Consider the following 57,671-nt stretch of genomic DNA (forward strand, 5'->3'; position numbering starts at 1 on the left):
TCTTGCATCAAGACGAAAAACCTCTTTCATTGTTTGTGGAGAACTCCAATGATACCTGATTTTTTCGTCTTGGTGTTTTTATTTTGGAATTTTATTGAAAGTGGCTAACTTGATTATAAAATTCGCCATAAAATTTATATTGGACAATTAGTTGAAAAAAATGGCAGCGATAAAACAATTGTCTTAATCAGACTCAAAGAAGATAATCAGGATAATCAAGCAAAGGTTAAGAAGTACATTCAATACCAAGCAGATGATCTGGGTATTTCACCAACGATTCACTTCACTAATAATTAATAACTATTAATAAAATACTTTCTGTACATTAATAGGGATGTTGGAAGATTTATAGTAGCTGTTTCAATATTAATGGTTATATAATTAGGCGAAACGAAATGGGGGATAGACAAATGACACGTAAAGTTATCTTATTCGTTACTCAAACATTAGACGGTTATATTGCAGACGCCGGCGGTAATATCGACTTCTTGTGGAATTCAGATTTCACCAATGGCGATTCTGCTGACAAAGAATATGAAAAATTTGCCAAACGCGTTGATACAGTTGTGATGGGACGTCACACCTATAATCAAATCGTTAATGATATGTCCCCAAATAATTATCCCTATGCCGATTATGAAAACTATGTCATGACAACTCATCCCTTAGACGATGCCGATAATATCCATTTTATTAATGGGAAAGTGGCTGAAGTTATTCAAAACCTCAAAGAAGAATCCTCAAAGCGTGATATCTGGATAATTGGTGGCAGTAATGTCATTGCTCCATTAGTCAACGCTGATTTAATTGATATTTATCATATTGGAGTGGTACCCGTTGTTTTGGGTAAAGGTATTCCACTATTTTCTGATGCAGTAAAGTTTAAAGAATTGAGTTTAAATTCAGTCAAGAAAGTTAATGAAATTGTTTATTTGGAATATGTAAAATAAGTTATCTTGTGAGAGATTTTAAAGATAAATTGAATTAAAAAATTAAGATAGTTTAATTTCCTGAAAATGGATATTAAACTATCTTTTTTTGTAAAAAATACTTCAACATTTTATTAGTATTATTGATAAATTGAATAAAAATATATTTATAAAGGTGTTAAACTTAAAATGATTAATAATGGGGGAGGGGACAATTTATGAATAAGAAAACAAAATATATAGGGAGTGCAGTTGCAGTGGCTCTTTTGGTCGCTGGTGCGCCTGTAATTGTCCCTATGATAAATAATCCTACACAAATACAGGCCACAGCAACGACCTATGATCCTAATAAGCTTTATGGTGAAATTAATGACGGTGTCGTTATTAACTCTGATGATAATTTTACGCAAGCGTATTTTACTGCTTTTAAAAACCAATTTGTTAATCAGTATATTTCTAGCCAAACCATGTTGGATATTTTAGGAGGAAATAAAGACGAATACGAGAAATATAATCACTATTCTTATTTTGACCCTCAAAATCCTGCAGAATTTAAAGATTTTCAAGACGATAGTTTTGTTAAACTTTTAAAAAGTGAGCAAAGTATAAATCCTTTTGAAAAGGAATTTGTTACTGAATATAATGATACGAATTATTATTTCCATGATGTCCTTGCTGATATTAAAATTACGGATGCTAATGGAGATCAAGTTCAATTAAGAGATGTAACTGATTATGATAATGCAATTACTAGCTTTACTAATGGTACGATACCGTTTCCTCTACATCTTACTGTCCAGTTATCTACCGACCCTAAAGAGTCACGCTATAATCCATCAACGCTAACACGATTAGATTCAGACTTGACCGATATTACTTTTACTATTAGCCAAAATAAATTTGATATTACGCAAAAAAATAGTTCAAACCATGTTGGAAATCCAGTTGATAGTAGTTCTCGCAATGTTGACTCTCTTTCAATTACCGATGACGCTAATAAGGATGGTAATAAAGGCGTATTGCCAGCTTATGGTAAGAGCTTGTTTGATAGTAAGGATGATGCAATTAATTATGTAAAACAGGAGGGAATTAGTCCCACTGCTTCAAATCAAGGTGATACTAAAGCGATTGATTCAGACGGCAAGATTGCTAAATCAGGAACCTATTATCAAACAGTGTCATATAATTTAAAAAAAATTGCTGAGGGCAGTGATACAGCTCTCTCAGCTATGATTTCTGGAGGAGAAGATACTAATACTAAGAGAAGTGTTCCCACATACGATACAAAAATAACAGATGGTGTAAATAGTAAGAAAGCTGTTGAAGGAACTGATTTCGTAGTCAATAATGGTTGGCTGACAGTAGTTCGTCAAGTAAGCGTTCCATATTATGTTAGTCCTGAAATGGAAAAGCAATCTGTAAATGTTGGCGATTCTTCTGATGGTGCAAGTAATGGAGCTTCTTTAATTGAAAGTTCTGGTAATGATTTAGGTATAATTCAAACTACCTATGGTCATAAATATTACACTGATTCATCTGGAAAAATAGAAGATACAGATGTTGAAAATGATTCGAAATTTAATAAGTCTGGTATTTATTATCGAAAAGTAACTTTTACCTTGCCTAATGTATCTGACTTAGATTTTTCACAAGAACCAATCGATGAAACTGAAAATACCGTCACCTTTATGCAAGAAGTTGATGTAAAGGGTTCAGTTGACAAGAATATCGAAACCCCTACGCTGTCTCTTAATTCTTCATCAAATTCAAATGAAGCTACTGGTGATAATGGAACAGAAAATGATAATACTTTGAAAGACGCTAATGGGTCTTCCTTGGTAGATAATAGCAAGGGTGATTATTTTGGCATAAGTTTTGGCACGAATTATTATGAATATGATTCTGAAAAGTATAATAATGATTCAGAATATGTTTCTGATTTGAATTCTAAAGTTTGGGATAATGATTCTGAACAAGCTACACAGAATGTACTAGATGAAAACGGTAACTTTATAAAAGCAGGTAATTACTTACGGACAATTGAATTTTATTTAACGGATGGTGCAATTGATACTCATACATTTGGGAACGATAGTTCATCTTATAAATTGGATAGAAAAAATAATACTGTAACTTATATTCAAAAAGTTAATATCTCTCCCATTAAGATTAGAGTTAATATTGCTCCAGTAGTAGCTCAGAAGGGATACACCATGGTTGCTGATAGTACTGATTGGATCCTTTTAAATGGAGTAGCTCAATTAACTGACGAGAATAATAAGCCATATTATACAATCAGCAGTACTATTGGAGTAAATATTTATAATAATCTACAAGATGCCTTAACGGGTGAAAATCCACATTTATCAAGTGATACTTTTAAATCCGGTGTTCTTTATTATCGAACTATAACTTTTAAAGTGGATAAAAATGATGATGTTAATAATTATGTGTTTGAACCAAGTGTAAGTACTATATCCAATTATATTAAAGATGAAGAAAATAATACGATTACTTTTGTTCAAGAGATTACAGTTGAAGATAGTGTTAAAGCAACAGTGCCTGATTTGAAAGTTTATCCTGGAACAAAGTTTTCAGATATAAGTAAAGATATCAGTGGCTTTAAATTAATTTCACAATCGAACCAAGAACCTTTAGATGGTTCAGCACGACTTATTAATTCGAGTGATTTGGGTTCAAGCGGTAGTGATATATTGTATTTTCCAGCAGATGCAGAAGGTAATCCTGATATAAGTTTACCGGTAGGCTATAATAATACAAAATTTGGTGAGATATATTATCGTATAATTGGATTTGAATTAGCACATAATCAACCAGATTATAATTTTGATAATGATGATAAATTTGTTAAACTCCTTAATGATAATACTCCAATGTATCTCCAAAAAATTAGTGTCGTAGCACCAGTAAATGAACAAATTACCACTGTTTATGGCAAGAAGGGCGATTCTGTTAGCTCAATTGATATGGGTGACAATGATTTAACGATTGATAGTAGTATTACTGACGGCAACAATTCAATTATTTATGGTGAACAGACCACAGTTGGTGACGAGTATTTTGCTAATGCTTCAGATGCTATCAATAATAATAGTGAAAAATCATTAGGTTCAACTATTAAAGGTACGCCGGGCACCTATTATAGAAGTATTACTTTTTTTCTAAAGATTAATCCAGTACTCAAGAATGATCCATCAAGTTATTACGAATTTGATGGTGACGAAGGTACTGACTATTTGATTAACTATGGTGTGATGGTCACCCTTGCACAACCTATTGTTGTAGAATCAGAGTCTACTGGCGGATCTGGTTCTAATGTTAATGATGATTGGACTTATTTAGATATGTCTGGAGTAATTACAACTAAGAGCAATCAACCATATTACACTTTAAATAATGATGATAATGATTCAATTTCAAATCGGAAATTGGCTGAGAACACTTCTTGGAAAGTTGATATGTATCGGACTAACAAAGAAGGTGTCACACAATATCGTGTCGCAACAGGAGAATGGATTGACGCTGAAGATGTTATCCTTGGTGAACCAAACACTGGTGACGATGATTGGACTTATACTCCAGTAGCTGGTGTTGTTACAACCAAGACAACCCAAGATAATTATGCATTGGACAATCATGAAAACGACCAAATTGGTAATCGTGGTTTAGCTGAAGACACCGCCTGGGTAACCGATTGGTATCGGACAAATCACGAAGGCGTCGAACAATATCGTGTTGCCACCGGTGAATGGGTCAATGCCAACGATGTTATCTTTAAAGATGCTTCTTCAGGTGATTGGACGTACACAAGAATCAACGGAGTTGTTACAACCAAGACAACTCAAGACAATTATGCATTAAACAATCACGAAAATGACCAAATCACTAATCGCGGTCTAGCTAAGAACACGGCTTGGATAACCGATTGGTACCGGACAAATCACGAAGGCGTTGAACAATATCGTGTTGCCACCGGAGAATGGGTCAACGTTAACGATGTTTACTTCAAGCAGACTGGTTCAATCGATGCTTTATCGAATCTGACAAAGGTTGACGGAATCGTTAACTTGGATGCAAGCAGTTCGTATTACAGTCTCTACAATCAAAATGGTCAATTAATTTCAGATTATTCATTAGCCAAGAATACTTCATGGAAGGCAGATTATCGTGCTCAAGACGACGCTGGTAATATTTATTATCACGTTGGCAATAATGAGTGGATCAAAGTTGTTCAGGGAGTTAGCTTTGAATAAGACTAAAATTTAAATAAGAAAATCCACTGGTTCAAGTAATTGAATCGGTGGATTTTTTTGGAATAAGTATGTGTGACACGTATGCTAGCATAACTAACAAGTAATTTTTTAAACTGAGAGGTGAGATTATACTGGATTCATCAAGTCAGTTAGAAGGAAATAATATGAAGAGAGTTTTAGTTTTAGGCGCTAATGGTCAAGTCGCCAGAATCGTGGAGAGCAGGATTTTGCAAGAGCAGGCAGATGTGAAATTAACCTTGTTTTTGCGCAACAGCAGTCGTTTGGATTCACTGAAAAATAATGAGAACGTCACGATTGTCGATGGGGATGTCACTAATTTTAATGACGTCAATTCCGCTATGAAAGGCCAAGATTTAGTTTATATTTCAATGGTCGATCACACTTCTGACAATATTATTACTAATAATGTCGTTAAGGCGATACGGGCAAATAAGGTTTCACGGATTGTAGCAACCAATTTACTTGGTATCTACAATGAAGTACCTGGTGAATTCGGTCGTTGGAATTATAGTATGGTCAAAAGTGGCTTGCCAGCGGCCATTAATGCGGATAAGATTCTGTCAGAATCAGGTTTAACTTATACGACACTTCGCTTCCCCTGGCTAAATGATCGTGATGAGGTTAAGTATTCGATTACTCATAAAGATGAAGAATATGTTGGAGTATCTGGTTCACGTCAAAGTATGGCTGATGTTATCGTTAAAATTATCTCCGATTCAAAATATTTGGCGAACGATTCAGTCGGAATCGCTGATCCCAATACGCAAGGTAAAGATAGACCGGTATATTAATTCAAAAAGGAAATCAGACGTTTTAAATCGTCATGATTTCCTTTTTTATTGTAATTTATTCCAAGTGTTATGAATTTCTTTGATCAAGGGATTCAGTTGTGATTTCTTTTCTTTAAGGTAGGTGACATATAAATCCATTGAAGCATCCTTATCACTGATAGGAACTTTGATCCGATCGTCATTTTCAATTAACGAACGGTCGACTTTAGATATATTGGTAGTGAAATAAGGGAAATTTGAATATTGGGTGATTTCTGAAAAGGCAGCCCTTTGAGCTTGATAAAGAAATTTAGCATCAGGAATCTCTTGTTGGATAATATCTTTCCAAACTCCGATGTCAGTTAAAACGATAAAGCTAAGTCCTTTTAATTGTTTGAAGGTAACTGAATTCAAACTAGCTAACGCCATGAATTTATCCAAATTAACTGATAATTTTTCAGTTCCAATATAAAGTGATTCTACAGCGGGTGTTTGGAACTCTTGGTTGGTGATAATTATGGAATAGTTATTTTCAATCAAGCTTTGTGTCACATTGTCAGTTGAAAAAAGGGTTTTGTCGACTTTAACATTTTTGGCTAAATCTTTCATCGTATCGAATAAAATTAAAGGTCCAGGGACGGCAGAGGCAACTTTAATAACTCGATGTCCCAAATCAAAATTCCTTATATTGTCGTAGAATTGTTGGTTGGCTTTTAATACCCCTTGAGCTTCAGTGGCAGCTAGTTCACCTGTTTTAGTTAAGGATATTCGATTGGGCTGACGATTGAATATTTGTACGCCTAATTCATCCTCCAGCTTTTGCATTCCACGTGTAACAGTCGGTTGAGTTACCATCAGGTGTTCAGCAGTCGCCGCCAGTGTGCCATACTTTTTAAATGCGACTAGTTCTTCAAGCAAATAGTTATCGATCAAAGAAATCACCTCTTAGTATTCGATAAACGCATACTACCATTCCTATTTAGTAATTTTCAAGCAAAGACAATCAGGATAGTATAAACATTGTTAAAGAGAAAAACGGAGGCAAAAATATGCAAACAGTTAAATTAAATAATGGCATCGAAATGCCACAATTAGGATTTGGTGTTTTCCAAGTTACCGATTTGAAACAATGTGAACAAGCAGTAGTTGATGCTATCGATTCAGGCTACAGATTGATCGATACTGCGGCAGCCTATCAAAATGAAGAGGCTGTTGGTCGTGCTATCAAAAAAAGCGGCATTGATAGAAAAGATATTTTTTTAACATCAAAACTTTGGGTCTCAGATGCTAATTATGAACGTGCTAAAAAAGCCATTGATACTTCTCTTGAAAAATTAGATACCGATTATCTTGATTTGTACTTGATGCACCAACCTTATGGGGATGTTGCTGGAGCTTGGCGTGCAATGAGTGAAGCTTATAAAGCTGGTAAAATTCGCGCTATTGGAGTTTCTAACTTTTACGCTGACCAAGTTAAGAACCTTGAATTATCAAATGAAGTTAAACCAGTTCTCAATCAAATTGAGGTCAGTCCTTGGTATCAACAAAATAATGAAGTTAAGTTCAATCAAGGCGAAGATATTCAAGTTGAAGCATGGGCACCATTCGCTGAAGGTAAACATGACATCTTTACTAATGAAACGATTGCTAAAATTGCCAAAAAATATGATAAGTCAAATGGTCAAGTTATCTTAAGATGGTTGTTACAACGCGGCATCGTAGTTATTCCTAAGTCAGTTCACAAGAACCGTATGGAAGAAAACATCAATGTTTTTGATTTTGAATTGTCAGATGACGACATGAAAGTTATGTCCTCATTAGATAAACACGAAAGTCAATTTTTTGATCACCGTGATCCAACAACAATCGAACAAATCTTTGGTTCAAGCTTAGCAAATTTAAAATAATCAATTAGGAGAGTTCAGACTTTGAAAGCAGCAACATTTGTAGAACCAGGAAAAGTAGAAGTCAGAGATTATGATATGCCTAAGATTCAACAACCAACTGATGCAATCATTAAGATTGTTCGTGCCTGTGTCTGTGGATCAGACTTGTGGTGGTACCGTGGAATTTCTAAACGTGAAAAAGGCTCAACTGTTGGTCACGAAGCTATCGGAATCGTTCAAGAAGTTGGAACAGATGTTAAAGACGTTAAAGTTGGCGACTTTGTAATTGCTCCATTTACTCATGGTTGCGGTCACTGTGCTGCTTGTCTAGCTGGTTTTGACGGAGATTGTATGAATAAAGAAGCTGGTGGCAACGGTGGTTATCAAGGTGAATACTTGAGATTCATCAATGCCAACTGGGCTCTAGTTAAGATTCCTGGTCAACCAGAAGATTATTCAGATGAGATGCTCAACAATTTCTTAGCTTTGGCTGATGTTATGGCTACTGGTTACCATGCTGCAGCTAGTGCTGAAGTTAAAGATGGCGATACAGTTGTTGTCATGGGTGATGGTGCTGTTGGACTATCTGGCGTTATTTCTGCTAAATTACGTGGTGCAAAACGTATCATTGCGATGAGTCGTCATGAAGATAGACAAAAATTGGCTAAAGAATTTGGAGCAACTGACATTATCCCTGAACGTGGCGATGAGGCAGTTGAAAAAGTTATGAAGTTAACAGATGGCAATGGTGCTGATGCGGTTCTTGAATGTGTCTGGACTGAACAATCAGTCGATACGTCTGTTAAAGTCGGCCGTCCTGGTGCCATCGTTGGTCGTGTCGGCGTTCCTCAAAAACCAGAAATGAATACTAATAATTTGTTCTGGAAGAATATTGGACTTCGTGGTGGAATTGCTTCAGTTACAACCGATGATAAGAATATTTTGTTAGATGTTGTTTTGAGTGGCAAAATTAACCCTGGAAAAGTCTTCACTAAGAGATTTACGCTTGATCAAATTCAAGATGCTTATGAAGCTATGGATAAGCGGACAGCTATCAAATCATTGATTATTGTCAGTGATAAGTAAATTTTAGAAAATAAGATAGAAAAAGAACACTTTATGAATTCACGCGAAATTTATGGAGTGTTCTTTTTAATAGTAGTCTGTAAATCATCTAAAAATAATTTTCCAACATTAGGCAAATGACGGTCTTTACTCCAAATAAGCGTGTTAGGGTCAGTCAATTCTGGTTCCAAGGGTCGAAAAACTAAGCCCGTATTGGAAGGCGAATCAATCAAATCATCATAAGTCAAAGCCATGCAAGCGCCAGTTTTGACCAAGAGGGCAGCGTTAAATATCAGATTATAACTGCCGACAAAATTGAATTGTTCATACAATCCATTGCTCCATTGATTGAGCAATTGGTGTTCTTTAGCTTGGCGTGACGTTATCAAAGTTCTCCCCAATAAGTCGCTAGGTTGAATGCTTTTTTGATGAGCCAGCTGTTCATCTTCACGCATGATTACACCCCAACGGTTTTTAGCAGGTAAGACTAAAGTATTGTAATTGCTTAAATCGCGATGTCCCATGATAACGCCAAATTCCAAGACGCCACTGTCTAGTTCAGAGAGGATTTCCTCGCCGTCACCACTGTGGAGATTGATATGAACCTCGGGATACTTGTGTAAAATATTTTTAACAGCTTCCATAACATACTTGATGGCGATACTTTCGCCCGCACCAATATCTAAGGTTCCACTAACTACGTCTTGTTTTTGCAAGTTGTAGGTCGTTTTGTTGACTAAACCAATGATTTCTTCAGCTCGTTCTAACAAATAATATCCCTCTTGAGTCAGTTGAATGTGGCGATGCTTACGTTCAAACAGCTTGATTCCTAATTCGGCCTCGAGTTCTGAGATTTGTTTGGAAAGTGCCGGTTGTGAAACGTGCAACATCCGTGCAGCTTTTGACATGTTTTGTTCACGTGCGATAGTAACGAAATAACGAAGAACTCTGATATCCATAGGTTTGCCTCGATTGATAATTAAAAGTTATAGTAATTGATTATTAATAAGTATTTAACATTATATTAGTCAGTTTGTATACTTGAGTCAATCAGTTAGGAAACGAGGTGAACTGATGACTAAAAAAATGAATTTAGGAACAGAAGCTTATGATCAAGTTGAAAAAATCAACCAGATCAATCAAAAGCTAGTTCAAGAATTAAATACCGGTGCTCACGAACCAAACGAGATTCGTCAGGCCGTTGAAAAGATAACGAATGAAAAAATTGATTCAACAACGGAAATTCGTTTGCCATTTCGGACCGATTTTGGTCGAAATTTACATATTGGTAAAAAAGTTTATATCAGCAGTTGTTCAATGTTCGTTGATCTAGGTGGAATTTACATTGGCGATAAAGTTTTGATTGGACCTAATGCCACGATTGCTTCCGTCAATCACCAAGTTCAACCTAGCAAACGTCGGCATTTGGAACTGAAACCAGTTTATATTCACGACAATGCTTGGCTAGGCGCTAACGTTACGATTACACCGGGGACGGTCATTGGTGAAAATGCTGTTGTCGCAGCCGGTGCTGTGGTAACACGCAATGTCCCTGCTAACACCATTGTCGGTGGAGTTCCAGCTAGTGTTATCAAAACGATCAAGGAGAAAAACTAAATGAGTGTAAACGACAAAGTAGTGGTAATTATGGGAGCTTCCAGTGGTATCGGAGCCGCAACAGTGCAGCTGATGTGACAAAAGCTGATGAAGTGTAGAATGTTATCGATACGCCCAAGAATATGGCTGTTAATGAAATGGTAATTCGTCCTACGGGACAAGAAGTTTAATAAAATTTATAATGAATATGATTACAAATAATGGAGGGCAATTTATGTCAGTATTTGATGAAACTTACACAATGAACAATGGAATCAAGATTCCTAGATTAGCTTTAGGAGTTTGGGAAATACCTGATGACAAGGTCGCAGATGCAGTTGAAAATGCTGTGGCCATTGGCTATCGTCACATTGATACAGCCCAAGCATATGGTAATGAACGTGGTGTTGGTGAAGGTATTAAAAATACCAATGTTTCACGTGATGAGATTTTTGTTAATTCAAAAGTTGCCGCTGAACTCAAAAATTACGATGACGCTAAGAAATCCATCGATGAAACTTTGAAAAAGATGGACTTAGATTACTTGGATATGATGATTATTCACAATCCCCAACCATGGAACGAAGTTAACCAAGGTAACGACCGTCACTTTGAAGGTAATTTGGAAGCTTGGCGTGCCATGGAAGATGCTGTTAAAGCTGGTAAATTAAAGACTATCGGAGTTTCAAGTTTCCAAAAAGAAGACTTGGACAATTTGATTAAGAACAGCGATACTAAGCCTGCTGTTAACCAAATCCAAATCCACATTGGCGATACGCCACTAGATCTTATCAAGTATTCACAAGATAACGATATCGTGGTCGAAGCCTTCTCACCAATTGCTCACGGTGCTGCTATGAACAATGATGTTATCAAGAAGATGGCTGCTAAGTATAATGTCAGCGTTCCTCAATTGTGCATTCGCTTCGATTGGCAATTGAATGTCGTTGTCTTGCCTAAGACAGCTACCCCCGACCACATGAAGTCAAATGCCGATATCGACTTTGAAATTTCTGATGAAGATATGGCAACTTTGGCTAAACAAGATAAGATGGACTATGGCGATGCCAGTGCTTATCCTGTCTTTGGTGGAAAAATTAAATAGTTTTAGTAAGAGAATAGAAATCACAGCAATGAAAGTAACATTATCATTGCTGTTTTTTTGTCGTTTAAAATCATTATTGTATAATTTGGGAAAGAAAAGTTTTTAGGAGAAAAATGGCTGATACTAGAAAATTAGAAGATATAATTCCAGAATTTCTGGAAAGTTCTGAGTGTAAACAACTTCATGACTATTCTCGAGAAATGATTGTTAGAGGCATCAAGATGATCAGTGCAGTGACAGATAATTCTGATTTTGGCGATTACACTAAATGGGATGAAGAGTTTATCGTCAGTTTGATTATGTCGATGGTCGATGAATTGGATGAAGGCGATGTTAAGTCTTTTAGAATGGTCACAACGATTTACGATATTATTAAAGCTGTTTTGAATTATTTAGCAGCGAATAAAAAAATTTCTGTCTCATCTAAAAAATTAAAACAACTTTTAAATGTCTTGGAAGTAAAAATTGGTCTTAACGGCAAATTCCCAGAAGCACAAATGGCTAAACCAGATCATAATAATCCGAATCTTCCTAGATGGAGTCAACATATTGCTGATAACATTGCTAGTTACGCTGATAAATGGGTCGAAACTTATGTTCAAAGTCCAGAGTGGAAAAAACGTCCAGAAGGTGTGACAGCCGATTTTTTGGATTTGATTATGTCAGCTTTAACAGAATTTGGCTACAATATTTATCGCAAAACTCCTAAGTCTTGGACTAGAAAAGCCGTGACTGAAATTATGCAGATGGAATTTGTTGAGAATTTAGATTTAGCGGAAGATGATTATAAAAAAATAGTTCCGGCACTTTCAGGATTATTCGATTTCGTTGCTCAAAAAGGTTGGCTCAAAGAAAAGAAGGCCGAAAGTTATAAACGATTTTTGATTGCCGGTGAACCTAAGATGCTAGCAGAAGCTGAAAAAGAATTTGAATTAAGAAAAAAAGATAATAATGTTATTTCATTAGACGAAGCTAGAAAAAAGAAGCACTCATAATAATGGGTGCTTCTTTTATTCCTCGAGAAATTGGATTACTGAAGTGGAGAATCGTTTGAAATGTTGGAAAAGACTGCCATGTCCAGCATCGGAATAGATTATTAGAGTACTATTAGGAATTCTTCGATTTAATTCATATGAATTTATGGTCGGAACCATAATGTCATTGGCGCCGTCGACAATTAACGTTGGTTTTGTAATTATTGATAAATCATTGGGTTTGGCTTTAGCCCAAGCATTGATAGCTTTTAACTGTCTCAAATAAACCGCTGGGGTGGCATTTTTATCACGATTGAATTTTCTAGTTTTAATTTGTTTCAAGTAAGTTTTGGTCATCATTTTTTCATTAGGTATCTTAGTGAAAAATAAATATGACCTGATATTGTTTATGTGTGATAACGATTTTAAAAATTTAGGGTTATTAATTTTTTCAGCAATGGAAACACCAACTCCGCCACGAGGACCAGTGCCAGCTAAAATGATTTTTCTGACGATAGTCGAGTCGAGTTCCAATAATTCTTGAACTACCATACCGCCCATGGAAAAGCCGAGGACGTCGATTTGTTTTAAATTCAAAGCTCGAATAAACGTTAAAGCATCGAGTGCCATTTGTCTGATTGAAGTCGGAACTTTGCCACTGGAATTACCAACGCCAGTGTTGTCAAAAATTATCAGGTGTCTTTTTGTAGCAAGACGGTTGATCAAACGGGAATCCCAAGTGTCCAAAGTTCCAGCCATGAAGTTGAAAAAAACTAATGGAATATCTTTATCATTTCCCAATTCTCGATAGGTAAAGGTGATTCCAGATGTGCTGGTAATTGTTTTGTTTGGAGCTGTTAAATAATCTTGTGACATTTTAACCTCCACTTGACGAAATCTTTTAGCTTCATTGTAGTATACGAATGACGAATACTACCATACTCATTTAGTAATTTTTATATATCTAATTTAGTTATATTATTAAGATGTACAAAAAGTGAAAAGGAGAGAAATATGGCAGAGACAAATATTCCAACATTTAAATTAAACGATGGTACTGAAATTCCATCATTCGGTTTTGGAGTTTTCAAGATTCCAGCCGACGGTTCAACTTATAAAGCAGTTGCTGATGCTTTGAAGTTAGGCTACCGTCACATTGATACAGCAGTTGCTTACTTCAACGAGCAAGAAGTTGGTAAGGCTATCAAAGATAGCGGTATTCCTCGTGACCAAATTTGGGTAACTTCTAAGATGTGGTTACAGGACTTCGCCTATGAAGATGCTAAGAAGGCCATCGATACTTCACTTAATAAACTAGGTTTAGATTATATTGACCTTTACTTGATTCACCAACCATATGGCAAAGTTGATGAAGCATGGAAAGCTATGGAAGAAGCTAAAAAGGCCGGCAAGATTCGCTCAATCGGTGTTTCCAATATGACAGTTAAAATCTGGAATGAATTTGTTCCAAAGTTTGCGACAATGCCTAGTGTCAACCAAGTTCAATTCAATCCATATTTCCAACAAAAAGATTTGCGTAAGACTATGGCTAAAGCTCATGTAACACTTGAAGCTTGGGGTCCACTTGGCCAAGGCGATAAGGAATTGTTTAATGAACCAATCCTTAATGATATGGCTAAGAAATACGGCAAGGATGTCGGCCAAATCATCTTGCGCTTCGAACATCAAGAAGGTGTAATCGTCTTCCCTAAGTCAGTTCATGAAGCTCGTATCAAGTCAAATAAGGAAATCTTTGACTTCGAGTTAACATCTGACGAAATGGACGCTATTCGTGCTCTTGACCGTAATGGTAAGGGAATGCACGATCCTGATGCTCCTGGTGTTAAAGATCAATTATTAGGTGCTTTTGACGTTCACGCTAATGATTAATAAATAAGTTTTTAAAATACTGATGGTAATCTATTTTTGATTATCATCAGTATTTTTGTATAATTTATGATTATACTTTTCGATAGTATATAAGTATTAGACATGGATTGATTTTGTCACTAGTATGTAACCAAACAAAACTAGAGGGTGAAATATGAAAGTATTCCAAAGATTATTATTAACTATCATGGCTATTACGTTATTAGCTGGCTGTTCGCAAAATGAAACGGATAATTATAATACGGTTCAAAGCACTAATAAACGGACGAGTAAAGTTACAACAGCTCAAAAAGACAATCAGACTAAAATAACAATATCTATTAATGGAACTAGATTAAAGGCACATTTGAATAATTCTAGTGCTGCAAAAGCCTTTGCCAAAGAGTTGCCCAAAACTTTGAGCTTTAGAGATTACGCCGATATGCCTGAAAAAGTTGCTGACTTGAATCATTCTTTGCCTACTAAAGGAATGCCAAGTGGACATGAAGGAACCAAGGGTACAATTGGTTATTGGTCGCCACAACAAAGAATCGTCTTTTACTGGGGCACAGAAGATTACTATGAAGGAATTCATATTATTGGAAAATTTGATTCCAGCAATTATCGAAATGTGATTAAGAATATGGGAAATAACGTTAATGTTAGGATTAATAAGAATTAGAAAATTTTAGTTTCCATAATAATATTAGACTTTTTATTTTTTAATGATTGAAAAAGCTGGTGATAATAAAATTAAATTATCACCAGCTTTTTTGCGTATTTTTTTATAGCGAAGATCAAAAATATAGTCTAAGTTTGTTAAAAATGATAAAATAAATTTACCTCAAAGGTAAATTTCCAGAGGACGATATGAGAATTACATTTAAAAATAATAAAATTGAACGTGAATGTTTACATAATGATATTGCAATCCGGAAATTTGGATTAGACATGGCAATAAAAATTGAACAAAGAATATCTGAGATTTGGTCCTTTGAAACGGTAGAACAATTAGTTCAATTATCTATTGGCAGATGCCATCCACTGCATGGAAGTAGAAAGGGTCAGTATGCAATGGATTTAATTCAGCCATATCGCCTTATTTTTGTTAAATCAAAACTGGGATTACAAGTAGTTCAAATTATTGAAATAACTGATTATCATTAGCAAGTTGGAGGTAAAATTGATGATTCCACATAGCAATCAAACAATCGCGGTCCCACCAGGGTTCACAATCAAAGAACAATTGAATAATCGTCAGATGTCTCAAAAAGAATTTGCCGTTAGAATGGACATGAGTGAAAAACATATCAGTCACTTAATTACAGGCAAAGTGGAACTAACTTTTGATGTTGCCCAAAGACTTGAGAGTGTTTTGGGTGTACCTGCTAGGATTTGGAGTGAACTTGAGTTACGTTATCAAGAACGTTTAGCCCAAGTGCGACGTGAATTAAGTGATGAAAGTGAAGCTAAACTAGCACAAAAGTTTCCATATAAAGAGATGGCTGAACGGGGATGGGTTGAAAACACCGACGATCAAGCCAGAAGATTGAAAAATCTACGTAGCTTTTTTGAAGTTGCTAATTTAGACGCACTTTACACGTTAGGTACTTTAAAAGCTACTGATGATGAACAAACTTTATTTGATGTTGCTCAAAAACAATTCTTAAAGATTGAACAACGAAAGAATGCTATCACCAATTCGGATTAATTTAGATTTTGAAAATACCATTGTCAAAAGGCAATTCAACAACGACATTGTCAGTTAACGTGAATTCTTTGACGCTTTCGAAGACTTTCTTGAAGTCAGTGGCTTCGTCGTCTTTAAAGAGTTCGATGATTTTCTTCATGATGTCGTCTTTGTCCATTGAAGTGTGGAATTTGTAAAAGTCTAAAACTTTTTGAGTGGAGTTCATGGCTACAAATGTACTGCTGCTATTTTTACTAGTATATAAATAACAAATATTATCCAAATATCCTGTTTCTGCTTTTTTGTATAGTTCTAAACCGTCCAAACCAATATTTGATAATTTAACAAACTTTGTTTGCTTATCCATAAATTTACCTACGTTTTCTATTATTTTGATGTCTCTATTATTTTGGGTGCGTGACAGTTGTTTGTCAAAGATAATTCAATAAATATTTTTTATAGAAACGAATTGTCACTAGATTATTTAAAATGCAAGCACTTTTTTAAAAATGTAATCAAACTGTAACTTATGAAAATAATTTTAACGTGATATATTTAAACTCTGTCACTAAACATAGGAGGATAAATATGCCACGTAATTTAAAAGAAGAAGTTGTATTCACTGCCATTATGGCCGGATTGATGGTGCTTGTAATGACCGGATATAATGTTGCCATGTCACAAGGACTCGCTGGGGGCTTTGGTGCATTAGTTGTAGCAATTTTAAAGGGTTATCCATTAGGCCTTATAGTTGCTATTATCTTAGATCTATTGATCGTTGGACCAATTGCTAAGGGATTAGCTTTCAAATACATTATCAATGAATATATGAAGAAAAAGACCGTTTTAATCGGTATCACTATTTCAGTTTTGATGGTTCTTGGTATGGTTACTTTGATGTCATTTTTCGGAATCGCTGTTGAAGGCGAATTATCGAACGGTCACATTCTGGCTACTTACGGTCACACTTGGATCTTTAATTTGATTGTTGCATTACCTTTGCAACTATTGATTGTTGGACCAATCGCTCGTGGAGTATTGGGAAAGATGCAACGTGTTTCTGCTAAGAATGAAGAATCAGAAGCTGTTGAAGAAGAAGTTTAATTTAATGGAATAAAAAAGCGCTGATCTCAAATGAGGTCAACGCTATTTTTGTATCTAATTAAAATTTAAGCTCTGTGCCAAGCAGCGTAACCGATAGTTGGGAAGATTCCAATTAAACGGCCGACTTGTTCACGATTGAATTTGAATTCAATAGCAGGCAACAAAGCATTGACAGCATCTTCTGCTTGGTCGCTGATTTCGGTAACACCAACTAAGTGGCCATCTTTATCGTGAATCTGTTTACTCTCGGCAATAGGTTCTTTGTCGACGATGTAGTACCAATAGTTGGCTAAATCATTAGTGCTGATATCGTAGTTCTTTTCTTTTCCTTCATCAACTGACATACCAGCTTGAGCGATTCTTGGGGATGTGAAGACGACTGAAGGGATGACAGGGTATTTGATAGGATCTTTAGTTTGTCCAGAGAATAATGACATCAAATATTTAGATTCGAAGTAGGCAGCTGGAGTGACCTTTGGCAAGTCGTTTGAAACAACATCACCAGCAGCGTAAATATTGTCGATATTAGTTTGCAAATAATCATTGACGAAAACACCAGTCTTGTCGTATTTAACGCCAACATTTTCGAGTCCAAGATTTTCTAAGTTAGGAATCCGGCCAGTTGCATCAAGAATCCAGCCAGTTTCCAAAGTTTTGCCGTCTTGGTAAGTAATGGTGAAATTATCGCCATTCTTGGCAAATTTTTGTACGTCAGCATTTTCAATAAATGTCACGCCACGGCTTTTGAGGTCGTCAACGACTTTTTGAACGTAAGGCTGATAAAATTTTCTTAACACTTTGTTGCTATGCAACATGATAGTGACATCAGCACCGGCCTCGTTAGCCATTGTGGCAAATTCCATTCCAATATAACCAGAACCGATAATCGTCAATTTTTCTGGCAAATCTCTGAGATTTAAGAAGTCTTCGCTATCATGACCGAGTTCTGTGCCCTCGATATCCAAACGGTGAGGTCTTAAACCAGTAGCGATAACGATTTTTTCAGCTGTAACTTCTTTCTTATCGTCAACGACAACCGTGTGATTATCTTTGAATTGAGCGTGACCTTTAATAATTTTGGCACCAGCATTTTCCAGTCGAGCTGTTAAGCCATCTGGCAAAACATCGATGATTTCTTGTTTGTGGTCGATATTTTTAGGCCAGTCAATTGAGATATTTCCTTTGACGATTCCTTGCATCCGTTGTGCTTCACGAGTCATTTTGACTGGTTCGTCTAGGGCAATTTTAGCGTTGCAGCCACGGTTAGGGCAGGTGCCACCTACTAAACCGCTTTCAATAACGCCAACAGAAACGCCAGTTTCAGCTAAAGGCGCAGCACCGTCAAACGTTGCGTGACCAGCTCCAATATATAAGACATCAAAATCAAACTTTTCAGACATCAAAACATCCCTCCAATTACTATCTTATATATTAAATTTAAAACATTTTATATGGCATGACAACGTTTTTGATTACTCAAAATCATTTTGATAATCCTTGATATAAGTTTGAATACTGTGCGGTTTGCGGCCCAAAACTTTTTCGGCAGTCTTGGTAACAGTTTTGGCATTTCCTAATTGCGTAATCAAATAAAGCATCACCATTACGTTGACATAATCCTTTTTTAGACCACGATGAAGCATCGTTTTCCGGAATTTCAATAAACTAGGTTTGCTGTAGGTGACTTTAAAGGGCAAAATTTCGGACATGATCTGAGCAATCTCAGAATAAGTTAAAGCCATGGGACCCGTGATATTGAGCTTTTGACCAAGATATTTTGAATCAAGTAAAGAAATAGCAGCTACTTCACCAATATCGCGGGTGTCGATAAAACTCGTTTTGGCATTTCCAGCCGGAATAAAGAGGTCATGATGTTTTTGAATGTCGAATTGATGGGTCGTATTCAAATTTTGCATAAAAAAGCTGGGTCGAATAAAAGTGTGAGGCAAGTTCAATTCTTCAATCATCTTTTCGATTTTATGGTGTGGCGTCATCGGATTTTTCTCCACGCCAATCAAAGAAACGAAGATGATTTGTTGAATCCTTTGGTTCTTAGCAAATTTCAAAAAAGGCAACATATCAACTTTTGGATTGGCTAACTGCGGTGGACGAACGAAAAAAACTTTGGACACGCCCGAAAAACTATCATTAAAGGTATTTGGGTCTAAAAAATCAAAGTGCTTTACTTCAAGATTGCGGTAATTATTAAAAGTCGCTTGAGTTTTAGTTACATTATGAGCCCCAACGACTAAGTTAACGTCTGAATTTTGATTGAGATATTGAACTAAAGGAAAGCCAATATTTCCCGTGGCACCGATGATTAAGAATTTTTCCATTTTAAAAATCTCCATTTATTTTTTTGAGAGTCGATTGTAATTGTTGCTGTTCAGTGGCAGTTAACGTTTCGAGGTGCTTTTGTAGGACTTGATCACTAATTTTTTGTCCTAGCTTTAAAGCAGTTTGCCCATTTTCAGTCAAGGTCAGTAATTGCGAACGTTTATCAGCGGGATTGGGAACTTTTTGAATCAATTCCTTAACCACCAAGCGTTTACTGATACCTGAGATGGTAGGTTTATCCATATCCAAATTTTTAGAAATTAAATTAGCGGTGTTTTGCGTAGTTTTAGTTAACAAAGATATTTGTTCCAAGACAGCCCACTGTTGAATCGTTAAATCTGATTTTATTAGTGCTTGATTGAGTTCGTAGCGCAAGTCTTTTGCAACCTGCATTAAAAGATAGCCGGTGTTCAAAATTGATGCCTCCTATTTAGTTAGTACACTAACTAAATAAATGGAATTTGTCAACAAACTTCTTCTTTTTCCCGACGACAGATTAGTATTAGAATAATCATAATCAAAAAATTGAAATAAAGAGGTTAAAAAATGGATGTTGAAATTAAACGTGATGGATTGACTTTAAGAGGGACGTTAGAAAAACCAGCAAAAGATGAGTTTAATTTGGTAGTTTTGATGCATGGTTTCACTTCTAATCGAGGCGTGACACCAGATCAGCTGTTGTACCAACTGGCAAAAACTTTTGAGGATAAAGGTTTGGCAACATTGAGATTTGATTTCAATGGCCACGGACAAAGCGATGGCAAATTCGAAAATATGACGGTACTCAATGAAATCGCTGATGGCAAGGCAATTTTAGATTATGCCAGAAGTATCAAGGGCGTTAAAAAGCTCTATCTTTTGGGACATTCTCAAGGTGGCGTGGTCGCTAGCATGATTGCCGGTTATTATCACGATAAGGTCGATAAATTAGCCTTGTTGGCTCCAGCTGCTACTTTAAAAGATGATGCCTTAAAGGGTGATACTCAAGGTTACACTTATGACCCCAACAATATTCCTGATACTTTGCCAATCAAGAAGGGATTAACTTTAGGAGGCTTTTACTTGCGGACAGCGCAAACTTTGCCAATTTATGAAGTCGCTAGTCAATACAGCGGTCCAGTTTGTTTGATTCACGGCTTGAAGGATACAGTGGTGAACAATATTGCATCAAAACGTTACAAGAAGAGCCTTCCTCAAAGTGATTTGCACTTATTGGATGATGCTGATCACGGGTTTACTTTGGGCAATTCCCGTCAAGAAGCTTTGAAGATTGCGAGCGATTTCATGTTGAGTTAAGGGCATATTCTTTGAGTTTTTCCAAGATAAATATAAACTTGAGTAAGCGGTATATTTATATTTCTATACCTGAATCTTGATTTATGAGTTTTCACATTGGAGGGCTTAATTTATGTACAAAGATTTAGAGAACAAGGTGGCAGTTGTCACTGGCGGTTCTAAAGGTATCGGAACTGCTATATCCGAGCGTTTCGGCAAGGAACATATGTCGGTCGTTGTTAATTATCATAGCGATGAAGATGGAGCTAAGAAAGCTGCTGAAATCGTTGAAAAAAACGGTGGCAAGGCAGTTACTATCCAAGCTAACGTTTCAACTGAAGAAGGCAATCAAGCTTTGATCGATGCGGCTGTCGACAATTTCGGCGACCTCGATGTCTGGGTCAATAATGCTGGCATGGAGATCAAGTCGCCAACTCATGAATTGTCGCTTGATGATTGGCAAAAAGTTATTTCAGTCGATCAGACAGGTGTCTTCTTAGGTTGCAAGACAGCGATAGCTTACTTTGAAAAACACAATAAACAAGGCAATATCATCAATATGTCATCAGTTCATGAACAAATTCCTTGGCCTACCTTTGCCAGTTATACAACTGCTAAAGGTGGCGTGAAAATGTTTACTAAGACCATTGCCATGGAATATGCCAAAGATGGTATTAGAGTTAATGGAATTGGACCAGGAGCCATCAATACGCCAATCAATGCTAAAAAGTTTGCGGACAAAGAACAATATGATCAGACAGTTTCAATGGTGCCAATGAATCGAATCGGTAAACCAGAAGAAGTTGCGGCCGGTGCTGCTTGGCTAGCATCTTCTGAATCTAGTTATGTTACAGGTATCACTTTATTCATCGATGGCGGGATGACCTTGTATCCTGCCTTTAAAGATGGACAAGGTTAAAATTAAAATTTAAATAGTTAGTTAAAAACGATCATTGCGTGTTTGCAGCTGCGGATATGTGGTAATCGTTTTTATTTTTAATGAGAAGCTAATTATAAAAACTTCAGTAATTAAAGTATTACCCAGTAAATACTTAATTTTTTGTCTGGAGCAAAAAGCAACTATGGTTTAACCTTACTTAGTCGCTTAAAAGAGAGGGTGGAAGAAATTGATTACTTATAAAGACGTTGGCATGAAGTACGGGGACAATGTCGTCTTGGACAAAATTAATTTAGAGATTCATGACAATGAACTCTTCGTCTTAGTCGGTCCCAGTGGTAGTGGAAAAACGACTTTGCTGAGAATGTTGAACCAATTGACCGTGCCAACAAGTGGCAATGTTTATTTGGATGACAAACGAATCAAAGATCATGATGTCCAAAAATTACGCTTGAGCATGGGCTATGTTTTGCAAGACAGCAGTTTGTTTCCTAATTTAAACGTTGAAGATAATATTGCCATTCAATTAGAGCAAAAAGGCGTTAGCAAAAAAGAACGCCATCAAAGAGCAGCTGAACTGCTTGAATCGGTTGAACTGGATCCTAAAGAATACGCTAAAAGAATGCCTAATGAATTATCCGGTGGACAGCAGCAACGTGTATCCATCGTACGAGCTTTAGCCACAAGACCTAAAACAGTTTTAATGGATGAATCATTCAGTTCTCTTGATCCAGTTTTGCGTAATAAATCTCAAGAACTGGTTTTGAAATTGCATCAACAATTCCATACTACAATCGTTTTTGTGACTCACGATATGCAAGAGGCTTTGAAGATGGGACAGCGTATCGCCGTTTTGAATCATGGCTTAGTACAACAAGTTGGAACTCCTAACGAGATTATGCAACATCCAGCTAACAAGTTCGTTAAGAGTTTCTTTGGTGCGGGAACTCCACACTGGTGGAATCTCAACTTCTTGATAGATTCAGGACTACTATCAAAAATCGATTATCAAGACAGTCTGCCAGAAATTTCCGAATTCAGTGAGTTGATTCAAAAGCTGCAAACGACACCTAAATTTGCTTTCCAATATCAACAAAAGGGTTATGAAATTTCTAATCAGCAATTATTAAAATATTTCGAGATTGAGGGGGAGTAAATTATGGGGATGTTAATGCAAACGATTGCCAGTCAACACTCAGAAATTTTGAAATCTCTCTATCAACATATCGGTATTTCGTTTATTTCGTTATTGATTGCGATGGTAATTGCGATTCCGTTAGCAATCGTTTTGAGAAATCACCGCCGAACTGGTGAAGTGATGCTACAAGTAACGGGAATTATTCAAACGATTCCTAGTTTGGCTCTATTAGGACTTTTGATTCCCTTAGTTGGTATCGGAACAGTGCCTGCAGTCATCACTTTGACTCTTTACGGAATTATGCCACTGTATCAAAATACTTATTCCGGTTTGACTAATATTGATCCTAATCTTGAAGAAGCAGCGGTCGCTTTTGGTTTGTCAAAGTGGAAGAGATTGCAGCGACTAGAATTTCCACTAGCTTTACCGATGATTATTTCTGGTATCAGAATTTCGTTAGTTATGATTATTGGTACAGCCACATTAGCTGCCTTTATCGGTGCTGGTGGTCTAGGTAATTACATCATGTTAGGTATTCAACAGAACAATAATTCTTACTTAGTTATTGGTGGTGTCTTATCAGCTATCTTGGCCTTTGTCTTCAGTGCTTTACTGAAGTTCATCGGTGCCAAGACTAAGCGGATTTATTATAGTGGTCTTGTCGTTTTACTATTGTTGTTAGGCTTTGGTGGTGCCAAGGTCTATCAAGCTGCTCAACCAGAAACAGTTTCACTAACGATTGCTGGTAAATTGGGTAGTGAACCAGAGATTTTAATGAATATGTATAAGGATTTAATCAAAGAAGATAATCCTAACGCTGAAATTAAGCTCAAACCTAATTTTGGTGGGACGAGTTTCCTATTTAAAGCTTTGCAACGGGACCAAATTGATATTTATCCAGAATTTACCGGAACGATTTTGGAGTCGTTGGTTAAATATGATAAGAAGACGCCAAAGAATGCCACGAAACTTTACCATGTCGCTGAAAATCAAATTTCAAAGCAACATGGTTTGAAATACTTAACGCCAATGAAGTATGAAAATGGTTATGATTTGGCTGTTACAAAAGCATTCTCTAAGAAATATCACGTTACTAAATTAAGTGATTTGGAGAGCGTCAATGATAAAGTTCATGCTGCTTTTGACCCTGATTTCTCTAATCAACAAGATGGTTATTTAGGTTTGAAGAAGAAGTATAACTTGGACTTTGCTAAGATTTCGACAATGGAGCCAACTTTGCGCTACAAGGCAATTGCTGACGGACGGGTCAACTTGGTCGATGGTTATACGACTGATCCACAAGTTCAACAATATCATTTGGTAGTCTTAAAAGATGACCAGCATTTCTTCCCACCTTATCAAGGTGCACCTTTGATGAAGGAATCCTTTGCCAAGAAGCATCCTGAAATCGTTAAGAGTTTGAACAAGTTGTCGAATAAGATTTCGACTGAAGATATGCAAAAGATGAATTATCAAGTTACAGTTAAACACAAAAAAGCAAGCGTGATTGCTTATCAATATCTAGAACAACACAACTTGCTAAAATAAATTAAGATTAATTATCTGATTTCAAAATGTCAGCGACTGGTTTACGGGATGATTCAAAGCTATTGATAGTTTGGTCACTCGCATATCCTAAGGCAACACCGACGACGAGCGTTTCATCATCTGGAATGGAAATTTCTTTTCTGACTACATCAGGGAAACGCACGCTGGTGTAATTAGGAATCGTATCAAGGCCTTCATTTTTAGCAGCTAACATCAAAGTTTGGCTGAATAATCCGGCGTCAAAAATCGACCATTGCGATGAATTTTTGGGGATGGTGATGAAAAGAATAACGGGTGCATGATAAAGATTGACGCTTGCACCAGTCATTTGAGTGTGTGCTTGATCGAAGTCATCAAAGTGATGGACGATTTCGTGTCTCCATTGCTGCATATTTTCTTGAGTGCGTTCATTCCAATCTTCACGGTGCATAACTGGAAGGTCAGGCTGTGATTTGATCTTTGCTTGATCATTTTTTTGATAAGCTGTTCTGATGTTGTCTAAAGCCTTGCCTTTTGCAACATAAACTTTAGTAGGTTGAGAATCGACCCAAGAAGGTGACTTTTGAGCAATCTCGACAATTTTACGAATGATGTCAGGATCGACTTTCTTGTCACTGTAATTACGAATTGAGTGTCTTTGATTAACAGTATCTTCAAATTCCATTTTTTGAACTCCTTTTGATAATTAGTACTATCTATCTTAACGAAAAATTGATATTAATGTTTATAATTCAACTTATATATTAAGAGAGTGGGGTTAGTGCTGGATGTCGTCGTCCGTTCTGCTTTGTGGATGCTGGAACGTACTGGACGCAACTTTAAGCCAATTCCAGAACCGGGAATTGTCTTAAAGATTGGTCTTTCATTAAGCGATAAATCGCTAAATGAAATTTCAGTACTGAGCATCCACAAAGCTGCCACTCCCGACTGGATAACGTCATTTATTATTTATTTAAAATGATTTCAGATAAAAATAGCCTCTCTTTAGATAATAGTTTATCGACTATATCTAAAGAGAGGCTATTTGCTTCTTATATAAAAAATAAAACCATTATTTAGTCCGGAATAGCAAAGAAAATTGGCTCAGATGTGAAATTATTCTTAGCAATTTATTGCTTAGAATAAGGCCGAACTTTAAGCCTTTTCCCGAACTTGGAAAAGGCTTAAAGTCGTGCCCACAACGTTTTCGCCAAATTTTCTTTGCTATGGAGGACGGCATACTACACTAACTTTTACTTAACGATGTTAGTTTCAATTCTATCTAAAGGAATACTTCTAGTAACGAGTTTCTCATTAGTTTGACCTAAAGTTAACGCGAAAACAGCTTTAAATCCGCTTGGTAAAACGCCACTAGGGATTGAACCTAAGCTGGACATATTATAATTAGCACCTAAACCTAAATTTTCAGCAGCTAATTCCATATTGTGAACGATTGCTCCGGCTGAAACATCTTCCATGGCTTCAGGATTCTTAGCAGAAACAACGATTACAGTTGGGGCGTCGTAAATACCGCTCATTTTATTGAGAACATCAGCCTTTTGAATAACTGTTAGACGATAGTTCTTGTATTCCCCCATACCGACAGGACCAGCGTTAGCAGCAGTTAAAATTTCATTCAATTGTTCGTCAGTGATTTGGCCACTGTATTGACGAATTGCTTTACGTGATTTGATTAAATCATATGCTTCCATAAATAAAACCTCCATTACCTTTGATATTTTAATCATAATCCAATCAATCAAAAGATGCATAAAGAATCATAAGCCTTTAAGAAGATATTTTATTGCCAAAAGTGCGATAATGTAATCGGAAACAATAATATTTCTATGAAAGGGGTTGATGTGATGGCAGGAAAACAACTGACTGTTGAGGAATTAAAAAAATTTAACGGGAAGGACGGTAATCCAGCTTATGTTGCAATTGATGGGATTATCTATGATGTTACTGATGTTGATCCTTGGAAAGGTGGAGAACACCATGGTCATGTCGCCGGTCAAGATCTATCGGAAGTAATTGATCATGCTCCACACAAGCGTTCTGTTTTAGCAGAGTTGACTGAGGTAGGAACATTAAAATAGATCATAAACAAAAAACATGAATTGAACTTTTGATTCATGCTTTTTTTGGGGGTACTTATATGGCAACAACAATTGTATTTGGCGCAGACAGTGGCGTCGGTTTAGAAATAGCAAAGGAATTTGGTCACAACAAGCAAAGAATCATTTTAGTAGCCAGAGATCAAGCAAAATTGACTAAGGCAACTGATGATTTAACAATGGATGGCATTACCACAACTAATTATGCTTGCGATGCTAATGATTTTTCAGCAATCAAAGAAATGATGGACGATTTGACCAAGCGTGACCGCAATATTGAAAATTTAGTATTCAATGTTGGCGATAAACACTTGGACGATGCATTATCAAGCGACACTGATTTGATTGAAAAAATCTTTAAGACCAATGTTCTTAGTGCAATTTTTACAGCCAAAGAATTTTTATCCCAGACTGATAAAAAAGCTCAGCGTTCTATAATTTTCACTGGTGGTGGCGCAGCGATTCATCCTTCTCAAAAAGCTTCAACTTTATCATTAACTAAGGCAGCTTTGAGAAGTTATGCTTATACTTTGCATGAAACAGTCAAAGATCAAAATGTTTACGTCGGATTAGTAACGATTCAAGGCATTATTGGAGATAGTCCCGAAATGGCACCAGAAAAAATAGCCCCAGTTTATTGGGACTTGCTTAAAAAGCGTGACGATGTTGAGGCTCTCTATCCGGAAAAGATATCTAAATCGGAATTTGATTAAAAGATAGTTTTAATAATGTCATTAATAATAGTAGAAACTTCCTGATCGGTTAAAATGAATTTTCCATTCAGCCAATCAGTCAAAACGCCAATGATCCCAGAAACCGAAAATGAAACAAAGGCACGATAGCGTGTATCTTTTTCATCTCCTTGTTCTTCGATCATTATTTTTTTGATAAAAATGTCTTTGATTGAATTGATGATGTCGCGTCCATGAGTATCGCGAATCAACAATTGAAAGACAGTTTTATGAGTCGAGATATAGCTGATTAGACTATTAGAGAGCGCTTGAAAATTAGGACTGTCCTGAGTATCAGGGTAATTTTCATCAAAAAGTTCGGTTAAATCATTGATGATTTTTGAGATGAGCTGATCATAAAGATCATAAGTATCTTTATAGTGAATATAAAAGGTGCCACGGCCAATATTAGCCTTGCGAGTAATTTCGGCAACAGAAATTTTGTTCATCGGTTTCTCTTTTAATAAATCAATAAAAATATTTGTAATGAGTTCTTGGGTCTTCTGGGTTCTAATGTCGGTCATATTAACTCCTGAACAATTTTAGACAAAGTGTCAATTAATGAACACTTGGCACTAAATTGTATATTGTCACATTAATTTTTTAATATTATAGTAGAGTATGCTGATTTTATCAACAGGTGTTCAGTAAAATAAAAATATTTATGAATTGGGGTCTTTATATTGAAATCTTTTAAGAATCCACGTCATATCTTAACGTTAATAGCTTGGATAATAATTGTCCTTGTAGCAATTTTTGCATTGCCAAATATTAGCCAGCTAGTTAAGGAAAACGGACAGATCACTGTTCCGGACTCTTATGAAAGTGAGGTAGCCAGTCGTGTAGGGGATAAATATTCCGGTACGAAAGCTACTCAACTGACACTGGTCTATCACAGTGATAATGCTTTAACTAATGGACAAAAGCATTCAATTAATAAAAAGGTTCATAAACTTAATAATAATAAGGGGAATCTACATATTGATTCCATTACTTCCGTGGCTGATAGTCCCGAAAGCAGTGCGCAATTAATTTCCAAAAATAAGAAAACAGAATTAGTTTTAGTGAATGTTAAGGGACGTTCTAATTTACAAACTAAAGCTAAAAAAATTGAAAATAAGGCTAAAGTATCCGGCTTAAAGACTTATACGACCGGTGAAGACCTACTTTCTGATGTTTTCTCTGATACAACTGAAAAGGGACTGCAAAAGACTGAGATAATTGCGGCTATCTTCATCTTTATCGTTTTGGTCTTAGTCTTCAGATCAGTGATTATTCCTATTATATCGCTTCTGACAGTAGGAGTTTCATTTATTGTATCTTTGAGTGTCGTTATGAATGCGGCTCAATACTTTAATTTCCCAATTTCTGACTTCACGCAAGTCTTCTTAGTTGTTGTTCTCTTTGGTATTGGTACTGATTACAATATCTTGCTATACAACAAGTTCAAAGAAGAACTAGCGACAAATGATGATGCAGATGCGGCCGCGATAACGACTCGTAAGACTGCTGGTAAGACTTTGCTTTATAGTGGTCTTTCAGTTCTAATTGGTTTTACAGTTCTCTCGCTTGCTAAATTCTCATTCTATCAATCAGCTGTCGGCGTTGCTATTGGTATCGCTGTCTTGATTCCAGTCTTGTTGACTTTGAATATCTTCTTCATGTCAGCTTTAGGCAAAAAGATGTTTTGGCCATCAAAGAACTGGGCTGAAAACAATAACAGTAAGTTATGGCATGGCCTATCCAGTGCTGCCATCGCTCGTCCAGTTATTTTAATGGGCTTGATTTTAATCATCGGAGCTGCTTTTGCTTTGACGAACAGTTCACAGCTCAATTTCAATACAGCTGATGAAGTTCCAAATTCTGACCCTGCAAAGCAAGGCTACTTACAAGTTCAAAAGGACTTTTCTAAGGGTATGGCTGGTCCAACGACACTTTATATCAAGAGTGATAAATCATTGGCTAACCAAACTGATTTGGGCACAATTGATGATTTAACTAGTTACATCAAAAAAGAACCCGGTGTTAAAAAGGTTATGTCTGTGACACAACCAATGAATAAGAAAATTGATGCTTTATATTTGAAGGATCAATTAAAGACGGTCAATTCTGGTTTGGCCAAATCTCAAAAAGGTTTGAAACAAATTTCTACTGGCTTGAACAGTGCTAACCAACAATTGACGGCTGCTGATGTTTCTGGCAACTTGTCACAAGTTCAAACTTTGGCTGATGGAACGCAACAATTAGCTAGCGGTTCAGCACAATTAGATTCTGGTATCGGTCAATACTTGAATGGCTCGACTCAAGTAAACTCCGGCTTAACGCAATTGCAAGCTGGTTCTGGTACTTTGCAAAGTTCAGTTAGTCAAATTGCTTCAGGCAGCAACCAACTAAACTCACAAATGTCTTCTGTTACAAGTCAAATCAGTTCATTGACTAGTTTGATGAGTCAGATGGAACCATTGTTGGCTCAATCTGGGTCTTCAGTTAACACAGCTCAAATGGCTCAATTGCCAAGCATGATCAGTCAATTCGAATCAGGCGTTTCACAATTGAACTCAGCTATCAATCAGTTGAATGCTTCGGTTCCAACTTTGACTAGCGGAATCGACCAAGCTGCTGCTGGTAGCAATCAATTAGTTGCTACAAATTCAGAGTTATCCAGTGCTTCTTCACAAGTAGCTAGCGGTGCTTCCACTGTTAATACTGGTGTTCAAACAATGAATACTCAAATGCAACAACTTGGAACACAAGTTACTCAATTACAAAGTGGCTTAAGTTCAGCTGTTGATGGTATCAACCAAGTTCAACAAGGTTCACAAACTGTTTCATCTTATCTAACAGGTTTGAAGAATTCTTACTTAGGCGACAAGCTTTACGTTCCTAAGGCACAAATCAAAGATGGCACTCTAGATGAATCATTCGACAATTACTTATCGAAGAATAAGAAGATTGCTCAAGTAACAATCGTCTTGAAAGATGATCCAGCTAGTCAGTCTGCTACTAAGGTTATGAGAAGACTTCGTTCAGATGTTAAATCGAAAGTGAAGAATACTTCATTATCAGATGACCAAGTTGTCTTTGGTGGACAAACTTCTTCAACAACTGACCTAGAAAAATTATCTCAATCTGACTTTAAGAGAACAGCTGTCATTATGATTATTGGTATCGGAATTGCTTTAATCTTCGTTACAAGATCGATTATGCAACCATTCATGATTATTTTGACTCTCTTGATTGCTTATATCACATCGTTAGGAATCACTAGATGGTTATCTGGCTTGTTCATCGGTAAGTCATTATTGACTTGGAATACGCCATTCTTCACCTTTATCATGTTAGTTGCTTTAGGTGTTGATTACAGTATTTTCTTGATGACGAGATATCGGGCTGAGTCGGCGAACCTGAATATGAAGGCGCGTGTTGCATGTATCCTTTCTGCAGCTACCTTCATTGGTACGGTTGTTATCTCAGCGGTAATTATCTTGAGTGGTACTTTCGCTGCTTTGATTCCATCAGGCGTTATGACTTTGATTCAAGTGGCAATCGGTGTAATTGTTGGTTTGATCATTATTCTTTTGACCTTGCCAATTATGATGTCTGCTTATATCAAATTGACTTACATGCCAGGTGGCAATAAGAAACAAAAGAAATCTAAGGATAATAGTTCTGATGTTTCTGATACTGATAAAAAGGTAACAGATTAAATTCCGTCCTCCGCAAGAAAGCCGATTTGGCTGGAGCGTAGTGGGCACGACTTTAAGCCTTTGCCAAATACAGGCAAAGTCTTAAAGCTCGGCCTTCTTCTAAGCAATAAATTGCTAAGAAGAATTTCACTACTGAGCCAATCGGCTTTCTTGCTCCGGACTGGTGAACTGGTTATTATCTGGATTTTTTTAAAGATAAGTTCATAAAAGATTTAAAAATATAGCATCTATTTAGAGTTCATTAAAATTCTGAATAGATGTTTTTTTGTTGTGTAGAATAAGTTTTTATTTTAGGTTTCTGCCATAAACTGCTTTGAAGGTTAAATCGTCCATTTTATAGATGTCGTCTTTGTGGTCTTTGATTAGGACTACTAGCCATTCGTTTTCTTGGAAATCTTGTGATTCGATGTATTCTTTGGCTGAATTTTGGTCATAATCGGTGCAGGTTACTAGTAGGTCGATTAGTTTTTTAGTGTTTCCATTTTGATATTGAGCGGCGAAGTATTTTGGTTGGTTATTTTCTGACATTTTTTGTCCTCCGAATATTTTTGTTTAGTTCTTCTCTTAATTGTATGCCAGTGTTATTTTAGTTCAAATCGCTTCCTTTTTATTGAAACCTTGATAACGTTAAGATTATAATTAATTAGAAGTAAATTAAAATATAATTAAAAGGGGAACTTATGACTGAAATAAAACGTTTTTATGATAAATTTCAACCAAGTCGCTATGATATTTTTCTTGATATCGATCGTGGTACTAAGAAAATTACTGGTAAAACAGTTATCGATGGTGACGCTAAAGAAGAATCCATTTCAATTCACCAAAAGTATTTGAAGATTGAAACTGTTCAAGCTGATGGCAAGGATGTTCCATTCACTACTGATGATGACAATGATGCTATCAACATTGAGTTATCTAAAGCGGGTGACACTACTTTAGCAATTACTTACCATGCTGCTTTGACTGATTCAATGATGGGTATTTATCCTTCATATTATGAGGTTAATGGCGAAAAGAAGCAGATTATCGGTACGCAATTCGAGACTACTTTTGCTCGTCAAGCTTTCCCTTGTATCGATGAACCTGAGGCTAAGGCTAAATTTGATCTTGCTATCAAGTTCGATGAACAACCTGGCGAAACGATTCTCGCTAACATGCCTGAAATCAGAACTGAAAATGGTATCCACTATTTCGATACAACTGTTAAGATGTCAACTTACCTTATTGCTTTTGCCTTTGGTGATCTTCAAAGCAAGATTACTAAGACTAAGAGTGGCGTTGAAGTTGGTGTCTTCGCAACTAAAGCTCATAAAGCAAATGAACTCGACTTCGCCTTAGATATTGCTAAGCGTGCAATCGAATTCTATGAAGACTTCTATCAAACACCTTATCCACTAGCACATTCTTGGCAATTAGCATTACCTGACTTTTCAGCCGGTGCCATGGAAAACTGGGGTCTTGTCACATATCGTGAAGCTTACTTGATGGTCGACCCTGACAACACAGCCCTTGATACCAAGCAACTCGTTGCCACAGTCATCACCCACGAATTAGCTCACCAATGGTTTGGTGATTTAGTAACCATGAAGTGGTGGGACAACCTTTGGTTAAATGAGAGTTTTGCTAACATGATGGAATACGTCGCTGCCGATGCTTTGGAACCTGACTGGCATGTTTGGGAGATGTTCCAAACATCTGATGTTCCAGCCGCTTTGCAACGTGACGCTACAGATGGTGTTCAATCGGTTCACGTTCAAGTTAATAACCCTGCTGAAATCGATGCTTTGTTCGACTCTGCTATCGTCTACGCTAAGGGTGCAAGAATGCTAGTTATGGTTCGGGCCTTGTTGGGTGACGACAACTTACGTAAAGGTTTGAAGAAGTACTTTGAAGCTCATAAATACAGCAATGCTCAAGGTGATGACCTTTGGGATGCCTTAGGCGATGCATCAGGTATCGACGTTGGTTCAATCATGCACTCATGGTTGGAACAACCTGGTTATCCAGTAGTTAACGCCAGTGTCGTCGATGGCAAGATTAAGTTGTCGCAACAACAATTCTTCATTGGTGAAGGCAAGGATAAAGGTCGTCAATGGCAAATTCCTTTGAACAGTAATTATGGTGCTGCTCCTAAGATTATGGCTGATAAAGAAGTTACCATCGATGACTATAAGAAATTACGTCAAGATAGCAATGAACCATTCCGCTTGAATGTCGGCAACAATTCTCACTTTATCGTTAAATACGATGATACATTGATGAAAGATATCTTAGATAATCTTGATTCAATTGATGCCATTTCACAATTGGGAATCTTGCAAGATCTTCGTTTGTTGGCTGATGCTCGTGAAATCTCTTATGCTTCGATTGTTCCATTGTTAGCTAAATTTGCTCAAAGTCATTCAACTGTTGTCAATGCAGCTTTGTATCGTGTTGCTAACAACTTGAAGAAGTTCGTCAAACCTGATTCTGCTGAAGAAAAAGCTTTGAGAGAACTCTTTGACAAGTTGAGTGCTGACCAAGTAGAACGTTTAGGTTGGACTCAAAAAGATGGTGAATCTAACGATGACCAATTGACTCGTCCTTATGTTTTGAATGCGGCTCTTTATGCTCAAAATAAGAAAGCTATCTCTGATGCCCATGATTTATTCACAGCTAACAAGGATAATCTTGGCGGCATTTCAGCTGACGTTCGTTTGTTGATTCTAAGAAATGAAGTTAAGAATTACGGCAATGCTGACTTATTCGACCAATTGTTGTCAGATTACCGCAAGTCATCAGACCCAAGTTATAAAGCTGATTTATCCGTAGCTTTGACAAGTACGCCTGATGCTTCGTTGATTAAGAAATTAATCAGCAAGTTTGAAGATGCCGACACGATCAAGCCACAAGATTTGCGTTCATGGTATCGTGGAACTTTGGCTAACGACAAGGCTCAACAAGCTGCTTGGGACTGGATTAGAAATGACTGGTCATGGCTTGAAGATACTGTCGGTGGAGACATGGAATTCTCAACTTACATCACAGTTACTTCCAATATTTTCCATACACCAGAACGTTTGCAAGAGTTCAAAGACTTCTTTGAACCTAAGGTCAATACACCTGGACTAACTCGTGAAATTCAAATGGATATTAGTATTGTTGAAACTAATGTTAAATTGATTGAAGACGAGAAAGACGCTGTGAATGCAGCTGTCAGTTCTGCTATCAAATAATTTATAAAATTATTAACCTCTGGGATTGCTAAATGGTTCTTTTATAAGTTAGGTTAGTGTAGGATGCCGTCGTCCGTTCTGCTTTGTGGACGCTGGAACGTACTGGACGCAACTTTAAGCCAATTCCAAAACCGGGAATTGTCAAAAAGTTCGGTCTTGTACTAAGCGATAAATCGCTAAGTACAATTTCAGTACTGAGCATCCACAAAGCTGCCACTCCCGACTGGATAACGTCATTTATTGTTTATTTCAAATAATTTTAAATCAAAATAACCTCCATTTAGATAATAGTTTATCGACTATATCTAAATGGAGGTTTTCTTTTTTTTTACTTGAGATGTTAAAAATAAAACCACAATTCAGTCCGGAATAGCAAAGCAAATTGGCTCAGATGTGAAATCATTCTTAGCAATTTATTGCTTAGAATGAGGCCGAGCTTTAAGACTTTTCCCGAACTTGGAAAAGGCTTAAAGTCGTGCCCACATCGTTCCAGCCATGCTATGGAGGACGACATATTACACTAACTCAGCTTAGTAATCCCAAAATTTCTTCATTAAATAGGTGTTTAAACAATATAGACAAAAAAAGGTAATCAAGGGGTCAATTCTCGGAATGAAAGCGTTCATATTATTTATTAATATATAAATAGGAAATAAAGTATCATTTATATATTTTTTATAACTTTAAGGGGGCGGGTACTATCAAACGTAAATTGGGATTAAATATAATTTTTATTTTTGGTAGTTTGTTATTTTTATTAGGTTTTAATAATTATACAGTCAAAGCAGCTATCGATGATCAGTCACCTTTGAGTACCGTCCTTTCAAACGATGCTAATAAAAATGGCGTCGATAGAACTGTTCCCAATGGATTGACTGATATTACACAGTGGTTCAATATCGCTGACGTAAAAAATAATAATGCGGTAATTTTACCAGCCAATACTGGTACTAATAAGGGTAGTTCTGATGTTATCAAATTGACTGAATTTGGCTCCACTCAAAAATCTGGCGCTATTTGGTCGAAGAGAAGTCAAAGCGATGCTAAAAACCAAAATTACATCGATATCAATAAGCAACAAACGATGTCGATGTGGATGTTCTTTGGTGGTGCCTATACTACTGGTGGTGCTGACACAGGTGACGGGATGGCTCTTGTTTTGCAAAATGTTTCCGACAATGCTTTTACTCAAATTTCAGGTGACAAGAGTGCTGGTGAAAGTCTCGGCGTTTGGGGCTCACCAGTTGATCCTGTCGATATCCAACCAGAAATCATGGCACAACGGGCTATTCAAAATAGTTGGGCTTTGGAATTTGATACTTATATGAATGCTGATGATAGTTACAACAGTAATTTTGATGCTAATGAAACGTCTTTGAATCATATTGCAAGTAACTATCCAGCCTTAGCCAGCACTTATTTAGCTAATAATAAAGGTCTTATTTTAAATCATGAAAATTCTATTACTAGCATGTCAACAACTGGTAAATCGAAGAACTTTTTAACTGATGATAGATGGCACCACATAACTTTAACTTGGGTCCCAGCTGCAAGTGGTTCAACTAAAGCCAAAATGATTTTAAATTATGACGACAAAAATCTCGATGGTACTCCTAAAATTGATAAGAATACTGGCAAAATCAACACTAAAGAAATGGAAGTCGATACCAGCAATTTCAATTTGAAGGACAGCAGTAAATTATACTGGGGCTTCACTGGTTCAACTGGTGACAGTTCAGAAAATAATTTGATTATCTTCGAATCGATTCCTTCAATCGCTGAAGCTGATGCTAAAGCAAGTATCATTGATGAGACTTCAGGCAATCGTGAATTGATCGAACCAACGACTGACAATCCTAATGCGAATGTCGTCCACAATAATGACAAATTAAGCGTTAATTACAATCTTTCTTATGACAGTGGTTCACAACCTTGGCAAGACATTGAGGCTAAAATTAAATTGCCAGAAAATATTGATTATCAAAGTGCTTTGATTACTTACACTGATGACAATGGCAATAAATCAACTGAGAATATCGATGAATTCTCTGGTATGACTGACAATGAAATCACACATAAGTTAGCTAAAGAACTCTATTATGATAGCAATAACCAAAACGGCAATATTAAATCTGCGAAAATAAGTTTCGAGGGCAGCGCTAATAGCAATACAAAGACGGATACTAATGTAGCCAGTGAACATGCAAGTTTTGATGGATCTAATTTGCAAAAAGATGTCATGACACAAGCTTTTGTAATCAAGCAACCTCAAGGTATTACTCTAGCAAAAACGGGTTCCGATGTTTCTATCAATACTGGTGCGACAGCTGATTTGACGGGGAAAATCAGTTACAGCGACTCCAGTACCGTTGACCCTACGAATCTCAGCGTTTATGCCAAAGTTAATAACGGTTCATCGACAATCGTTCAAAATCTCAGTGCCAATCCTTTTACGCTGTCAATTTCATCAATAAAAGGTGCTAATGGAAGCGGCAATGACCTAAATGAAGGCGTAAATACTGTGACGCTTTATGTGATGGATAATACAACTTATGAAGTATCTAATGAAATCACTTATACAATTACAGTTTTAGGTTCATTAAAAGTAGATGCTCACGACAGCAGTTTCCAGACTATTCAAAGTATGGAAAACAAGCAAATGATCAAACGTGAAGACAACTGGTCAGTTGACGTAATCGACAGCCGTCAAAAAGGATCCAACTGGTATCTATCAGCTTCAGCCACACCATTAAAAGATGGCACGAAAGAATGGCAAGGTGGAATGGTCTATGTAGATAGCAACGGCAACGAAGCAAATCTGACAAACGAACAAGTTTTGGTTGGAAAAGGCGTTAAAAGTAAAGATGGGGAAGAAACGACCGATATCGATCAAACATGGACTAAAGATTCAGGAATATTGTTGAAGCAAACGGACTTTGAGAATGCAGGACATTATAGTTCCACGATTACTTGGACAGCTAAAGATTCATTATAGAGAGCGCAACAAGCCCGCTTAGACATCGAGGATTAAGGCAAATATCTCTAATTGGCTGCGAAGCAGACAATAGAGATATTAGTCTTAACCGGAAATGTCTGGCTTGTGGAGCTCGTTTCAAAAAGAGAGTGAAGGAAGGGCGTCCAGCCCATGAGGATTAAGGCAAATATTTCTAATTGGCTGTGAAGCAGACAATAGAGATATTAGACTTAACCGGAATGGGTTGCCCTTCCGTAACTCGTTTCCACTATATAGCCAGAACGAATGGTTATTCAAAATAATAACTCTCCAAATAATCCCCCACAAAAAAATAACTACCACCAATATCCAAAAATATACAATTTGTAAAACCAACTCAAACTAACAAAAAAGACTCAAGCCAAAATCTCCAAAGCACCAATGGCAAGGGTCTTTTTTATATCCAAAAATCATACCAAAAAACAATTTTAATAAAACTTTAAAACAACAATTAACCGAACCTAACTTTTTCATTGCTACTACATGAAGTATATGCTAATCTGAAATACAGAAGACGAGATGTACTATTTCGTCTGAAAGAAATGGAGGCTCTTTATGCTTACTGTTAAGAACCTCACTGTCGCTTACGATGACGCACCAGTGTTTTCTGATGTAGCCGTTAAATTTAACGCAGGAAAAATAACTGGAATTATCGGGCCGAACGGTGCGGGTAAATCAACACTCATTAAGGCAATGCTAAATCTGATCAAATCTCGACAAGGTAGTGTCGATTATGATGGTCAGTCGATGAAATCAGTTCAACAACAAGTTGCATATGTTGAACAACGAAAGGATTTGGATTTAACTTTTCCAATCGATGTTTTTGACGTCGTGCTTACAGGAACTTACGGCGAATTAGGATTATTTAAAAGTGCCGGTAAAAAAGAAAAGCAAGCTAGTAAGGATGCTTTGAAACAAGTTTCTCTAACTGAATTTTCAAAACGACAAATTGGAAACCTTTCTGGTGGTCAATTGCAACGTGTCTTTGTTGCGCGAGCAATCGTTCAACAAGCCGATATTATTATTTTGGATGAACCATTCGTAGGAATCGATTTGCAAAGTGAAACTGCGATCATGAAGATTCTTAAACAATGGCGTGATGAGAATAAAACTATCATCGTAATCCACCATGATTTGAATAAAGTTACGAATTATTTTGACGATTTAGTTATTTTAAACCACGGAATCGTTGACTACGGTCCAACCAATGAAGTTTACAACCCAAAGAATATCGAACGAGCCTTTAGTGCAGATCTTTCTTCAGTGCTGTTTGAGGGAAAGGAAGGTGCGCAGTGATGACATCATTAGTCGAATTCTTTAACGCCCTTGGCAAATATGATTTCCTTCAAAGTGCTCTTTTAACCGCCGTTATGGTCGGAATAATGTCAGGAATTATTGGTAGTTTCATTATTTTACGAGGAATGTCTCTGATGGGAGATGCCATTTCTCACGCGGTTCTACCTGGGGTAGCCGTAGCTTATATGTTAGGAATCAATATCTTAATTGGAGCATCGATCTTTGGTGTTCTAGCAGCCTTATTGATTGGTTTCGTGGCTGCTCGCAGTAAAATCAAGACGGATACCTCAATCGGGGTCGTCTTCAGTGCTTTTTATGCCTTAGGATTCATCTTGATTTCAATGGCTGAAAGTTCCACTAATTTGCACCACATTCTGTTTGGAAATATCTTAGCCGTTAGCGATTCCGATATCATGACGACTGCAGTTGTCCTAGGAATCGTTATCCTCTTCGTGGTAATTTTCTATAAGGAATTATTAGTAACATCTTTTGACGCCACTTATGCCAAAACTTATGGACTAAACGTGCAAGTTATCCATTACACTTTGATGTTAGTTCTAACTTTGGTAACAGTTTCTGCACTACAGACCGTTGGGATTATCCTGGTAGTTGCCATGCTTATCACGCCTGCTGCAACAGCCTTTTTATGGACTGACAAGTTAGATGTCATGTTAGTTCTTTCCGCTGTAGTTGGAGTTGTTTCCTCAATTACTGGTTTGTACTTCAGTTATACTTTCAACTGGGCATCTGGTCCGGCAATCGTTATCGTAGCAGCCTTGCTATTCGCCATATCATTTGTCTTTTCACCTAAACAAAACTTCTTTAAATTACAAAGGAGCGTAGCCAAATGAAAAAGATAATTATCACTTTAGTTGGCGTGATAGCAATGATCAGCGGAGTTTATTTTTTCTTGCACAGTCGTGAAAACAACTCTCAAGAATTAGCTGACGGCGATAAATTGCGTGTCGTTACGACTAACTCGATTCTAGAAGATATGGTTCATAATGTCGGAAAAGACCGGATTGAATTGTACAGTATCGTTAAACGTGGGACCGACCCTCATGAATATGAACCACAACCAACTGATGTTTCAGAAACTGTTGAAGCTAACGTTATTTTCCACAATGGTTTGAATTTGGAAACTGGTGGTAATGGTTGGTTCAAGAAATTAGTTAAGACTTCACACAAGAGTTTTGATGAAGATGTCTTTTCAGCTAGTAAGACAGTCGTACCAAAGCATCTGACAACTAATGTCAATGAAGAAGATCCTCATGCTTGGCTGGACTTAGCTAATGGAATCAAGTACGTTCAAGTAATTACCAAAGTTTTAAAAGATAAAGATAAGAAGAATGCTAGTTTCTATCAAGCAAATGCGGACAAGTACATTGCTAAATTAGAGAAGCTGCACAAAACAGCTCAATCAAAATATTTAGGAATTCCAGAAAGTCAACGTCTCTTGGTAACTTCTGAAGGTGCCTTCAAGTATTTCTCAGCTGCTTATCACGTAACGCCGGCTTACATTTGGGAAATCAATACTGAAGCCCAAGGAACACCTGAACAAATGCAATCAGTCCTTGCTAAGATTAGAAAAACTGATGTGAAGCATCTCTTCGTTGAATCATCAGTTTCACCAAAATCGATGGAAAAAGTTTCTAAAGAAACAGGTATCGGAATTTACTCGAAAATCTTTACAGATTCTCTAGCTAAAAAAGGCACTGATGGCGATACATACTATTCAATGATGAAATGGAATATTGACCACATCTATGATGGGTTAGCTAAATAGAAAACTCCTTAAAACCAATTAGTCTGGTTTTAAGGAGTTTTTTTGTAAAATGGCAATTCAATTTTTTGAATAATGAAAAAATTGTTATACTTAATTGTGTAATTTCATAAAGGTTTAAGAAACAGGGGGAATAATTTTATGAAAAAGTGCAAACATTGTGGGGCTCCTTTGAAGCCAGGAGACAAATTCTGCGTAAAATGTGGAACCCCAGTTGAGGACGATACAGTCGAAAGAACAGTCACTGACAATCCTTCTAATAACAGTACAAGAAGAACGATTGATGACACGGTTCAAAGCGTTCATAGTGCCACTGCTGCAGCAGCGGAAAATATTAATTCTAACGAAACGTTTCAAACTATCAAGAAACATTCGTTAAACTATTTTTCATGGTACAAAGATTCTATTATTAATCCATCAAAAGTGAATTATGAAAATAAATATTATGGTTTAGTTTCGCTATTGCTTAATGTGATTTTGGTTTCATTTGCAATTTATATCATTGGAAATAGAATTTTATCATTTGTTTTTGAAAGTTTAGAGACAGCTTTTAATTATTTAGGTTCTGATAATAGTACTTCAACTAGTATTCCAACGGGAATGTTTCTTTATTCTAGATTATTTTTTATAGTTTTAGTTTATTTTGCAATCTTTTTGTTAGTCGGATTTTTATGTAAGAAGTATTTGGTCAGTCAAAAGACGGATTTTTTCAATTATTCGAATCAATTAGCAAGTTTTAGTAATGTAATGATTATTTTAGAATTAATTTTGAGTCTTTATTTATTAGTATCTGTACCTAAAGACTTTTCCGGTGTAACTGGAGCAAGTATCTTAGGAATTCTCAAATTTGTTGCTGTAATTATAGTATTGATGTCGAGTGTTTGGATGGTAGCTTATATTTCATCAATCGTTTCCGATTATGGGAAAATGAGATTGGATAAAATTTATGTTGCCGTAATTACGACAATTTTATGTAATATCGTTTTGTATTTTGTCTTTAAGATGGTTTTTGCTTCTATTCAAGCAAATTATTCAAGTATTGGTCAAAATATTATTAATGGAGTAATAGGATAATGATCAAAAAAAGATATCTTCTAGTAGCAATCTTGGTATTGCTAATGGTAGTAGGTGTTGGCTGTGGTCAAGAACAAGCAACTAAATCAAAGACCACCAATACTAAAACAGAACGCCAAGAGAAGAAATCGCCAACAAAGAAAACTACGAAAAAGAACACTAAAAAAACAATGTTAATTGATTTAAAAGATTCTAAAAAAGATAAATTGGTTTATTATGCATTAGGTGATTCTTTGTCAGTCGGATTATTTTCTAATAACCAAAATAGTCGTTTTACGACGCTCTTTAAAGATAAACTTCAACAAGGAACTGGGAAGAATGTTACGGAAATTAATAATTCTTCAGTTGGTAAGACCGTGACTAATTTTGGCTTACCGAATGTGCAAAGTTTGATTGACCAGAATCCAGATATCGTTACGATTGAATTTGGAACTAATGATTCGGCTTATGGCATCGATTCAAAGAACCTAGGCGACTTTACAAATAACTTGGATACGTTAGTTCAAAAAGTTCAATCACAGACTAAAGCTAAGATTTTATTGATGACGACTTGGTCACCAAGTGATGGTCAATATATCGATAACGATGCAGTTTATGATCGCAAAATTAAAGAAATCGGTCAAAAATACAACATCCCAGTGATCGATTTAGCAACGATTTGGCGCAACAATCCAAAAGTCACGGAAAATGATTTGAATTACAGTCAAGTTTACAATCGAACGAAAGACAATTTCCATCCTAATCAATTAGGACATGACAAGATTGCACAACTTTTATATCAAACAGTCAAAACAAAATAGAGGTTTTTAAATATGAAGACGTTAGAATATTGTCCCAATTGCGGAACCCATTTGGATAAAGAAAATCAGGGTGGTTTTTGTCCTAATTGTGGATTTAATTTAAAGAAGTACTTGGAAGAAAATGCAGATGAAACTGTAGAAGAGCCTGAACCTACACCGGCACCTAACAATCCAGAGGCTGAAAAAAAAGTTGAACCGAAAGAACAAGCAGCTGAAAATGTTCAAGAAACTCCACAAGAAAGTCAGCCAGTCGAACAAAGACAACAAGCTTCTCAACCAACTCAGTCCACTCCACCAGCTCCAAAGCGTAAAAAGGGACACGGTAAGATAATTGCCTTAATAATTTTGATAATCATTTTGATTGGTGGATATTTTGTCGGCAATATGTATTACAGTCAAGCTCGACAAACACAATCGCTACAAGATGAGGTTACTAGTGGGACTACTTCAAAAATGAAGGATGCCTTGATTAATGAGGACGGCGACCAATTTTCAACTGACCAGATTGGTGCTTTGAAGCGACTTTATTCAAAGAGTAGTTCGGCGATTAAAGATATTGAAGCACAAATTAGTGAGAATCAATCTAATAATACTTTTTATATCAAACAATCTGGCAAATACTTCTTGCTCTATCCTAAGTATAAAGTTGTGATGAAGACTAAGACCTTGAATATTGATACTAATATCAATAACCCAACTTTCTCAATTGATGGGAAGTCAGTTGCAGCAAGGTCAGCCAATGGCGAGTATCGAATCGATGATATGTCAGCTGGCGTTTATGACTTGAAAGTTTCAAGCAACAAGAAATCGAATCAGACTAAGTCTAAGCAAATCAGTATTAGTACTGATAATGAAGAGACTGATATTTCAATGAATGTTCAAAAGCCTAAGAAGTCGAAGAAGACAACTAAGAAGGCTGATAGTGATAACGAAAAATCCTCAGAAGATTCAGATAACGATTCTGATTCCGATATTGATTCAAATGATGACTCTGACAGTGATTCCGATGAAGATAGTGATGTTGATGATTCTTCAGACGATACTTCAGATGATTCATCGGATGACTCAATTGTCGGTCAATATAGCGGTGATCCTGATTTGTCGCTTTACTCAGATGGAACTTATGATTTGGGCGACCAAACAGGTACTTATAAGATTGTTGAAAATAATGATGGACATGTCAAAATCCAATACAATCGTGATGGCGGCGGTTCAATCACTGAATCTTATGATTACAGCGATGGCGAATTGCATTCATCTAAGTATGACCAAAGTTGGTATAAAGATTAAATAATCCATAAATTCGAAAAAGCATACTAATCTGCAAAGGATTAGTATGCTTTTTTTGCTTTATAAAATAAAATTTGGAAAGATATAATAATTCAATTGTAAATGATATTATAATGATGAAAGAGGGAGAAATTAATTTGAGGGGTAACGAGATGAAACGTCGGATTATTAGTATTCTATTTTTTACCATAGCGATATTATTAGCAATTAGGATTGGAGAGATTCCAACTTTAGCTACCGAACAGACTGATGCTTTGAGTGAGGCTCAAGCTGGTTTAAGTTCTGCTCCTGAAAATTTGGGATTGAATAGTACACAATTTACTGTTGGTGATTTTTCTAATTATAACGGGGCCAAAAATAATGCCTTATTGGAAACTTCAACTATGCACACGACTGGAAGTACTTATGATCCTTTGCGGGCAATTCGGATGACCTATTATAAGAACGAACAAGGTGCCATTTGGTCAAATGTTGACGGCGGGAATTATGTTAATATCAATCAAAAACAGACTTTATCTCTTTGGATGTATTTCGGTGCTGTCAAGCATAAAACTGCAAATGCCAGCTTTGGGGATGGTATGGCTTTTGTCTTGCAAAATCCCGCTAATGGAGTAGGTTCCTTCGCGCATAATGGCAATTCGATTGGTACCGGTGAGACATTAGGCGTCTGGGGAATTGACACGGATACAAGTGTTAAAGATCCTGCAACAATTGCCGCAACAGCCATTCCCAATAGTTGGGCACTCGAGTTTGACACCCATGCTAATAATAATGAAACGACAAACGATGGCTTTGATGAAGGTATTGATGGACAACATATCGCCTATGCAAATCCTTCTAGCCCAGATACTTATAAAGAAAATTCATATGGCTTTTTAAACCTTAATCATTATTTCTCCATGAATCATGCCAATGTCCAAAATGTTGATTTACATGATGGATCTTGGCATCATGTGACTATTTCGTGGAATCCTAATACTTACAAAATCACTTATAAATTCAATGATAAAAATGTCGATGGTTCAAAAGGTACGAACCCAATAGAGGTTACAACTGATAAGATTCAGGCCACTGAATTTGGTGGTCATGATGCCCTAAGCACTGGAAAATTACAATGGGGTTTTACTGCAACTAATGGTGAGGCCTATGAACCTAATCTGATAGCCTTTGAATCAATTCCTTCTTCAGTTGAAGCTGAAGTAACTTCAGATATTAATGATGAGACGCAGAATAAATTGATTCAAACTGACACTAATGATAAAAACGTTAGTTCTGGCGATAAATTGGCTATCAATTACCATCTGAAGTACGATAGCGGAAATGATAAGTGGAAAAATGATGTGGCTACTTTGCAATTGCCAAGTGATGTTACCTATATCAATGGCAATCAAGAGATTGGTTATATTACTTACGACGACGGTAGCGACGAACCTATCTATGCCAGTGAATTAGATACATCCACTAATACTTTGACGCATACGATTGGAAAAGATTTATCCAGCAGCGCACCAACGAAGGCAACTATTACGATTTACGGTATCGCAAATGATGTTACCGCTAACACTAAGGTAGCTTCACAACGTTCTAAGTTTGAAAGCGACAATTTGATTACGAATGCCGATACGCCTGAATTCACTATCAAAAAAGTCAAACCAATCAATCTTAGTTTGACTCAAAATAATATATCAGTGGGAAATGACCAAGATGCCGGTATTTTAGGTAACGTTACGTACACCGATCAAAGTACCGTCGATAATTCACAAGTTACGGTTCATGCAAAGTTGAATGGAACAAATTTAGACGATTTCTTGTTGAGTGATAGTACTAATTTGAATAATGCGACAAGTGGCAGTTTAAACTTCAAGATTCCTTCTGCTGAATTGACTAAAGAAACCAATACTTTGGAAGTTTACGTTGAGGACAGCGATGATAATCAGTCGACCACTTCAACGGTCATTATCACTAAAAAGGGAGGTTTAGCCTTAGCTGTTGATGATTATTCTTTCGGCAGCATCAACCAGGTGACAGCTTCTTCGTTGATTCCTCGAAAAGGCGTTTGGAACATTTTGGTAAAAGATAGTCGTAAAAATGGTACGAAGGATGCTTGGAATTTATCCGCTCAAACTTCGGGACTATATTCTGGCAGCAAGCCTTTCAAGGGAAATATCGTTTTTAAAAAATCTAATGGAATTGAAAATCTTTTGACTGACCAAGGTAAAATACCAATTGCCAATGGCTATAAAACCCAAGATGGTGAGCAGACGACTAATGTTGGCCGTTCGTGGAATGATTCGGAAGGTCTGATGTTAAAAACTAATGGCGTCAATGCAGTTGGTCAATACTCTGGTGAAATGAACTGGACTTTGTCAGATTCCGTATAAAACAAAAAAAAGCTTGAAAACATAGCATATGAGGGCTTACGTTTTCAGGCTTTTTCCGTTGAAAGGGTAATACTACTAGTATTTTTGATTTGAAGCAATTGTTTTGCTCAAATTCGATTAAGACTTGGCAGCAATAATTTTATTTAATTTTAAGTTGATTACTAAAGCAGCAATAGCAAAAATTGAACTACCAATGCCAACAGGTGACAATCCCCAATTGCCGACGATGACAGAGCCGACCGCTGATCCTAGTGAAATCCCAATATTTGAGAAGACGGGATTGAGTGAAGATGCTAAAGTTACAGCTTGTGGATAAGAATCCTTAGCCGTGTTTAAAAAGTGAATCTGGATAGGCGAGTTGATGAGATACATGATTACGCCGACCATCAACAAATTGATAATGCCAAGATACTTGTTTTGAATAAAGAATGGCAAAATCAAGAAGACGACGATTTCAAATAAGTAAACTTTAGGCATAATTTTCAAACCGCCGTGATCAGAAATCCGTCCTGATAGTTGGTTGCTGATAAGTGAAGTCACACCGAAAATAACTAAGAATACTGATAAGCTCTTAGCTGGAAATCCGAGAGTGCCATACATTGGTTGCAAGTATGTGTAAGTTACATAAATTGCCGACATAGCGAAGAATGGCAATAAGATTCCAAAGGAAATCCTCGAATCCTTGAGTAATTCAAATTGACTGCGCAAAGGACTAGTTTGTCCCTTGAAGTCTTTTGGCAAAGAAACCATCATCAAAATTAATGTAATGATGCTGACGCCAGTAATCAAGAAAAAAGTAACTCTCCAATCAAAGACTGAACTGATAGCCGTACTCAAAGGTACTCCGATAACTGAGGCAATACTGAAGCCGGAGAAAATCCATGATACGACGAATCCCTGTTTTTCCTTAGGTGCGATTACGCTGGAAAAAGTCATGGATAAAGAAATAATAGCACCAGCCACTGAAGCGGAAATCACTCTTGAAATTACCAGAATAGGATAATTTGAAGCAAAACCGCTGAGCGTGTTTCCGAAAATAAAGATAATCGTTAAAACTATAAGAGAATAGTAGCGATTAAAATTACCAATCAGAGAAGTTATGATTGGAGTACTAATAGCATAAATAATCCCGAAGGCAGTTACTAGTAGACCAACATTTGCGATTGAAACATGATAGGTTTGGGAGATATTTGAAAGAATCCCCATAACTAAAAATTCATTATTACCTAGAATAAATGAAAGTAAAACTAGGATAATTGTTTGAGCTTTAAAGTTACGCATAGTTTGCCCGCTTTCCGAGAAATTTAATCCCCTTATTTTTTTATAAAATGCTTTATGGCTAAATATTAGCCAATAAGCAAACGAGAACTAATATATCATCAGACAACGACCCAAGTCAAAGAAAAAAGTCCTGCTGAAATTTTTAATAATTCCAGCAGGACTTTTAAATTTTCTAATTGCTATCGCCAAACAATTGCAAGATACTCAAGAACAAGTTAATGAAGTCAAGTACGAGGTTGACTGAAGCAAACAAGGCAATAGCGCCAAGACTTTCAGAACCAGCATTGTTTTGATAAATCCGTTTGATATTTTGTGAATCAAAAGCAATGTAGAACAAGAAGATAATGATGATTGCGGCACTGATAAACATCATCAATGGAGCACTCTTAAATAAGAAAATATTTAAAGCTTCAACAACGATAATTGAAATAAGTCCAATCATCAAAGTTCTGCGCCACTTCGTTAAATCCTTTTTCATTGTGAAACCAACTACTGCGGAAACCACGAAGATAGCTGATGTCACGGTTAATGTTTGAATAATACTCTTAGCAGAATAAATGTAAAAGATTGGTACACCGATAAACGATAGGGCAAACAAGAATCCTAAATAACTAATAAAAGTTAAGAAGTATGATCTTGCTGCGAATCTTCCACATAAACTAATGAAGGCGATTGGCACACCAATCATTAAAATCATCGAAATAATTCGGTGATTTGCCATGCCTTGGAATAAGGCCATCGAAAGGCCAGTATTCTTGGCAATTGCTTGGGCGCAAATCATCCAAAAGGCAATTCCTAACCCAGTGTAAAGATAAACTAGGGAAGTGAACTTAGCCAAACCTGCAGATTTTACTTTATCTATAGATTGCATTTATATTCCTCCTCATTTTAATATCTAACATTTATTGTACAATATAATAACATTTCTCGCCTAATCTTTACCATTAAACGTTTTTTAGTTTATCATCGAAGTGTAACAGAAAGGAGTATCGTATTGATGACAATTCTAGTTGATAAGAAGAAAAAACTTTTTACGTTGCAAACTAAGAACACTACTTATCAAATGAAAGTAGGAAAATTTGATCATCTTTATCACATTTATTATGGGAAGAGAATTGACCATCAAGATTTATCGTATCTAATGTATAACGGACCATCGCATTATGTACCGTACCCTCACGAAGCCAAAAACAGAGTTGGCTCATTGACCTTGTTATCTCAAGAATATCCAACAGTCGGTACTGGCGATTTAGGTAGCGTTGCCTTAGACTTGGAAAATTACGACGGTACTCGAGTTGTTGATTTGAAATATAAGAACATCGAAGTAATCAATGGTAAATATAGTCTTGAAAAATTACCAACATTTTATGCTAATAATGGCGAAGCTCAAACTTTAAAAATTACTTTAGTCGATGATTTGACTGGCATCGAAGTTGAATTGTTCTATGGCGTCTTCGGCAATAACGACGTTATTACTAGAGCGGCAAGAATGAGCAATTTAGGCAAGAAACCAATCAAGATTCACAAGATGCAATCAATGTCTTTGGATTTAATTTTTGGACAGTACGATTTAGTCCACTTTCATGGACGTTGGGGTGCTGAACGTAATTATGAACGTTTGCCACTATCGCATAATGTAACAAGTTTTGGTTCTAATTACGGAGTTTCTAGCTCAAAAGAAAATCCCGGGTTCTTGTTGGTTGGCAAGAACACTAATGAAACTGACGGTTATTGCTACGGTTTTAATTTGGTTTATAGTGGAAACTTTCGGGCCACTGCTGAACAAGGAGCTTTGGGGCAAAGTCGTGTCACTTTAGGCTTAGGCGATGACCAATTTTCATGGAAATTAGAGCCGGGTGAACTATTCGAAAGTCCAGAAGCTGTCATGAGTTTCTCAGGTTATGGGATGACGAACTTATCGCATAATTTCCACGATGTTATTCGTAATAACCTCTGTCGCAGCAAGTATGAAAAAGCTAGACGGCCAGTTTTAGTCAACAACTGGGAAGCTACTGAATTTGATTTCACTGGCAAGAAGCTTTTGCAGATTGCTAAGGCTGCTAAAGGTATCGGCGCTGACTTGTTCGTAATGGATGACGGCTGGTTCGGCAATCGTTACGATGATAATCGAGCTTTGGGCGACTGGTTCGTCAATGAAAAGAAGCTTGGTTGCAGTCTCAATGAATTAGTTAAGAAGATAAACGCTATGGGGCTCGACTTTGGTATGTGGTTCGAACCGGAAATGATCAGTGAAGATAGTGAACTCTATCGTCACCACCCAGATTGGGCTTTGAACTTCCCACAACGTAAAGCCTTGTTGGACCGGAATCAACTAGTCCTCGACCTGTCTAGAGAGGAAGTTCGTGATTACTTATTCGAACGTATCTCAGCTGTTTTGGACAGCGCCAATGTTAGCTATATCAAGTGGGATATGAATCGTCCCATCACTGATTGGTACTCAAAGAACTTGACTAAGGGCCGTCAAGGCGAATTGCAACACCGTTATATCCTTGGCTTGTACGAATTGTTCGGTCGAGTAACGAGAAAGTACCCTGACGTTTTGATTGAAGGCTGTTCAGCTGGCGGTGCTAGATTTGATTTAGGGATGTTATCATATGAACCACAAATTTGGACATCTGATAACACTGATCCAATCAATCGTCTTGGCATCCAATACGGAACTAGTTTCTTCTATCCAGTTTCTGCCATGGGTTCACATATTTCCGACAGTCCTAATCAACAAAACGGTCGTGTAACGCCATTTTCAACTCGGGCAGCTGTAGCGATGTGTGGAACCTTCGGCTATGAATTGGACATCACTAAATTTAGCGACGAGCAAAAAGAACAAGCTAAGAAATACACCAAACTTTATAAGAAAGTCCAAGACATGACGTGTAATGGGGATTATTATCGTTTAGCTAGTCCATTTGACCGCTCAAATGATTTAGTCGCTTGGCAAGTCGTCTCTAAAGATAAGTCGGAGAGTTTCTTGACTGTTGTAGTCACGAATGTTGTCGCCAATGCTTCATTTGTCTACGTTCAATTACGGGGACTCGAGGCATCTGACAATTATGAAGTTAATGGAGAAATTTATTCTGGAGCAGCCTTGATGAATGCTGGCTTGAAGTTAGGTCGGTTCAAGGGTGATTATCCTTCACAACAAATCTATATTAAAGAAGTTTAAATTTGAAGATAGCTGGACCACAGTTGTTCAGCGAATAGATCTAGCAGTCAATTCTGATGCTAGGTCTATTTTTTACCACTTGGGATTTTAGTTTGACCGCTTAGGCAAATAAGCTATACAGAGTTACTGGAATGTGGTGTAATACTTTTAACGAAAGGTGGCGTTGGTCGTGAAAATCAGGTTGGATATTTCTGCAGGATATCCCGAAAAAGAAATAGTTATCAAAGCTAATAAAAAAGATGCTGAAGTGGATGAAATAGTTAATACTTTGCAAAATATCGCGAGTAAATTCAATCAGCTGACTGGATTTATTGGTGAGACAGCTTATTCTTTGGAATTAAAGGATATTCTGTTCTTTGAAACCAATGATCGTAATGTTTATGCGCACACGATCGACAATGCCTTTTTGATTCACTATCGTTTGTACGAATTGGAGGAGAACCTGCCAGATAACTTTTTGCGAGTTTCAAAATCTTCTATTTTAAATGTAGATGAAATCTTGTCCTTAACCAGTTCAGTGACTGGGAATCTGATACATTTTAAAAATACGTACAAGACGCTTTATGTTTCGCGAAGATTTTTAAAAAATTTGAAAAATAAATTAAATCGAAAGAGGGTTTAAAGATGAGAAATAGAAGTCGAATCTTTTGGGGTTTATTTCTACTAGTAAGTGCAGCTATTTTAATCGTCAGCCAGTTGCATTTATTGACCTACACATTTACTTTTTGGACGATTGTCGCAACCATTATTTTGGTAGCGTTCTTGATTAAGAGTCTGACGTATTTTTCCGTTTCTGGAACAGTCTTCTCCCTAGCGTTTTTAGCAATTCTTTATGCTAAACCATTAGGAATCGCTAGTTTGAGTGCTTGGACGATTCTTGGTGCCGCATTACTGATTTCAATTGGATTGTCGCTGATTTTTCGCCCTTTTTTAGCTAGGCACCGCCCCTGGATGAAAAAAATTTATAAGTATAAATATCAATGGAACGGCAAAGGTGATTTTAACTCCGATGTAAAAACAGTCGATGACCCCGATGTTGAAGTGGATGTCAAAATGGGCAATAGCACGCGATATGTGGAATCAAATGACTTTAAGAGTGCTGATATCAATGTCGAAATGGGCAACGCTAAAATTTATTTTGAACACGTCAACGTCCAAGATACAGCAGTTATCAACGTCAACGTTTCCTTAGGTGCAGCCGAGTTATACGTACCGCGTGATTGGAATATCATCAATGGACTGGATAATAATTTGAGCAATATCTCCGAAAATGGTGTTAGAAAAGTTGATGTTGATAGTCCTAATGTTACTGTGCAGGGATTGGTTTCCTTGGCTAATTTGAAGATTACTTATATTTAATGGTAGGAAATTTCCTCTTTGATGTCCCTTTTGAGATATTTTAGGGGAATTTTTAAATTTATAATTGCTAGATTTTGTTGCTAGTTTTTTTAGAATAATAGATAATTCATTTATCATCAAACTATTCAAAAACATCTAGTAAAGGAAAATAAGTCAGATGGAAATGTTGGAACCTATCAATACAGATTACAGTTATGGCCATTTAACGAAAGTTCAAAGAGCAGAGATTATTAAGAAGTTAACAGAATCTCAAAAACAAACTATTGAACAATATAAGAGATATAAAGTTAATTCGATGTTACTGAATCAATTCAATAAAACAGGAACAGAATGGAAATTTTTAGAAGAAAAGATTAATTGGAACTTTAACCAATCTAATCCAAATGAATCTAATTTACATTGTTCATGTGGACGAGGAGTTAAATATCTCTATGTTTGCAAGTCAAAAAACAATCAAGAAATAAAGTGTTTTGGTAAAAACCATTTAGAACAAGAAGCTGGCATTGGATCAAATGTGTTGCAAGATATAAGGAAAGAAAAGCATAAAATTGATCGTGGTTTAGATGAAATATTGATTCGAGTTGATGGAGATGTATTCTTTCCCACAGAACCATATGAGTTTCTTAAAAAGAATAGAATGTTGGATATTCTTTTTTCAAAAGAAAGGATGGAATATCTGAAAGAATTTAGTCGTGAAGGATTGCCTATTTATCGCGAAGATGAGAACAAGATGATTAAAGAGTTTAATCGAATTCTAGAAAAAGTTAAGGAACAAAAGCATCAAAAGTGGTTAAAGACTACTGAAGGTATTCAATATTTAAAAGAACAGGTAATTAAGAAAAAATATAATGAAGAACAAGAAATAATACGAATAGAACGCCAGAAAATATGGTTAAATAATAATGATTGGTTTAACGAGCAAAAAAAATTTGAAAGAAAATCAGATAATAAAGAAACAACAATATTCACACTAAAAAAACGAACTATCGATAATGCAAAAGTGACATTTAACCAGGTACTTATCCATCATAATGACGTAACTGAAAAATATTGTATTGAAAGTAATTGTGATATGGATGCTTTGATTATTAATGGAATGTTTGATGGTGGATCCGTTACTAATGGAAAAACGATTATTCCCCAAGAAACTGTGATTAGATTGTTAAAAATGCTCAATAAAAAATTTGAATATGATATAAATGGGCTTGAAAAAAGAGTCGATGAAATATATGGAATTTTAGAACATGAGGGTATTATTAAAAAAAGCAAAAATAGATTCATAGCAAATTACTAGAGATTTTTGAAAGAATATATACTAATGAAAATGGTTCTAAACGACAGAAAATAAAATTGCAAAAAAAGGCATGATTCAGATTGAACACCTGAATCATGCCTTTAAATTTAAAAGCCTATATTGTTAGGAGATAACATATTATCTATTGTTTTTTTGAAAACATTAAATTTTATAGTAAGTGAATACCGTTAGCATCGCATTTATCACGTAAGTCTTGTGGCCAAACTGCAGCTTGGACTTCACCAACGTGAGCTTTGCCTAATAACAACATGCAAAGACGTGATTGTCCGATACCACCACCAATTGTGTATGGTAGTTCGCCAGCTAGTAACATTTTGTGGAATGGCAATGTCGCACGATCTTCAGCATGTGCCATCTTCAATTGTTTCTTCATTGATTCTTCACTGACACGAATACCCATACTTGAAATTTCTAGGGCGTGTTGGAGAGGTTCATACCAGAACAAGATATCACCGTTTAATTTCCAGTCATCATAATCAGGGGCACGGCCGTCGTGACGTTTACCACTCTTCATAGGTCCACCGATTTGCATTAAGAAGACGCAGCCAAGTTCTTTACAGATAGCATCTTCACGTTCCTTAGGTGTCTTATCGGGCCAACGGTCTTCTAGTTCTTGAGTTGTAACGAACTTAATCTCATCAGGTAGATGGTGAACGGCTTTAGGAAATTTATACCAAACTTCGTGTTCCATGTGTTTGATAACTTTGAAAATTTGTTTAACAGTACTTTCGAGTGTTGCGGTTGTTCTTTCATCCTTAGCAATAATTTTTTCCCAATCCCATTGGTCAACGTAAATTGAGTGGATGTTGTCGAGATCTTCATCTTTTCTGATGGCGTTCATGTTTGTGTAAATGCCTTCGTGCATATCAAAGTGATAACGTTTCAAGGCAAGACGTTTCCATTTAGCTAGAGAATGGACGATTTCAATAGTTTCGCCGGGAATTCCTTTCATGGTGAAGGAAACAGGTGATTCGACACCGTTTAGGTTATCATTCAAACCAGTACCTTTTTCGACCATCATTGGTGCTGACAAGCGTGATAAATTAAGTTCCTTACCAAATTCATCTTGGAAAGTTTCACGGATGTATTGGATAGCTTTTTGTGTTTCTTTAACAGATAGTTTTGGATCGTAGTCCTTAGGTATAATTAGGTTCATAGTATTTTCCTCCATTTTTGCCGACCTTTGGTCAACCATATTCATAGCAAAATAAAAAAAGTCTTTCATCTCAGTTATTAAATTAATAATAACTGGGACGAAAGACTTTTTCGCGGTACCACCCAAGTTGCCTATTTAAAAAAATAGACCACCTCAATAAGAGCACTAACATGCTCCACCGTTGGTAACGTACCGGTTAACGTCTGTACTTACTTTGACAAAAGTCATTTTAGCCAGAAACATAAGAAAGTGTTTTTCAGAAATTCCATTTACTAATTGGGTTCTCACCATTCCCAACTCACTGTCAGTGTGAAAAAACTTACTCTTCTTTCTTGTCGTTTTTATCTTGTGACACCTATATTAGCATGTTTTACAAAAATGTAAATAATTAAATTTGATTTTTATTAATTTTGGCATTCTTTATGAGACGGCTTTTAATGAAGAAAAAAGAAAATAAATTGTTTAAAAAAGAACATACGTTCGTGTTAAATGATATAATGAATTCAACTTCAAATAAAGGACCAGACTGGTATGGGAGTATCTAATTCACAGAAATATACGATTACTAAACATGCGGCTAAAAGAATTCACACTCGCTTTAATATTTCCTCAACTCAAATTAGAGGTTGGGTATCAAATTTTTTAAGTGAAGCAACCTTTTTTCAATATTCTGATGAAGAGTCTGATAAATCTGTTCAAATTTTTAAAAAGGGTGATGTATTAGTAGTTTTAAATGTTGAAAATTTTACTATTATTACGGCTTATCCGTATAATCCATTTAATAAAACAAATGGATTGAGTAAGGATACAGTAGATAAACTGCAACCGTCATTGGATAAAATTGTTGCAGAGGAAAAAATTCGATTGCGAAATGATTTAGATGGGATGATGATCGATTTACAATTATCATTTCAAGCTTTTCAAAATCATCCTAAATCTGAAGTTTTGCTAAAGAAATATATCCGTTCCTTGAAAAAAATTAATTCACGAATTGAGACTAGTAAGGCTCTGATTGGTGATATTGAAGGACTGAAGGAATAATAAAAACTGGCTAATAATTACTAACCAGTTTTGCTTGATTTATTCTTCTGTTAAAGCTCTATATAAACTTAAATTGACTTCATGTTCTAATCTGATGGTAAATTCAATTAGTTTAGTTATTTTTCCATCAGTATTTTTTGCGGTTGTATTTTCGGCTGTAAGAACTTTAGCAGAACCCAAATAGTAAAAATCATTGCCCTCACGCTTATCGTCATCAGATTTCTTAACAAATAGTTGAATCATACCGAATTCTTTATGTTCAATTACTTTATGTTCGGTAGCGCTTGAGGTGGAACGACCGCTTTTTGAAAACCAACGCATGGTTGAACGATCAAGAAAAGCATCCTCATATGCTAATTTATTTGAGAACTTTTCAGTTTTTTCCAATGCTATAAATACAGGAAGAAATTTACCATCAGGACGCATGATGTAACCACCGACATTTTGAGGATTTTGTTCATTTTCCCAATTCAATAATTTAATGACATCGGATCGATAATATTTTTCTCCAATTTTGAATCGTTTTATGTAGGCAGTATCTTTTTTGTTAAGTTCCAAAAGATTAACATCAATAGCGTCAATAAAGTACTTGGTAAATGCTTTTGACTTTAAAGCAGATTCAAATTTAGGAGTAAATTTCCAACAATGATTATCGCGGTTGATTATTGAGATTTGACCATATTTCTTTTGATTTTTCTTCATGAAGTACTCTAAGTTAAGAATTCTTTCAGCATTATTTAATGAGTCGCCATCAAAGAAAATATTTTTTGATTTAAGTTCTGAAATAATGCTTTCATCGGTTAAGAAGGTATTATTTAATAAATCCCTTAGTATCAAGGCTTCCAAGGGACGCTTAGATACGGTTATTTCTTTAGAAATAAATTTTAAAAAGATGGATTGTTCTTCATTAAGTGAATCAATAGGATTATTTTCAAATTTTACTTGCATATAATACAAACTATCAAATTTTCGTATTATATCTGGTACAGCAATATTTCCCATTTTGTAAAAATCAACCAACATAGGTGGGCGTAATCCAATTTTATCTTTAAGATTGTTGTACGCATTTTTAAATCTTTTCATTTCGTTTAAACGAACATTAGAAACAGCTTTTAAAACACGTTTTCGGGCAATTTCTTCAAAATTTATTGTCGAAACACCAGAAATACTGGGACTGATAATTTGTTTTCGAATTTTTTCTTTATTACTTGTGTGAGAACGATCAAATGCCATTGGGATCATATAATTTTCATCATAATTTCCAATGAAATCTAAAATTGTAACAGATTCTTTTCCTACGTATTTTCGTAAACCTCGACCAAGTTGTTGTAAGAAAATGATACTAGATTTAGTAGGACGCATCATGACGATTTGATTTAGACAGGGTATATCGACACCCTCATTAAAAATATCGACTGTAATAATGTATTGTAGTTCACCATCAGTTAACTGGCTAACAGCATTTTCTCTAGTCTGGACTGTATCAATAGCTGATACAAACTTTGTTCTAATTCCACGAAGATTAAGCTTGGTTTCCAATTCACGTCCTTCTTCGACACGACTAACAAATATTAATCCATGAACATTGTCATCTCGAGGACCATAATATTTAGCTTTAGCAATTATATAATCCACACGTTCATCGGAAACAAGGTAACGTAGAGTAGTTTTGTCATCTATAATTTGACCATCTTTTTCATAATCAGTTACTCCAATATAGTGAAAAGGTGTCAACAAATCGTTATCGAGTGAATCTAATAAAGAGATTTCGTATGCTAAATGATAATTAAAATAAGCATAAACATTTGTTCCGTCAGTTCGTTCAGGTGTAGCCGTCATGCCAAGCATAAATTTAGGCTTGTAAAAATCCATTAACTTTTGATACATACTTTGTTTTTTACCAGGTAGATTTTGACTAACACGGTGAGCCTCATCGATAATAATATAATCAAATCTTGTTGCTCCCAGTTGTTTACAAATTGAATCTTTAGAAATCATATTAACTGTTGCAAAGAGGTAGCGAGCATCCAAATCTTTTTGGCCACCGCTTAGAATGCCATAATCACTATTAGCACCGCCTAGAATTTCCTGAAAACTAGTCATTGCTTTACGAAGGATTTGTTCTCTGTGAACAACAAATAAAACCTTTTTAGGATTACATTGTTGAACATCAAACGCAGCTAAGTAAGTTTTACCAGTACCTGTTGCGGCCACAACTAATCCTTTTTTAGCATGTTCTTTTTCACGAAGATGCTTTAACGCTTCTAAAGCAGGCTTTTGCATATCATTTGGAGTAATTCCACTTGGCTCAGAAACTTTTGTAGTAGTTGGTGATAATGTGTAAGTTCTAGGTTGCCAATTATCTCGATAGTTATTTATCCAACTTGGTGTTAATGGAATTGCTTGATTCCAAAGGCTGTCTAATTCTCTTTTGACATCATGAACAATATCTCCTTGGTCAGTAGAAGTT

Annotated in this window: 51 protein-coding genes, 1 pseudogene and 1 other annotated feature (1 of these 53 running past the window's edge); of the genes and pseudogenes, 36 read left to right on the forward strand and 16 right to left on the reverse strand. The window is 36.2% G+C overall.

Features of this window, described 5'->3' with window-relative positions; translation table 11 throughout:
• Positions 1-410 precede the first annotated feature (410 nt).
• The 3 genes from FHL06_RS07365 to FHL06_RS07375 all read left to right on the forward strand — a co-directional run bounded on the left by FHL06_RS07365 (position 411) and on the right by FHL06_RS07375 (position 6,015).
• Positions 411-950: a dihydrofolate reductase family protein gene (locus FHL06_RS07365; protein ID WP_153385587.1), complete on the forward strand. Its 540-nt coding sequence runs from the start codon at positions 411-413 to the stop codon at positions 948-950.
• A 197-nt stretch (positions 951-1,147) separates the two neighbouring features.
• Positions 1,148-5,203 (forward strand): hypothetical protein, encoded by a 4,056-nt coding sequence (locus FHL06_RS07370; protein WP_153385588.1) that lies wholly within the window; start codon positions 1,148-1,150, stop codon positions 5,201-5,203.
• A 164-nt stretch (positions 5,204-5,367) separates the two neighbouring features.
• On the forward strand, positions 5,368-6,015 hold the full coding sequence (locus FHL06_RS07375) for an NAD(P)H-binding protein (protein WP_153385589.1): 648 nt from the start codon (positions 5,368-5,370) through the stop codon (positions 6,013-6,015).
• 45 nt (positions 6,016-6,060) lie between these two features.
• Here FHL06_RS07375 and FHL06_RS07380 read toward each other — a convergent pair whose 3' ends face one another.
• Positions 6,061-6,927, reverse strand: a complete 867-nt coding sequence (locus FHL06_RS07380; protein ID WP_153385590.1) for a LysR family transcriptional regulator — start codon at positions 6,925-6,927, stop codon at positions 6,061-6,063.
• A gap of 116 nt (positions 6,928-7,043) precedes the next feature.
• Here FHL06_RS07380 and FHL06_RS07385 point away from each other — a divergent pair, with 116 nt between their 5' ends.
• Together FHL06_RS07385 and FHL06_RS07390 are read left to right on the forward strand one after the other, a co-directional pair.
• Positions 7,044-7,901: an aldo/keto reductase gene (locus FHL06_RS07385; protein WP_153385591.1), complete on the forward strand. Its 858-nt coding sequence runs from the start codon at positions 7,044-7,046 to the stop codon at positions 7,899-7,901.
• 21 nt (positions 7,902-7,922) lie between these two features.
• On the forward strand, positions 7,923-8,966 hold the full coding sequence (locus FHL06_RS07390) for a zinc-dependent alcohol dehydrogenase family protein (protein ID WP_153385592.1): 1,044 nt from the start codon (positions 7,923-7,925) through the stop codon (positions 8,964-8,966).
• Between the two features lie 50 nt (positions 8,967-9,016).
• Here the strand turns inward: FHL06_RS07390 and FHL06_RS07395 are convergent, their stop codons facing one another.
• Positions 9,017-9,904, reverse strand: a complete 888-nt coding sequence (locus FHL06_RS07395; RefSeq protein ID WP_153385593.1) for a LysR family transcriptional regulator — start codon at positions 9,902-9,904, stop codon at positions 9,017-9,019.
• A 115-nt stretch (positions 9,905-10,019) separates the two neighbouring features.
• Here FHL06_RS07395 and FHL06_RS07400 point away from each other — a divergent pair, with 115 nt between their 5' ends.
• The 4 genes and pseudogenes from FHL06_RS07400 to FHL06_RS07410 all read left to right on the forward strand — a co-directional run bounded on the left by FHL06_RS07400 (position 10,020) and on the right by FHL06_RS07410 (position 12,641).
• A complete protein-coding gene (locus FHL06_RS07400; RefSeq protein ID WP_153385594.1) occupies positions 10,020-10,562 on the forward strand; it encodes a DapH/DapD/GlmU-related protein in 543 nt (180 codons plus the stop codon).
• A pseudogene (locus FHL06_RS15200) lies at positions 10,563-10,637 on the forward strand (SDR family oxidoreductase); the annotation flags it as partial.
• Positions 10,638-10,776: 139 nt separating this feature from the next.
• Positions 10,777-11,646 carry an aldo/keto reductase gene (locus FHL06_RS07405; RefSeq protein ID WP_153385595.1) on the forward strand — a complete coding sequence of 290 codons (870 nt, stop codon included), beginning with the start codon at positions 10,777-10,779 and terminating at the stop codon, positions 11,644-11,646.
• Positions 11,647-11,759: 113 nt separating this feature from the next.
• The gene (locus tag FHL06_RS07410; protein WP_153385596.1) at positions 11,760-12,641 is read left to right on the forward strand and encodes a hypothetical protein; all 882 of its coding nucleotides are present in this window, start codon (positions 11,760-11,762) and stop codon (positions 12,639-12,641) included.
• A gap of 15 nt (positions 12,642-12,656) precedes the next feature.
• Here FHL06_RS07410 and FHL06_RS07415 read toward each other — a convergent pair whose 3' ends face one another.
• A complete protein-coding gene (locus FHL06_RS07415; protein WP_153385597.1) occupies positions 12,657-13,496 on the reverse strand; it encodes an alpha/beta fold hydrolase in 840 nt (279 codons plus the stop codon).
• Positions 13,497-13,634: 138 nt separating this feature from the next.
• Between FHL06_RS07415 and FHL06_RS07420 the strand changes: the two genes are divergently transcribed.
• From FHL06_RS07420 to FHL06_RS07435, 4 genes are all read left to right on the forward strand, one after another.
• The gene (locus FHL06_RS07420; RefSeq protein ID WP_153385598.1) at positions 13,635-14,510 is read left to right on the forward strand and encodes an aldo/keto reductase; all 876 of its coding nucleotides are present in this window, start codon (positions 13,635-13,637) and stop codon (positions 14,508-14,510) included.
• A gap of 154 nt (positions 14,511-14,664) precedes the next feature.
• Positions 14,665-15,171 (forward strand): cyclophilin-like fold protein, encoded by a 507-nt coding sequence (locus FHL06_RS07425; protein WP_153385599.1) that lies wholly within the window; start codon positions 14,665-14,667, stop codon positions 15,169-15,171.
• Between the two features lie 188 nt (positions 15,172-15,359).
• Complete coding sequence (locus FHL06_RS07430; protein WP_153385600.1) at positions 15,360-15,656, forward strand: type II toxin-antitoxin system RelE/ParE family toxin; 297 nt, start codon at positions 15,360-15,362, stop codon at positions 15,654-15,656.
• 19 nt (positions 15,657-15,675) lie between these two features.
• Positions 15,676-16,200 carry a helix-turn-helix transcriptional regulator gene (locus FHL06_RS07435; protein WP_153385649.1) on the forward strand — a complete coding sequence of 175 codons (525 nt, stop codon included), beginning with the start codon at positions 15,676-15,678 and terminating at the stop codon, positions 16,198-16,200.
• A gap of 1 nt (position 16,201) precedes the next feature.
• Here the strand turns inward: FHL06_RS07435 and FHL06_RS07440 are convergent, their stop codons facing one another.
• The gene (locus tag FHL06_RS07440) at positions 16,202-16,546 is read right to left on the reverse strand and encodes a hypothetical protein (RefSeq protein WP_153385601.1); all 345 of its coding nucleotides are present in this window, start codon (positions 16,544-16,546) and stop codon (positions 16,202-16,204) included.
• Between the two features lie 221 nt (positions 16,547-16,767).
• Here FHL06_RS07440 and FHL06_RS07445 point away from each other — a divergent pair, with 221 nt between their 5' ends.
• Positions 16,768-17,283: a DUF2798 domain-containing protein gene (locus FHL06_RS07445; RefSeq protein WP_153385602.1), complete on the forward strand. Its 516-nt coding sequence runs from the start codon at positions 16,768-16,770 to the stop codon at positions 17,281-17,283.
• A 65-nt stretch (positions 17,284-17,348) separates the two neighbouring features.
• On the opposite strand, the gene FHL06_RS07450 is transcribed toward FHL06_RS07445, so the two are convergent.
• The 3 genes from FHL06_RS07450 to FHL06_RS07460 form a co-directional block, all read right to left on the reverse strand.
• Positions 17,349-18,683, reverse strand: coding sequence for a dihydrolipoyl dehydrogenase family protein (locus FHL06_RS07450; protein ID WP_153385603.1), 1,335 nt, complete (start codon positions 18,681-18,683; stop codon positions 17,349-17,351).
• A 72-nt stretch (positions 18,684-18,755) separates the two neighbouring features.
• Positions 18,756-19,619: an NmrA family NAD(P)-binding protein gene (locus tag FHL06_RS07455; RefSeq protein ID WP_153385604.1), complete on the reverse strand. Its 864-nt coding sequence runs from the start codon at positions 19,617-19,619 to the stop codon at positions 18,756-18,758.
• A 1-nt stretch (position 19,620) separates the two neighbouring features.
• Complete coding sequence (locus FHL06_RS07460) at positions 19,621-20,034, reverse strand: MarR family winged helix-turn-helix transcriptional regulator (RefSeq protein WP_238333978.1); 414 nt, start codon at positions 20,032-20,034, stop codon at positions 19,621-19,623.
• A 132-nt stretch (positions 20,035-20,166) separates the two neighbouring features.
• Between FHL06_RS07460 and FHL06_RS07465 the strand changes: the two genes are divergently transcribed.
• From FHL06_RS07465 to FHL06_RS07480, 4 genes are all read left to right on the forward strand, one after another.
• Positions 20,167-20,916 carry an alpha/beta hydrolase gene (locus FHL06_RS07465; RefSeq protein WP_153385605.1) on the forward strand — a complete coding sequence of 250 codons (750 nt, stop codon included), beginning with the start codon at positions 20,167-20,169 and terminating at the stop codon, positions 20,914-20,916.
• Between the two features lie 112 nt (positions 20,917-21,028).
• Positions 21,029-21,814 (forward strand): glucose-1-dehydrogenase, encoded by a 786-nt coding sequence (locus FHL06_RS07470; RefSeq protein ID WP_153385606.1) that lies wholly within the window; start codon positions 21,029-21,031, stop codon positions 21,812-21,814.
• 208 nt (positions 21,815-22,022) lie between these two features.
• Positions 22,023-22,949: an ATP-binding cassette domain-containing protein gene (locus FHL06_RS07475; protein ID WP_153385607.1), complete on the forward strand. Its 927-nt coding sequence runs from the start codon at positions 22,023-22,025 to the stop codon at positions 22,947-22,949.
• Positions 22,950-22,952: 3 nt separating this feature from the next.
• Positions 22,953-24,479 carry an ABC transporter permease/substrate-binding protein gene (locus FHL06_RS07480; protein WP_153385608.1) on the forward strand — a complete coding sequence of 509 codons (1,527 nt, stop codon included), beginning with the start codon at positions 22,953-22,955 and terminating at the stop codon, positions 24,477-24,479.
• A gap of 7 nt (positions 24,480-24,486) precedes the next feature.
• On the opposite strand, the gene FHL06_RS07485 is transcribed toward FHL06_RS07480, so the two are convergent.
• Positions 24,487-25,143, reverse strand: a complete 657-nt coding sequence (locus FHL06_RS07485; RefSeq protein WP_153385609.1) for a nitroreductase — start codon at positions 25,141-25,143, stop codon at positions 24,487-24,489.
• Positions 25,144-25,239: 96 nt separating this feature from the next.
• Between FHL06_RS07485 and FHL06_RS07490 the strand changes: the two genes are divergently transcribed.
• Complete coding sequence (locus tag FHL06_RS07490) at positions 25,240-25,440, forward strand: hypothetical protein (protein WP_153385610.1); 201 nt, start codon at positions 25,240-25,242, stop codon at positions 25,438-25,440.
• Positions 25,441-25,711: 271 nt separating this feature from the next.
• Here FHL06_RS07490 and FHL06_RS07495 read toward each other — a convergent pair whose 3' ends face one another.
• Positions 25,712-26,170, reverse strand: coding sequence for a nitroreductase family protein (locus tag FHL06_RS07495; RefSeq protein ID WP_153385611.1), 459 nt, complete (start codon positions 26,168-26,170; stop codon positions 25,712-25,714).
• Between the two features lie 153 nt (positions 26,171-26,323).
• Here FHL06_RS07495 and FHL06_RS07500 point away from each other — a divergent pair, with 153 nt between their 5' ends.
• A complete protein-coding gene (locus FHL06_RS07500) occupies positions 26,324-26,557 on the forward strand; it encodes a cytochrome b5 domain-containing protein (RefSeq protein ID WP_153385612.1) in 234 nt (77 codons plus the stop codon).
• A 59-nt stretch (positions 26,558-26,616) separates the two neighbouring features.
• Positions 26,617-27,288 (forward strand): SDR family NAD(P)-dependent oxidoreductase, encoded by a 672-nt coding sequence (locus tag FHL06_RS07505; protein WP_153385613.1) that lies wholly within the window; start codon positions 26,617-26,619, stop codon positions 27,286-27,288.
• Here FHL06_RS07505 and FHL06_RS07510 read toward each other — a convergent pair.
• Entirely contained in the window at positions 27,285-27,830 is a 546-nt protein-coding gene (locus FHL06_RS07510; protein WP_153385614.1) for a TetR/AcrR family transcriptional regulator, read from the reverse strand. The two genes, FHL06_RS07505 and FHL06_RS07510, sit on opposite strands and share 4 nt — an antisense overlap.
• A gap of 159 nt (positions 27,831-27,989) precedes the next feature.
• On the opposite strand from FHL06_RS07510, the gene FHL06_RS07515 reads away from it, so the two are divergent.
• Positions 27,990-31,013: an MMPL/RND family transporter gene (locus FHL06_RS07515; protein ID WP_153385615.1), complete on the forward strand. Its 3,024-nt coding sequence runs from the start codon at positions 27,990-27,992 to the stop codon at positions 31,011-31,013.
• Positions 31,014-31,298: 285 nt separating this feature from the next.
• Here FHL06_RS07515 and FHL06_RS07520 read toward each other — a convergent pair whose 3' ends face one another.
• Positions 31,299-31,541, reverse strand: a complete 243-nt coding sequence (locus FHL06_RS07520; RefSeq protein ID WP_153385616.1) for a hypothetical protein — start codon at positions 31,539-31,541, stop codon at positions 31,299-31,301.
• Between the two features lie 152 nt (positions 31,542-31,693).
• On the opposite strand from FHL06_RS07520, the gene FHL06_RS07525 reads away from it, so the two are divergent.
• Positions 31,694-34,228, forward strand: a complete 2,535-nt coding sequence (locus tag FHL06_RS07525; RefSeq protein WP_153385617.1) for a M1 family metallopeptidase — start codon at positions 31,694-31,696, stop codon at positions 34,226-34,228.
• 28 nt (positions 34,229-34,256) lie between these two features.
• Here the strand turns inward: FHL06_RS07525 and FHL06_RS07530 are convergent, their stop codons facing one another.
• Entirely contained in the window at positions 34,257-34,430 is a 174-nt protein-coding gene (locus FHL06_RS07530) for a hypothetical protein (RefSeq protein ID WP_153385618.1), read from the reverse strand.
• A gap of 543 nt (positions 34,431-34,973) precedes the next feature.
• Between FHL06_RS07530 and FHL06_RS07535 the strand changes: the two genes are divergently transcribed.
• The 8 genes from FHL06_RS07535 (at position 34,974) to FHL06_RS07570 (ending at position 45,865) form a co-directional block, all read left to right on the forward strand.
• Positions 34,974-37,223 (forward strand): hypothetical protein, encoded by a 2,250-nt coding sequence (locus FHL06_RS07535; protein WP_153385619.1) that lies wholly within the window; start codon positions 34,974-34,976, stop codon positions 37,221-37,223.
• Between the two features lie 573 nt (positions 37,224-37,796).
• A complete protein-coding gene (locus FHL06_RS07540; protein ID WP_153385620.1) occupies positions 37,797-38,537 on the forward strand; it encodes a metal ABC transporter ATP-binding protein in 741 nt (246 codons plus the stop codon).
• Positions 38,537-39,388 carry a metal ABC transporter permease gene (locus tag FHL06_RS07545; RefSeq protein WP_153385621.1) on the forward strand — a complete coding sequence of 284 codons (852 nt, stop codon included), beginning with the start codon at positions 38,537-38,539 and terminating at the stop codon, positions 39,386-39,388. The genes FHL06_RS07540 and FHL06_RS07545 overlap by 1 nt, the downstream gene beginning before the upstream one ends.
• Entirely contained in the window at positions 39,385-40,323 is a 939-nt protein-coding gene (locus FHL06_RS07550; protein ID WP_153385622.1) for a metal ABC transporter solute-binding protein, Zn/Mn family, read from the forward strand. Before FHL06_RS07545 ends, FHL06_RS07550 begins: the two co-directional genes overlap by 4 nt.
• 138 nt (positions 40,324-40,461) lie before the next feature.
• Positions 40,462-41,394 carry a zinc ribbon domain-containing protein gene (locus FHL06_RS07555; protein WP_153385623.1) on the forward strand — a complete coding sequence of 311 codons (933 nt, stop codon included), beginning with the start codon at positions 40,462-40,464 and terminating at the stop codon, positions 41,392-41,394.
• On the forward strand, positions 41,394-42,194 hold the full coding sequence (locus FHL06_RS07560; RefSeq protein ID WP_153385624.1) for an SGNH/GDSL hydrolase family protein: 801 nt from the start codon (positions 41,394-41,396) through the stop codon (positions 42,192-42,194). The genes FHL06_RS07555 and FHL06_RS07560 overlap by 1 nt, the downstream gene beginning before the upstream one ends.
• Before the next feature lie 12 nt (positions 42,195-42,206).
• A complete protein-coding gene (locus FHL06_RS07565) occupies positions 42,207-43,484 on the forward strand; it encodes a zinc ribbon domain-containing protein (protein ID WP_153385625.1) in 1,278 nt (425 codons plus the stop codon).
• Between the two features lie 152 nt (positions 43,485-43,636).
• Positions 43,637-45,865, forward strand: coding sequence for a hypothetical protein (locus FHL06_RS07570; RefSeq protein ID WP_153385626.1), 2,229 nt, complete (start codon positions 43,637-43,639; stop codon positions 45,863-45,865).
• 117 nt (positions 45,866-45,982) lie between these two features.
• On the opposite strand, the gene FHL06_RS07575 is transcribed toward FHL06_RS07570, so the two are convergent.
• Both FHL06_RS07575 and FHL06_RS07580 read right to left on the reverse strand, forming a co-directional pair.
• Entirely contained in the window at positions 45,983-47,146 is a 1,164-nt protein-coding gene (locus FHL06_RS07575) for an MFS transporter (RefSeq protein ID WP_153385627.1), read from the reverse strand.
• Positions 47,147-47,318: 172 nt separating this feature from the next.
• Complete coding sequence (locus FHL06_RS07580) at positions 47,319-48,017, reverse strand: Bax inhibitor-1 family protein (RefSeq protein ID WP_153385628.1); 699 nt, start codon at positions 48,015-48,017, stop codon at positions 47,319-47,321.
• Positions 48,018-48,143: 126 nt separating this feature from the next.
• Here FHL06_RS07580 and FHL06_RS07585 point away from each other — a divergent pair, with 126 nt between their 5' ends.
• The 4 genes from FHL06_RS07585 (at position 48,144) to FHL06_RS07600 (ending at position 52,983) form a co-directional block, all read left to right on the forward strand.
• Positions 48,144-50,330 carry an alpha-galactosidase gene (locus FHL06_RS07585; protein ID WP_153385629.1) on the forward strand — a complete coding sequence of 729 codons (2,187 nt, stop codon included), beginning with the start codon at positions 48,144-48,146 and terminating at the stop codon, positions 50,328-50,330.
• Positions 50,331-50,499: 169 nt separating this feature from the next.
• Positions 50,500-50,952 carry a LytTR family transcriptional regulator DNA-binding domain-containing protein gene (locus FHL06_RS15005; protein WP_162000227.1) on the forward strand — a complete coding sequence of 151 codons (453 nt, stop codon included), beginning with the start codon at positions 50,500-50,502 and terminating at the stop codon, positions 50,950-50,952.
• A gap of 2 nt (positions 50,953-50,954) precedes the next feature.
• Positions 50,955-51,689, forward strand: coding sequence for a LiaF transmembrane domain-containing protein (locus tag FHL06_RS07595; RefSeq protein WP_153385631.1), 735 nt, complete (start codon positions 50,955-50,957; stop codon positions 51,687-51,689).
• A gap of 157 nt (positions 51,690-51,846) precedes the next feature.
• Complete coding sequence (locus tag FHL06_RS07600) at positions 51,847-52,983, forward strand: hypothetical protein (protein ID WP_153385632.1); 1,137 nt, start codon at positions 51,847-51,849, stop codon at positions 52,981-52,983.
• A gap of 169 nt (positions 52,984-53,152) precedes the next feature.
• On the opposite strand, the gene asnA is transcribed toward FHL06_RS07600, so the two are convergent.
• Positions 53,153-54,160, reverse strand: a complete 1,008-nt coding sequence (gene asnA / locus FHL06_RS07605) for an aspartate--ammonia ligase (RefSeq protein WP_153385633.1) — start codon at positions 54,158-54,160, stop codon at positions 53,153-53,155.
• A 90-nt stretch (positions 54,161-54,250) separates the two neighbouring features.
• Positions 54,251-54,505, reverse strand: a binding site (T-box leader).
• Between the two features lie 186 nt (positions 54,506-54,691).
• Between asnA and FHL06_RS07610 the strand changes: the two genes are divergently transcribed.
• Entirely contained in the window at positions 54,692-55,201 is a 510-nt protein-coding gene (locus FHL06_RS07610) for a DUF4258 domain-containing protein (RefSeq protein ID WP_153385634.1), read from the forward strand.
• A gap of 39 nt (positions 55,202-55,240) precedes the next feature.
• Here FHL06_RS07610 and FHL06_RS07615 read toward each other — a convergent pair whose 3' ends face one another.
• Positions 55,241-57,671: the 3' portion of a DEAD/DEAH box helicase gene (locus FHL06_RS07615; RefSeq protein ID WP_153385635.1), read on the reverse strand. It continues 458 nt past the right edge of the window; the window shows 2,431 of its 2,889 coding nt (coding positions 459-2,889); its start codon lies beyond the right edge, outside the window — the gene reads right to left on this strand; its stop codon occupies positions 55,241-55,243.

The organism is Companilactobacillus halodurans, assembly GCF_009600985.1.
Taxonomy (GTDB): Bacteria; Bacillota; Bacilli; order Lactobacillales; family Lactobacillaceae; genus Companilactobacillus; species Companilactobacillus halodurans.

Bases quoted from the DNA above. Each gene is read 5' to 3' on its own strand.
- FHL06_RS07365 (WP_153385587.1), top strand. From the start codon at position 411: ATGACACGTAAAGTTATCTTATTCGTTACTCAAACATTAGACGGTTAT.
- FHL06_RS07370 (WP_153385588.1), top strand. From the start codon at position 1,148: ATGAATAAGAAAACAAAATATATAGGGAGTGCAGTTGCAGTGGCTCTT.
- FHL06_RS07375 (WP_153385589.1), top strand. From the start codon at position 5,368: ATGAAGAGAGTTTTAGTTTTAGGCGCTAATGGTCAAGTCGCCAGAATC.
- FHL06_RS07385 (WP_153385591.1), top strand. From the start codon at position 7,044: ATGCAAACAGTTAAATTAAATAATGGCATCGAAATGCCACAATTAGGA.
- FHL06_RS07395 (WP_153385593.1), bottom strand. From the start codon at position 9,904: ATGGATATCAGAGTTCTTCGTTATTTCGTTACTATCGCACGTGAACAA.
- FHL06_RS07400 (WP_153385594.1), top strand. From the start codon at position 10,020: ATGACTAAAAAAATGAATTTAGGAACAGAAGCTTATGATCAAGTTGAA.
- FHL06_RS07405 (WP_153385595.1), top strand. From the start codon at position 10,777: ATGTCAGTATTTGATGAAACTTACACAATGAACAATGGAATCAAGATT.
- FHL06_RS07410 (WP_153385596.1), top strand. From the start codon at position 11,760: ATGGCTGATACTAGAAAATTAGAAGATATAATTCCAGAATTTCTGGAA.
- FHL06_RS07415 (WP_153385597.1), bottom strand. From the start codon at position 13,496: ATGTCACAAGATTATTTAACAGCTCCAAACAAAACAATTACCAGCACA.
- FHL06_RS07420 (WP_153385598.1), top strand. From the start codon at position 13,635: ATGGCAGAGACAAATATTCCAACATTTAAATTAAACGATGGTACTGAA.
- FHL06_RS07425 (WP_153385599.1), top strand. From the start codon at position 14,665: ATGAAAGTATTCCAAAGATTATTATTAACTATCATGGCTATTACGTTA.
- FHL06_RS07430 (WP_153385600.1), top strand. From the start codon at position 15,360: ATGAGAATTACATTTAAAAATAATAAAATTGAACGTGAATGTTTACAT.
- FHL06_RS07435 (WP_153385649.1), top strand. From the start codon at position 15,676: ATGATTCCACATAGCAATCAAACAATCGCGGTCCCACCAGGGTTCACA.
- FHL06_RS07440 (WP_153385601.1), bottom strand. From the start codon at position 16,546: ATGGATAAGCAAACAAAGTTTGTTAAATTATCAAATATTGGTTTGGAC.
- FHL06_RS07445 (WP_153385602.1), top strand. From the start codon at position 16,768: ATGCCACGTAATTTAAAAGAAGAAGTTGTATTCACTGCCATTATGGCC.
- FHL06_RS07450 (WP_153385603.1), bottom strand. From the start codon at position 18,683: ATGTCTGAAAAGTTTGATTTTGATGTCTTATATATTGGAGCTGGTCAC.
- FHL06_RS07455 (WP_153385604.1), bottom strand. From the start codon at position 19,619: ATGGAAAAATTCTTAATCATCGGTGCCACGGGAAATATTGGCTTTCCT.
- FHL06_RS07465 (WP_153385605.1), top strand. From the start codon at position 20,167: ATGGATGTTGAAATTAAACGTGATGGATTGACTTTAAGAGGGACGTTA.
- FHL06_RS07470 (WP_153385606.1), top strand. From the start codon at position 21,029: ATGTACAAAGATTTAGAGAACAAGGTGGCAGTTGTCACTGGCGGTTCT.
- FHL06_RS07480 (WP_153385608.1), top strand. From the start codon at position 22,953: ATGGGGATGTTAATGCAAACGATTGCCAGTCAACACTCAGAAATTTTG.
- FHL06_RS07485 (WP_153385609.1), bottom strand. From the start codon at position 25,143: ATGGAATTTGAAGATACTGTTAATCAAAGACACTCAATTCGTAATTAC.
- FHL06_RS07495 (WP_153385611.1), bottom strand. From the start codon at position 26,170: ATGGAAGCATATGATTTAATCAAATCACGTAAAGCAATTCGTCAATAC.
- FHL06_RS07500 (WP_153385612.1), top strand. From the start codon at position 26,324: ATGGCAGGAAAACAACTGACTGTTGAGGAATTAAAAAAATTTAACGGG.
- FHL06_RS07505 (WP_153385613.1), top strand. From the start codon at position 26,617: ATGGCAACAACAATTGTATTTGGCGCAGACAGTGGCGTCGGTTTAGAA.
- FHL06_RS07510 (WP_153385614.1), bottom strand. From the start codon at position 27,830: ATGACCGACATTAGAACCCAGAAGACCCAAGAACTCATTACAAATATT.
- FHL06_RS07520 (WP_153385616.1), bottom strand. From the start codon at position 31,541: ATGTCAGAAAATAACCAACCAAAATACTTCGCCGCTCAATATCAAAAT.
- FHL06_RS07525 (WP_153385617.1), top strand. From the start codon at position 31,694: ATGACTGAAATAAAACGTTTTTATGATAAATTTCAACCAAGTCGCTAT.
- FHL06_RS07530 (WP_153385618.1), bottom strand. From the start codon at position 34,430: ATGCTCAGTACTGAAATTGTACTTAGCGATTTATCGCTTAGTACAAGA.
- FHL06_RS07540 (WP_153385620.1), top strand. From the start codon at position 37,797: ATGCTTACTGTTAAGAACCTCACTGTCGCTTACGATGACGCACCAGTG.
- FHL06_RS07545 (WP_153385621.1), top strand. From the start codon at position 38,537: ATGACATCATTAGTCGAATTCTTTAACGCCCTTGGCAAATATGATTTC.
- FHL06_RS07550 (WP_153385622.1), top strand. From the start codon at position 39,385: ATGAAAAAGATAATTATCACTTTAGTTGGCGTGATAGCAATGATCAGC.
- FHL06_RS07555 (WP_153385623.1), top strand. From the start codon at position 40,462: ATGAAAAAGTGCAAACATTGTGGGGCTCCTTTGAAGCCAGGAGACAAA.
- FHL06_RS07560 (WP_153385624.1), top strand. From the start codon at position 41,394: ATGATCAAAAAAAGATATCTTCTAGTAGCAATCTTGGTATTGCTAATG.
- FHL06_RS07565 (WP_153385625.1), top strand. From the start codon at position 42,207: ATGAAGACGTTAGAATATTGTCCCAATTGCGGAACCCATTTGGATAAA.
- FHL06_RS07570 (WP_153385626.1), top strand. From the start codon at position 43,637: ATGAAACGTCGGATTATTAGTATTCTATTTTTTACCATAGCGATATTA.
- FHL06_RS07575 (WP_153385627.1), bottom strand. From the start codon at position 47,146: ATGCGTAACTTTAAAGCTCAAACAATTATCCTAGTTTTACTTTCATTT.
- FHL06_RS07580 (WP_153385628.1), bottom strand. From the start codon at position 48,017: ATGCAATCTATAGATAAAGTAAAATCTGCAGGTTTGGCTAAGTTCACT.
- FHL06_RS07585 (WP_153385629.1), top strand. From the start codon at position 48,144: ATGACAATTCTAGTTGATAAGAAGAAAAAACTTTTTACGTTGCAAACT.
- FHL06_RS07595 (WP_153385631.1), top strand. From the start codon at position 50,955: ATGAGAAATAGAAGTCGAATCTTTTGGGGTTTATTTCTACTAGTAAGT.
- FHL06_RS07600 (WP_153385632.1), top strand. From the start codon at position 51,847: ATGGAAATGTTGGAACCTATCAATACAGATTACAGTTATGGCCATTTA.
- asnA (WP_153385633.1), bottom strand. From the start codon at position 54,160: ATGAACCTAATTATACCTAAGGACTACGATCCAAAACTATCTGTTAAA.
- FHL06_RS07610 (WP_153385634.1), top strand. From the start codon at position 54,692: ATGGGAGTATCTAATTCACAGAAATATACGATTACTAAACATGCGGCT.